The organism is Terrimonas sp. (assembly GCF_003075435.1).
In the GTDB taxonomy this organism is placed as follows: domain Bacteria; phylum Bacteroidota; class Bacteroidia; order Chitinophagales; family Chitinophagaceae; genus Agriterribacter.
This window is the reverse complement of record NZ_QCZJ01000011.1, coordinates 115,343-173,013: the sequence shown is the minus strand read 5'-3', so window position 1 is coordinate 173,013 and position 57,671 is coordinate 115,343. Positions and strand designations below refer to the sequence as shown.

50 protein-coding genes and 1 other RNA gene (2 of these 51 running past the window's edge) are annotated in these 57,671 nt (G+C 39.7%); 26 read left to right on the top strand and 25 right to left on the bottom strand.

The window, feature by feature from the left end:
* Positions 1 to 725, bottom strand: the 5' end (the start) of a protein-coding gene (locus DC498_RS13815) for a TonB-dependent receptor (RefSeq protein ID WP_116874746.1). Its footprint begins 1,684 nt before the window's first position; the window shows 725 of its 2,409 coding nt (coding positions 1-725); the start codon lies at positions 723 to 725; its stop codon lies beyond the left edge, outside the window.
* Positions 726 to 917: 192 nt separating this feature from the next.
* Here DC498_RS13815 and ffs point away from each other — a divergent pair.
* An RNA gene (ffs, locus tag DC498_RS13810) (signal recognition particle sRNA small type) lies at positions 918 to 1,017 on the top strand.
* 68 nt (positions 1,018 to 1,085) lie between these two features.
* A complete protein-coding gene (gene fsa, locus DC498_RS13805) occupies positions 1,086 to 1,742 on the top strand; it encodes a fructose-6-phosphate aldolase (RefSeq protein WP_116874745.1) in 657 nt (218 codons plus the stop codon).
* Positions 1,743 to 1,780: 38 nt separating this feature from the next.
* Here fsa and DC498_RS13800 read toward each other — a convergent pair whose 3' ends face one another.
* Positions 1,781 to 3,094, bottom strand: coding sequence for a ComEC/Rec2 family competence protein (locus tag DC498_RS13800; RefSeq protein WP_116874744.1), 1,314 nt, complete (start codon positions 3,092 to 3,094; stop codon positions 1,781 to 1,783).
* 319 nt (positions 3,095 to 3,413) lie between these two features.
* Between DC498_RS13800 and DC498_RS13795 the strand changes: the two genes are divergently transcribed.
* The 3 genes from DC498_RS13795 to DC498_RS13785 all read left to right on the top strand — a co-directional run bounded on the left by DC498_RS13795 (position 3,414) and on the right by DC498_RS13785 (position 7,563).
* Complete coding sequence (locus tag DC498_RS13795) at positions 3,414 to 5,924, top strand: TonB-dependent receptor (protein WP_116874743.1); 2,511 nt, start codon at positions 3,414 to 3,416, stop codon at positions 5,922 to 5,924.
* A 117-nt stretch (positions 5,925 to 6,041) separates the two neighbouring features.
* The gene (locus DC498_RS13790; protein ID WP_116874742.1) at positions 6,042 to 7,043 is read left to right on the top strand and encodes a PhoH family protein; all 1,002 of its coding nucleotides are present in this window, start codon (positions 6,042 to 6,044) and stop codon (positions 7,041 to 7,043) included.
* 106 nt (positions 7,044 to 7,149) lie between these two features.
* A complete protein-coding gene (locus DC498_RS13785; RefSeq protein WP_116874741.1) occupies positions 7,150 to 7,563 on the top strand; it encodes a DUF6157 family protein in 414 nt (137 codons plus the stop codon).
* 17 nt (positions 7,564 to 7,580) lie between these two features.
* Here DC498_RS13785 and DC498_RS13780 read toward each other — a convergent pair whose 3' ends face one another.
* Positions 7,581 to 8,933, bottom strand: coding sequence for an exonuclease domain-containing protein (locus DC498_RS13780; protein WP_240628016.1), 1,353 nt, complete (start codon positions 8,931 to 8,933; stop codon positions 7,581 to 7,583).
* A 512-nt stretch (positions 8,934 to 9,445) separates the two neighbouring features.
* Between DC498_RS13780 and DC498_RS13775 the strand changes: the two genes are divergently transcribed.
* A complete protein-coding gene (locus DC498_RS13775) occupies positions 9,446 to 12,121 on the top strand; it encodes a valine--tRNA ligase (protein WP_116874740.1) in 2,676 nt (891 codons plus the stop codon).
* 151 nt (positions 12,122 to 12,272) lie between these two features.
* Here the strand turns inward: DC498_RS13775 and DC498_RS13770 are convergent, their stop codons facing one another.
* From DC498_RS13770 to DC498_RS13755, 4 genes are all read right to left on the bottom strand, one after another.
* Positions 12,273 to 13,592: an ammonium transporter gene (locus tag DC498_RS13770; protein ID WP_116874739.1), complete on the bottom strand. Its 1,320-nt coding sequence runs from the start codon at positions 13,590 to 13,592 to the stop codon at positions 12,273 to 12,275.
* Between the two features lie 111 nt (positions 13,593 to 13,703).
* Positions 13,704 to 14,768 carry a porin gene (locus DC498_RS13765; RefSeq protein WP_116874738.1) on the bottom strand — a complete coding sequence of 355 codons (1,065 nt, stop codon included), beginning with the start codon at positions 14,766 to 14,768 and terminating at the stop codon, positions 13,704 to 13,706.
* Between the two features lie 121 nt (positions 14,769 to 14,889).
* Positions 14,890 to 16,275, bottom strand: coding sequence for an ammonium transporter (locus tag DC498_RS13760; RefSeq protein WP_116874737.1), 1,386 nt, complete (start codon positions 16,273 to 16,275; stop codon positions 14,890 to 14,892).
* A 385-nt stretch (positions 16,276 to 16,660) separates the two neighbouring features.
* Complete coding sequence (locus DC498_RS13755; protein WP_116874736.1) at positions 16,661 to 17,584, bottom strand: hypothetical protein; 924 nt, start codon at positions 17,582 to 17,584, stop codon at positions 16,661 to 16,663.
* 383 nt (positions 17,585 to 17,967) lie between these two features.
* Between DC498_RS13755 and DC498_RS13750 the strand changes: the two genes are divergently transcribed.
* The 13 genes from DC498_RS13750 to DC498_RS13690 all read left to right on the top strand — a co-directional run bounded on the left by DC498_RS13750 (position 17,968) and on the right by DC498_RS13690 (position 28,691).
* A complete protein-coding gene (locus tag DC498_RS13750; RefSeq protein ID WP_116874735.1) occupies positions 17,968 to 18,258 on the top strand; it encodes an isoamylase early set domain-containing protein in 291 nt (96 codons plus the stop codon).
* A gap of 237 nt (positions 18,259 to 18,495) precedes the next feature.
* The gene (locus tag DC498_RS13745) at positions 18,496 to 20,103 is read left to right on the top strand and encodes an OmpA family protein (protein ID WP_133176852.1); all 1,608 of its coding nucleotides are present in this window, start codon (positions 18,496 to 18,498) and stop codon (positions 20,101 to 20,103) included.
* Positions 20,104 to 20,274: 171 nt separating this feature from the next.
* Positions 20,275 to 20,679 (top strand): GxxExxY protein, encoded by a 405-nt coding sequence (locus tag DC498_RS13740; protein ID WP_116874733.1) that lies wholly within the window; start codon positions 20,275 to 20,277, stop codon positions 20,677 to 20,679.
* Between the two features lie 132 nt (positions 20,680 to 20,811).
* The gene (locus DC498_RS13735; protein ID WP_116874732.1) at positions 20,812 to 21,642 is read left to right on the top strand and encodes an ABC transporter ATP-binding protein; all 831 of its coding nucleotides are present in this window, start codon (positions 20,812 to 20,814) and stop codon (positions 21,640 to 21,642) included.
* Positions 21,643 to 21,655: 13 nt separating this feature from the next.
* Complete coding sequence (locus DC498_RS13730; protein ID WP_116874731.1) at positions 21,656 to 22,438, top strand: hypothetical protein; 783 nt, start codon at positions 21,656 to 21,658, stop codon at positions 22,436 to 22,438.
* A gap of 27 nt (positions 22,439 to 22,465) precedes the next feature.
* Entirely contained in the window at positions 22,466 to 22,837 is a 372-nt protein-coding gene (locus DC498_RS13725) for a GntR family transcriptional regulator (RefSeq protein ID WP_116874730.1), read from the top strand.
* A gap of 15 nt (positions 22,838 to 22,852) precedes the next feature.
* Positions 22,853 to 23,527, top strand: coding sequence for a GIN domain-containing protein (locus DC498_RS13720; protein ID WP_116874729.1), 675 nt, complete (start codon positions 22,853 to 22,855; stop codon positions 23,525 to 23,527).
* Positions 23,528 to 23,550: 23 nt separating this feature from the next.
* Entirely contained in the window at positions 23,551 to 23,751 is a 201-nt protein-coding gene (locus tag DC498_RS13715) for a hypothetical protein (RefSeq protein ID WP_116874728.1), read from the top strand.
* Positions 23,752 to 23,844: 93 nt separating this feature from the next.
* Positions 23,845 to 25,107 (top strand): replication-associated recombination protein A, encoded by a 1,263-nt coding sequence (locus DC498_RS13710; protein ID WP_116874727.1) that lies wholly within the window; start codon positions 23,845 to 23,847, stop codon positions 25,105 to 25,107.
* Between the two features lie 36 nt (positions 25,108 to 25,143).
* A complete protein-coding gene (locus DC498_RS13705) occupies positions 25,144 to 25,590 on the top strand; it encodes a GNAT family N-acetyltransferase (protein ID WP_116874726.1) in 447 nt (148 codons plus the stop codon).
* Between the two features lie 124 nt (positions 25,591 to 25,714).
* The gene (locus DC498_RS13700; protein ID WP_116874725.1) at positions 25,715 to 26,689 is read left to right on the top strand and encodes a hypothetical protein; all 975 of its coding nucleotides are present in this window, start codon (positions 25,715 to 25,717) and stop codon (positions 26,687 to 26,689) included.
* Positions 26,690 to 27,108: 419 nt separating this feature from the next.
* A complete protein-coding gene (locus tag DC498_RS13695) occupies positions 27,109 to 28,335 on the top strand; it encodes a trans-sulfuration enzyme family protein (protein ID WP_116874724.1) in 1,227 nt (408 codons plus the stop codon).
* Between the two features lie 11 nt (positions 28,336 to 28,346).
* The gene (locus DC498_RS13690) at positions 28,347 to 28,691 is read left to right on the top strand and encodes a DUF488 domain-containing protein (protein ID WP_116874723.1); all 345 of its coding nucleotides are present in this window, start codon (positions 28,347 to 28,349) and stop codon (positions 28,689 to 28,691) included.
* 492 nt (positions 28,692 to 29,183) lie between these two features.
* On the opposite strand, the gene DC498_RS13680 is transcribed toward DC498_RS13690, so the two are convergent.
* Positions 29,184 to 30,269: a metallophosphoesterase gene (locus tag DC498_RS13680; protein WP_240628015.1), complete on the bottom strand. Its 1,086-nt coding sequence runs from the start codon at positions 30,267 to 30,269 to the stop codon at positions 29,184 to 29,186.
* A gap of 211 nt (positions 30,270 to 30,480) precedes the next feature.
* Between DC498_RS13680 and DC498_RS13675 the strand changes: the two genes are divergently transcribed.
* A complete protein-coding gene (locus DC498_RS13675; protein WP_116874721.1) occupies positions 30,481 to 31,089 on the top strand; it encodes a hypothetical protein in 609 nt (202 codons plus the stop codon).
* A 24-nt stretch (positions 31,090 to 31,113) separates the two neighbouring features.
* Here DC498_RS13675 and DC498_RS13670 read toward each other — a convergent pair whose 3' ends face one another.
* From DC498_RS13670 to uvrA, 15 genes are all read right to left on the bottom strand, one after another.
* Entirely contained in the window at positions 31,114 to 32,451 is a 1,338-nt protein-coding gene (locus DC498_RS13670; RefSeq protein ID WP_116874765.1) for a di-heme oxidoreductase family protein, read from the bottom strand.
* 99 nt (positions 32,452 to 32,550) lie between these two features.
* Complete coding sequence (locus DC498_RS13665) at positions 32,551 to 33,627, bottom strand: imelysin family protein (RefSeq protein ID WP_116874720.1); 1,077 nt, start codon at positions 33,625 to 33,627, stop codon at positions 32,551 to 32,553.
* Between the two features lie 10 nt (positions 33,628 to 33,637).
* A complete protein-coding gene (locus tag DC498_RS13660; RefSeq protein WP_206197615.1) occupies positions 33,638 to 34,024 on the bottom strand; it encodes a ubiquinol-cytochrome c reductase iron-sulfur subunit in 387 nt (128 codons plus the stop codon).
* A 38-nt stretch (positions 34,025 to 34,062) separates the two neighbouring features.
* Positions 34,063 to 35,289, bottom strand: a complete 1,227-nt coding sequence (locus DC498_RS13655; protein WP_133176851.1) for a hypothetical protein — start codon at positions 35,287 to 35,289, stop codon at positions 34,063 to 34,065.
* Positions 35,290 to 35,484: 195 nt separating this feature from the next.
* Positions 35,485 to 36,285: a DUF1801 domain-containing protein gene (locus tag DC498_RS26565; protein WP_240628014.1), complete on the bottom strand. Its 801-nt coding sequence runs from the start codon at positions 36,283 to 36,285 to the stop codon at positions 35,485 to 35,487.
* Between the two features lie 75 nt (positions 36,286 to 36,360).
* The gene (locus DC498_RS13640; RefSeq protein ID WP_116874717.1) at positions 36,361 to 36,858 is read right to left on the bottom strand and encodes an SRPBCC family protein; all 498 of its coding nucleotides are present in this window, start codon (positions 36,856 to 36,858) and stop codon (positions 36,361 to 36,363) included.
* Positions 36,859 to 36,860: 2 nt separating this feature from the next.
* Positions 36,861 to 37,175, bottom strand: a complete 315-nt coding sequence (locus tag DC498_RS13635; protein WP_116874716.1) for an ArsR/SmtB family transcription factor — start codon at positions 37,173 to 37,175, stop codon at positions 36,861 to 36,863.
* A gap of 629 nt (positions 37,176 to 37,804) precedes the next feature.
* Entirely contained in the window at positions 37,805 to 38,644 is an 840-nt protein-coding gene (locus tag DC498_RS13625) for an endonuclease/exonuclease/phosphatase family protein (RefSeq protein ID WP_116874714.1), read from the bottom strand.
* Positions 38,645 to 38,833: 189 nt separating this feature from the next.
* A complete protein-coding gene (locus DC498_RS13620) occupies positions 38,834 to 40,606 on the bottom strand; it encodes a RagB/SusD family nutrient uptake outer membrane protein (protein ID WP_116874713.1) in 1,773 nt (590 codons plus the stop codon).
* Positions 40,607 to 40,624: 18 nt separating this feature from the next.
* Positions 40,625 to 44,164, bottom strand: coding sequence for a TonB-dependent receptor (locus DC498_RS13615; protein WP_206197614.1), 3,540 nt, complete (start codon positions 44,162 to 44,164; stop codon positions 40,625 to 40,627).
* Positions 44,165 to 44,406: 242 nt separating this feature from the next.
* Positions 44,407 to 45,450: a FecR family protein gene (locus DC498_RS13610; RefSeq protein WP_206197613.1), complete on the bottom strand. Its 1,044-nt coding sequence runs from the start codon at positions 45,448 to 45,450 to the stop codon at positions 44,407 to 44,409.
* A gap of 107 nt (positions 45,451 to 45,557) precedes the next feature.
* A complete protein-coding gene (locus DC498_RS13605) occupies positions 45,558 to 46,154 on the bottom strand; it encodes an RNA polymerase sigma factor (RefSeq protein WP_116874710.1) in 597 nt (198 codons plus the stop codon).
* 145 nt (positions 46,155 to 46,299) lie between these two features.
* Entirely contained in the window at positions 46,300 to 46,788 is a 489-nt protein-coding gene (locus tag DC498_RS13600) for a hypothetical protein (RefSeq protein WP_116874709.1), read from the bottom strand.
* A 429-nt stretch (positions 46,789 to 47,217) separates the two neighbouring features.
* A complete protein-coding gene (locus tag DC498_RS13590) occupies positions 47,218 to 47,739 on the bottom strand; it encodes a 5' nucleotidase, NT5C type (RefSeq protein WP_116874707.1) in 522 nt (173 codons plus the stop codon).
* A 145-nt stretch (positions 47,740 to 47,884) separates the two neighbouring features.
* The gene (gene uvrA, locus DC498_RS13585; RefSeq protein WP_116874706.1) at positions 47,885 to 50,770 is read right to left on the bottom strand and encodes an excinuclease ABC subunit UvrA; all 2,886 of its coding nucleotides are present in this window, start codon (positions 50,768 to 50,770) and stop codon (positions 47,885 to 47,887) included.
* Positions 50,771 to 50,803: 33 nt separating this feature from the next.
* Here uvrA and DC498_RS25995 point away from each other — a divergent pair, with 33 nt between their 5' ends.
* A complete protein-coding gene (locus DC498_RS25995; protein ID WP_133176850.1) occupies positions 50,804 to 50,992 on the top strand; it encodes a hypothetical protein in 189 nt (62 codons plus the stop codon).
* A 56-nt stretch (positions 50,993 to 51,048) separates the two neighbouring features.
* Here the strand turns inward: DC498_RS25995 and DC498_RS13580 are convergent, their stop codons facing one another.
* Entirely contained in the window at positions 51,049 to 51,708 is a 660-nt protein-coding gene (locus DC498_RS13580; protein ID WP_165813835.1) for a head GIN domain-containing protein, read from the bottom strand.
* Between the two features lie 319 nt (positions 51,709 to 52,027).
* On the opposite strand from DC498_RS13580, the gene DC498_RS13575 reads away from it, so the two are divergent.
* The 3 genes from DC498_RS13575 (at position 52,028) to DC498_RS13565 (ending at position 54,643) form a co-directional block, all read left to right on the top strand.
* Positions 52,028 to 53,404 carry a deoxyguanosinetriphosphate triphosphohydrolase gene (locus DC498_RS13575; protein ID WP_116874704.1) on the top strand — a complete coding sequence of 459 codons (1,377 nt, stop codon included), beginning with the start codon at positions 52,028 to 52,030 and terminating at the stop codon, positions 53,402 to 53,404.
* Between the two features lie 33 nt (positions 53,405 to 53,437).
* Positions 53,438 to 53,722 (top strand): ISAs1 family transposase, encoded by a 285-nt coding sequence (locus tag DC498_RS13570; RefSeq protein WP_116874703.1) that lies wholly within the window; start codon positions 53,438 to 53,440, stop codon positions 53,720 to 53,722.
* 381 nt (positions 53,723 to 54,103) lie between these two features.
* Entirely contained in the window at positions 54,104 to 54,643 is a 540-nt protein-coding gene (locus DC498_RS13565) for a YceI family protein (RefSeq protein ID WP_116874702.1), read from the top strand.
* A gap of 119 nt (positions 54,644 to 54,762) precedes the next feature.
* On the opposite strand, the gene DC498_RS13560 is transcribed toward DC498_RS13565, so the two are convergent.
* A complete protein-coding gene (locus DC498_RS13560) occupies positions 54,763 to 56,085 on the bottom strand; it encodes a (Fe-S)-binding protein (RefSeq protein ID WP_240628013.1) in 1,323 nt (440 codons plus the stop codon).
* A 90-nt stretch (positions 56,086 to 56,175) separates the two neighbouring features.
* Between DC498_RS13560 and DC498_RS13555 the strand changes: the two genes are divergently transcribed.
* Together DC498_RS13555 and DC498_RS13550 are read left to right on the top strand one after the other, a co-directional pair.
* Positions 56,176 to 56,673, top strand: a complete 498-nt coding sequence (locus DC498_RS13555) for a phosphoribosyltransferase family protein (protein WP_116874701.1) — start codon at positions 56,176 to 56,178, stop codon at positions 56,671 to 56,673.
* Positions 56,674 to 56,741: 68 nt separating this feature from the next.
* On the top strand, positions 56,742 to 57,671 hold the 5' portion of the coding sequence (locus DC498_RS13550) for a phospho-sugar mutase (RefSeq protein ID WP_116874762.1). 798 nt of this gene lie beyond the right edge of the window; the window shows 930 of its 1,728 coding nt (coding positions 1-930); it begins with the start codon at positions 56,742 to 56,744; the stop codon falls past the right edge of the window.

The following is a 57,671-nucleotide window of genomic DNA, read 5'->3' as shown; positions in this document are numbered from 1 at the left end:
AAATGGTCGTATGGTTTTTTAGTAACATTATTCACCAGCCCGCCATAGCTTATTACCGGTGATCCAAATAGTGTTCCTGAAGGGCCTTTTATCACTTCTATGCGCTCCAGGTTGGCAGGATCTAAATTACCGTTGGTCAATCCTGGCAAACCATTCAGCATGGTGAGCTGCGATTCAAACCCGCGTATAGAAAAATAAGAACCTCCATCGCCATCACGACCGGTAGATTCCCAAAGGCGAAAGATACCGGGAACATTTTTTAAAGCGTCATCATAGCTGGTGATGGCCTGCTGTTTCATGAGATCTGCCGATATAATATTATATACCTGCGGATTTTCAAGATTTTTGAGTGGCATTTTAGCAACATACTGACTGCTTGTTTTAATTCGGTTGGTAGATATGATCACTTCACGCAACTGGTTCTCAGTTTCCCTTAATTCAAAATCTACGGTCAGTGTTTGGCCCGTCAATAGCTTCACGGCTGTTTCTTTCGTTTCAAGCCCAATGTATGTTGTGGTTACAATATAATCTCCTGGTAATATATTCCTGATCTCGTAATAGCCATGCCTGTTTGCTATAGTTCCCTTATTGGTACCTTTTAAGGTTACAGAAACAGATTCGGCAGGTTTTCCGTCTGAGGTACGAATAATTCCTTTGATAATGCCATTTTGAGCAAATAAACCAATACTACAAAACAGAGATGCAACAAAAAACGTTAGTTTCATTTATAAGTAAATTTGGGCGCAAAAGTATTACGGCTGTACCGGTAACATTATCGAAACCGGAAATAAATTTGTCGAAAAAAGGAATTTTATTGAACAGGATTGAAAGCAGACAAGGCACTGACAGCTGATAGCTGACCGCTGTATAACAGCTTTTAAATTTTTCACTCAACCATATCTTTCCTATATTTGCGGCGGCAAGTCTTATACGACCAGCTCCTGCTGAACTCCCCCAGGACCGGAAGGTAGCAAGGGTAGGCGGTTGTAGCGGTGCGATGTAAGTAACTTGCCTTTTTTATTTTGTATATTCGTTGCCCGTTTAATTATAAAACTGTTAAAAAAGTCAACACAAACTATTAGGTTATGAAATTTTTTATTGATACAGCGAATCTTGCCCAGATTAAAGAAGCTAATGAATTAGGTATACTGGATGGTGTAACCACAAACCCGTCACTGATGGCAAAAGAAGGCATAAAAGGAGAAGAAGCCGTAAGAAACCACTATAAAACCATTTGCGAAATGGTAGATGGCGATATAAGCGCGGAAGTTATTTCCACTGATTTTAACGGGATAGTTGAAGAAGGAAAAATACTTGCTGCAATACATCCCAATATCGTTGTAAAAGTGCCTATGATAAAAGATGGTGTAAAAGCATTGAAATGGTTTACCGATAATGGTATAAAAACCAATTGTACACTTGTATTTTCTGCAGGGCAGGCTATTCTTGCCGCTAAAGCCGGCGCAACATATGTATCACCATTTGTAGGCAGGATTGACGATGGTAACTGGGATGGTATGGAACTCATTGGCCAGATAGCACAGATTTATTCTTTACAGGGTTTTAAAACACAGATACTTGCTGCTTCTATCCGCAGTTCGTTGCATATAGTAAGAGCCGCTGAATTAGGCGCTGATGTTTGTACCTGTCCGCTTGAGCCTATTCTTGGTTTATTAAAGCATCCGCTTACAGATATAGGACTGGCTAAATTCCTTGAAGATGCTAAAAAAATGAAGCAATAAAATATAAAACCGGATTTACTCCGGTTTTTTTATGCTCATTATTTTTTTATTTTGGATATATACGGGCCGAATACAGCTTTTACAGGCATATCCGGCGTACTGTCATCCAAAATAATTACATAATATTCCTTACCGCCGGGCATCACTCTTACCACAATATGCCCCTGTAAACTTTTGTAAGAACGATCAATAAGTGAACCTATCACATACCTGTTTGCATCAAGCATGTTTGTGGTAAAGATATCCCTGGGCTCTTTGTACAGGTAAGGAGTGGTCAGCCTGCGCAACACTTCCTCTCCCGGGTGATCTGAAGACCAGGACTGTTGTATCCATACCCTGGGCTTGAATGTTTTTACCTGGAACTCATTTACAGCATCCCTGTTGCCATGATGGTCGAGCGTGGCCACATCCACCTCTCCTATCACTTTAGCCACAGGAGTTTCAATATCTTTCCATGCCGCATCTCCATAAGAAACAATACCACCACAATCTCCTCCGCTATAATAGGTAAATGATCCGTAGTGTATTACAAACACCAGGCTCAACCCGTTTTCACTTGGCCATGTAGCCCGGTTAGCGGTATCAGCAGGTGGAAAAAATTCAGTCGCGGCAGAATCTTTTCCGTTCCATATCAATCCATTTGCTTTAATATTCTGAACATAAAATTCCGGGTATTTTACCGGTGCGTGTTTCATTGAAACCTGTGTACGGCTACCGGCTTTTAATCTTCCGATCTTCATCCCACGCTGTTGCCGTGCCTCTGTAAAAGCAAAATAATTTTGCATGGTCTTAGCAAAATTTATTTCACCGCTGTTCTTATCTGCCTGCAATCCCTTCATATCAAAAGGATAATTATAATCAGGATAGCCCCTGTCCAGCAGGTATTGAATAGGAATAAGCTCTCCTACACCTGTTATTCCTGTAAGGCTATATTTACCGGTAACAGATAATTTTGCACCGGGGTACCAACTTCCGAAATGATCATCATGAAAATGTGATATAGCAGCATAATCAATGGTTGTTTTCTCTTTTAAAGGAGCCACTTTCTGTATATAATATGCTACCCATTCATAAGGCCGCCTGCTGTAATCTGGGCGCATACGGGCGTTTCTTGGTGTAAAAGCCCTTTCATCCGTAGGATTCATTTCACCTGCATCGAAAAGCATTGTTGTGCCATCAGGAAAAATATAAAAAGCAGCATCGCCCCAACCGGTATTAATGTGATGCAGGTCAAGCATTCCTTCTTTCCACGATGGTAAAGGCTGCCCGGGAACCGCAACCTGTGCATTTAAATAGCCACATGAAAATACCAATAACAATCCCGCATATAATTTCAGGAAGATGAACTGCATAAAGAAGTATTAAGTATATCTAAAATACAACATTCGTATATTCCTGGTATTATATTTCAATAAAGGGTATGTATCTCAAATTAACAAAGCTGCGTTGCAGTAATATACAGGGGATATCCTCAGCGGCTTTTAACTCGGATTCTCCTGCAATTAAACAAGGTTATTAACTACAAAATGCACAAAGCGTTTACACAAAGAAACGGTTCGGCCAAACAAACACTTAGTGGTGTTTGTAATATACTTTGAGACCGTTTCGGTTAAATGATAAAGTGGTATGTATAATTGTGTAATATTGCCTGCATAAAGCCGTTATTTGCTGATGCATTTTGCCAGAATAATTTTACTATGCTGCTGTGTACTGGCATTTTCTCATGTGCTGGCACAAAAAAAAACATGCACCATTTATGGTAAGGTTGTAGATGATAATGAGCGCCCGTTAAGTAAAGTATCTGTAACCATCCTCGGCAGGCAAACCGGCATTGCCAGTTCAGATTCTGGAATATTTACCATACAGGTGCCTGCAGGAAAAGCCATAGCATTGGTCTTTTCATCTTCTGGTTTTTATACGGTCCAAAGAAATTTTTACCTGAATGCCGGCGAAGAAGAAAAAATCATTATCCGGTTAAGCAGGAGCGCCAAACAACTGCAGGAAGTAGTAATAAAAGACAACCGGGAAAGAAAAGAAGCAGGGCTGGTAAGAATCAACCCGAAATATGCGCTCACTGCCCCTTCTGCTACAGGCGGAGTTGAAAGCCTGATTAAAATATTAGTAGGCAGTAATAACGAGCTTTCTTCTCAATACAATGTAAGGGGTGGTAATTATGATGAAAACCTGATTTATATCAATGACTTTGAAATTTTCAGGCCATACCTGGTAAGAAGCGGGCAGCAGGAAGGATTGAGTTTTATTAATCCTGAGCTAACAGGTGGTATAAATTTCTATAATGGCGGATTCCAGTCGAGGTATGGAGATAAAATGAGCAGTGTTTTGGATATTCAGTACAGGAAACCAAAATCATTTGGGGGCTCCGCGTATATAAGCTTGCTTGAACAGGGTTTTCATACAGAAGGCATTTCTAAGAAAGAAAAGTTCACCTATCTTATAGGCGTGCGCAACCGCTCAAACAGGAACCTGCTCAGCTCCCAGGAAACAAAGGGGAACTATGTTCCCTCCTCATCGGATATACAGGCATTGCTTACATATAAACTGAATGAGGCATGGCAGTTTGAAATGCTGGGAAATTTTTCTCAAACAAAATTCACATTGATACCGGAAGAAGCAAAACTTACGTCATCCGTACTGTCTCCTTTGTTCAGTGCAAATCTTGGGTTAGACATCTATTTCCAGGGCAAAGAAAAAGACAGGTATACCACATCAATGATCGGCTTTGCGGCAACACAACAACTCAGCAAAAAAATAAAACTAAAATGGCTTGCCAGCAGGATTGAAAACAATGAACAGGAGCTGTATGATATCTGGGGGGCTTACCTGTTTGGCGAAAGAAGCTTTGATAAAAGCAGTGCAGACTTCGGTTCAATTACCAATCCACTGGGTGCAGGCGTTTTTATGAATCATGCCCGCAATAAACTCAACATAGCAAACTGGAATATATCTCACAAAGGCACATGGGATAATGGCAGGCATTATGTACAGTGGGGGTTAAGCGCTGAAAAGACTTTGATCAATGATCACCTTAGTGAATGGGAAGCGCAGGACTCTGCCGGATATAATCTCCCCTACCCTCCCGGCGATCAATTACGGTTAAGCAAAGTAATCCTGTCTTCCGCCAATCTTGATATTAATAAACTATCAGGTTATGTGCAGGATAATATCGCATTCGGTAATAAGCAGAACTTTACCCTTCAGGGTGGTGTAAGATTTAATTACAATTCATTGAATAAGGAATTGCTTGTTTCGCCACGTTTACAGGCATCATGGTTGCCGGATGCAAAAAAAGACTGGGCTTTCAAATTAGCTGTTGGCGCATATCATCAACCACCATTTTACAGGGAATTAAGAAGCTATAACGGCAAAGTAAATACAAATGTAAAAGCGCAAAAAAGCTGGCAGGCTGTAATTGGCGCAGACTATAATTTTAAAGCATGGAACCGCCCCTCACGATTTACCATAGAAACCTACTACAAGCATATGTGGGATGTTGATCCATATGACATAGATAATGTTCGCATACGCTATCTTGGCAACAATAACGCCAAAGCCTATGCAACAGGGTTAGAGCTTCGCCTCTTCAGCGAACTGGTAAAAGACGCGGAAAGCTGGGTTAGTATTGGTTTAATGAAAACAATGGAGAAGATTGATGACTTTTATTATTACAGGTACAAAAATGCAGATGGAGAATTTATTAATTCCGAATCAACAAACCAGGTTGTAACAGATAGCGTTCGCTTTGATAAAGGATGGGTGCGCAGACCCACCGACAGGCTGCTCACTTTTGGTATGTTTTTCCAGGACTATTTAAGTACCAACGAAAATTTTAAAGTACACCTGAATATGATTTATGGAACAAATATGCCGTACAATATTCCTGGCAGTGTACGCTACAGAAATGCGCTGGTAATAGATCCGTATATACGGGTAGATATTGGATTCAGCGCCTTATTGCTTGATGGTGATAAAAGCACAAGAAGAAGTCATAATCCCTTCAGAAAATTCGACAATATTTGGGCAAGCCTTGAAATATTTAATCTATTAGACAGGGCAAATACTATTTCGTATATGTTCATTAAAGATTTTTCAAATACAGTGTATACTATTCCCAATCGCTTAACACCGCGGTTACTCAACCTGAAAATATTAGCAAGATTTTAAATCATTTCCACATCTGTTAATAAGTAATTATTGGTTATTTCAAATGCTATTCATTAAATTTGGTCAGATGGATGTGTTAGTCTGTACAATTATTTGAAAACCTAAAATCAAAACTCATTGACAGAAACAATTATTAACCTGGAGACCGTTAATCCTATAGAATTTTTTGGCGTGAATAACGGTAAGTTAGATATTCTTAAAAAGAAATTTCCTCTCTTAAAAATTTTAAGTCGTGGCACCCAGATAAAGCTGAGTGGCGCCCCCGACCAGATTGGTCAGGCTAAAGAAAAAATAGAATTGCTTATACAGTACCTGGAAAGAAACGGAAATGTAAGTGAAAACTATTTTGAGCAGATACTGGGCGGAGATGACGCTGAAACTGTTGACAACTTCGTGGAACGAAATCCTAATGATGTATTGGTATTCGGCCCCAACGGCAAAAGCGTGAGGGCAAGAACTGCCAATCAAAAAAGAATGGTTACTGCCGCGGATAAGAATGATATCGTGTTTGCCATAGGACCCGCTGGTACAGGTAAAACCTATACTGCTGTGGCACTGGCTGTCCGCGCATTAAAAAACAAATCTGTAAAAAAGATCATTCTTACCCGCCCTGCTGTTGAAGCAGGCGAAAGCCTTGGATTTTTGCCTGGCGATCTTAAGGAAAAAATTGATCCCTACCTGCGCCCATTGTATGACGCGCTGGATGATATGATACCCGCCGATAAGCTGGGATATTATATGAGCACCCGTGTTATTGAAATTGCACCGCTTGCATATATGCGCGGGCGTACACTGGATAATGCTTTCATTATTCTTGATGAAGCGCAGAATGCTACCGATCTACAGATAAAGATGTTCTTAACGCGTATCGGCGCCAATGCAAAAGCAATCATAACCGGCGATCTTACACAGGTTGATTTACCCAAGCATCAAAAAAGCGGTTTGGAAAAAGCAACCCGCATATTAAGGAATATTGACGGCATTACGCATATTGAGCTCGATGAAGATGATGTGGTACGTCACAGGCTGGTAAAAGCGATCATTAAGGCCTACGACAAGGATTTTGAACGACAGCAGGAGTATTTCAATAATCAAAATCAAAGACCACAAGGCTCTTAACAGCAATCTTAATAAACCGTACAGGCACGTATACCTTATCTTAAAAAAGATCTTGTATATACGTGCCTGTTATTTTGGGCTGGTGCTTTAATAAAATACTGCAGCAATGAAAACGCACACTACCAATTATATCAACACTTTTATTTTAACAGCGGACGATTGCCCCTCTCCATTTGGTGAAATACCTCCCGTAAAAAAAGACAAAAGGACTGTGGCAAATATGCAGTTTGATATCCTGAGCAAAAATCCCTACAGGTATACTTCAGATGAAATTTTATTCCAGGTATTTGCAGATAGAAATGAATTAACTAAAGGTGAATTGAAGGAAAGCAGGGAAAAATTTTTCTCCAAAGGTCAACCCTGCTTCCGCGCTTCACCTCTCACAAAAAGATATGGCTGGGGTGTACATAGCAATGAGCATGGCAAAATAGCCATCTATGGTTGTGAAACTGCTGAATACAAAAAGTTTGCAAAAGACAAAAATCTTACCATTGTTAATGCAATGAAATCTGCAAGGTGAATAGCATGATCAGTTAATTACTGTATGCCGAAACTAATCCGCTTTTCAGGATAGGCTTCTGCGTACCTGTAAATCATATCACGGATAAAATCGTTATCAATATACGGCGTTAGGATTTTTTTTATAGTACTGAGTTTTTTTACTTTCATTTCTTTGGATATATACCCCATACCATAAAACCTGCCTCTTTCTATCAGCAGGCAGCTATACTGATCTGGTTCTATACCATCTCCGATCACAGCAAAAGTTGGTAATTCATCGTGCAACGTTTGCAAAGCAACTTCAACACGCTTGTTATAAATTTCCGGTTCATCATCAACATCCTGCGTTTCGTCCATTTCTTTTGTTTTATCAAGAAAGCAAAGCCTGGGCGAGAGCTGATGACGCTCTACCATATTCCATAACAGGCGATAGCCTTCCCACATTAATCCGAAAGTATAAACAGGTCTTAAATGTTTACGCTTTCTTTCAATAGCAAGTCTTGCATATCCTTTCTGGTCCTCAAAAACATACAATCCGTATTGAAAATCAATTTGCTTTCTGCTGGTATTATATATGGGCCAGAGTTTTTTAATTTCTGTTTCTTCAAGCACTGCTGCCATCAGTTCGGTTCCGCAAAGCTGGTAGCTGATGTGATGAACATTTCTTATGAACTCCTGTTTTTGCCTGCCTGTGCCGTTATGTGTAAAGTGACTGCTCACCCTGTTTTTTAAACTCTTTGCTTTCCCAACATAAATCACCTTACCTTTTTTATCTCTGAAATAATACACACCAGGCTTACGGGGTAATTGCTCAATTTGTTCTTTGGGGAGATATAATGGCAGATACTGTTCTTTGGAAGACTTTTTCAGAAACTGGTATATATAGCTCTGGCGGTCGTTCTTCAATAAGCGCTCAAATAAGAAAACCGTCGCCATTGCATCGCCCGCAGCCCTGTGCCTGTTAGTAATAGGTATTTCAAGTGAGCGACAAATATTGCCAAGACTGTAAGATGGCAATCCTGTAAAGATTTTCCTGGTGAGCCTTACAGTACATAGCTTTTTTATATTGAGGTGATACCCGCAGGATTGTAATGCGCTATTCAAAAAAGAAAAATCAAAATTAACATTGTGCGCTACAAATACCTTATCATTTAAAAGCTCAAAAACCTGTGGCGCTATTGCTTCAAATACCGGCGCATCGGCCACCATTTCGTTGGTAATGCCCGTCATCGACTGAATAAAAAGCGGAATAGGTTGCCGGGGATTAACAAGCGTTTCAAAGCTGTCTATCACTTTTTCTCCATCATGCACATATACCGCCACTTCAGTTATGCTGCCTGCCGAAGCGTAGCCGCCCGTGGTTTCAATATCTACTATAGCGTAAATCACCCCGATATTTATATTATCTAAAGATAAAATCCTTTGCGCACAATCAAAAAAATCAAATATAAAATTCTGATTATCAATTATAAACGAAGAAAATACCCATTTTTATAACAATATTGGTCATATAGCACAATAAACAGGTACAAATTTGCAGGAAAATAGTTAGCTTTGAACTATACTTAGATTTATAGCTGACGATTGTGTATCTTCCGAATGGATTTCCTCAACCGAAAAGTTTAAATCATTTTATAAAACCATCCTTTGAAAGCTTTGTAGTAATCCGGTCCTGATTTTTAACTTTAAAAATCAAGCGTATGAAGCTTTTTACATCATTACATGTAGGTGAGAGTGCAAAAATCGCTACAATAGTTATTCTCGCTTATACGGCGATTGTTGTTATCACTTACCTCTCCTGGTAAAAAATTATTTATTATTTGGACGGAGACACTTTTTCGCTACATGCGGGAAAGTGTTTTTTTGTTTTATACGTACTTTTGCTGCCCGAATAAATATTTATGGAGTTAAGCAAAAATTATATTCCCGCATCTGCAGAAGATAAATGGAACCAACGCTGGAAAGAAAAGCAATATTTTAAAAGCACACCGGATGAGAGAAAACCTTTTACCGTTGTAATACCACCGCCAAACGTAACCGGGGTATTGCATATGGGGCATACACTTAATGAAACCGTGCAGGATATACTGGTGCGCAGAGCCCGCATGAGCGGGTACAATGCCTGCTGGGTGCCCGGCAGCGATCATGCTTCCATTGCTACAGAGGCAAAAGTAGTAGGCATGCTTAAGGAAAAGGGGGTTGATAAAAACACCCTGACAAGAGAAGCCTTTTTAAAATACGCTTTTGAGTGGAAAGAAAAATATGGCGGCATTATCTATCACCAAATAGAGAAGTTAGGTTGCAGTGTTGACTGGAGCAGGGTTACCTTTACGATGGACCCCGATTACTATAAGGCGGTAATGAAAGTGTTTGTGGATTTGTATGATAAAGGATTGATTTACCGTGGTGCAAGAATGATCAACTGGGACCCATCCGCAAAAACAGCTTTGAGTGATGAGGAAGTTGAGTATAGGGATATACAGGGAAAATTATATCATATAAGATATGAGCTTAAGGATGCCCGGGGCAATGCCATCAGCAATCCTCAAACCGGTGAAAAAGGAATTGTAATAGCAACACAACGCCCGGAAACCATTATGGGCGATACGGCTATCTGCGTTAACCCGGATGATGAGCGCTATGCACACCTGAAAAATGCTTTTGCTTATGTGCCTTTAATAAATCGTAAAATACCCATCATCTTTGATGCATATGTTGACCCGGCATTTGGAACAGGTGCATTGAAAGTTACCCCGGCGCACGACATCAACGACTATAATCTTGGCTTAAAACACAACCTCGAAGTAGTTGACACGCTTAATGAAGATGGAACACTTAGTGAAGCGGCACAGATATATATTGGCGAAGACAGGTTTACCGCAAGAAAAAAGATCATTACAGAACTTACAGAAAAAGGAGCTATTGTAAAAGAAGAAGAGTATACTACAAGACTCGGCTACAGCCAGCGTACAGGCGTTGTGGTAGAGCCCCGCATTTCAACGCAATGGTTCCTTAAAATGAAGGAGCTGGCTGCGCCTGCGTTAAAAGCTGTGGTAGAAGGCGATATTAAAATACATCCCGGAGATAAATTTTTGGCTACTTACAAATACTGGCTGGAAAATGTGAAAGACTGGTGTATCAGCCGCCAGCTTTGGTGGGGGCAGCAGATACCGGCATGGTATGATGATAAGGGAAATATAATTGTTGCGGAGAATAAAGATGCTGCATTTGAAAAATGGCAATCTTTACAGGGAACAACCACTGGCAATATTGATGAACTGAAACAGGATGAAGATGTGCTGGATACCTGGTTCTCTTCGTGGTTATGGCCAATGGAAGTATTTAAAGGCATATCCAACCCCGGAAATAAGGATATCAATTATTACTATCCAACGTCAGTATTGGTAACTGGTCAGGATATTATTTTCTTCTGGGTGGCGCGTATGGTAATGGCCGGCATGGAATACAATAAAGAAAAACCTCCGGCTGAAGCTATACCATTTAAAGATGTGTACTTCACCGGAATGGTGAGAGATAAGCTGGGCAGGAAGATGAGCAAAAGCCTGGGTAACTCTCCCGACCTCTTACAGCTTATTGAAGCATATGGCGCTGATGCGGTTCGCTTTGGTATAATGATATCTTCACCTGCAGGCAATGATCTGTTGTTTGACACGGCTTCGCTCGAACAGGGAAAATTCTTCAACAATAAATTATGGAATGCGCTGAAGCTCGTAAAATCATTACAGCAGCGCATAGCCGATACCAAATCAGAAGAAGACAGCTTTGCAGTTGAATGGTTTGAAAGCCGCTTAAACGAAGCAAAAACCATTGTTGAGAAACTGATCAGTGAATTCAGACTGAGTGAGGCGCTAAAAACGATCTATTCTCTTATCTGGGATGATTTCTGTAGCTGGTATCTTGAGTGGATCAAGCCTGAGCAGGATCAGCCGCTGGCGCAATCTGTTTACAACAAAACAGTTGAATTCTTTACAGAACTGTTGCAGTTGCTTCATCCGTTTATGCCTTTTATTACCGAAGAGTTGTATCATTTGCTTGATGAAGAAAGAACTGATGATATATGTGTTAAGCAATATACTGCAGCGGGAGAAATCAACCCATCTTATATAGCTGAAGGCGAACTGTTAAAACAAACCATTACTGCTTTGCGTGATGCTAAAGTAAAAAACCAGCTTAAACCGCGTGATGAGATACGCGTATACATACAAACCAATATTCCGGAAACATACCAGCGCATTATACCAATATTAAGCAGGCAGGTAAAAGCTTCTGCAGTACATGTTACCAACGAAGCCATACAGGATTGTATAAACATCGTGGTAGGAAAAGACAGGTTCTATGTTCAGTCTGACATTGTTGTTGACAGCAGTGCCCAGAAAGAACAATTGCAGAAAGATCTTGAATATCAAAAAGGATTTTTGAATTCGGTAGAAAAGAAATTAAGCAATGAACGTTTTGTGCAAAACGCAAAACCTGAAGTGGTTGAAATGGAAAGGAAGAAGAAAGCTGATGCCGAAGCGAAAATTAAAGCGATTGAAGAGAGCTTGATGCATTTATGAGAGGAGGTATAAGATGGAAGGTGTAGGGCCTTATACCCTACACCTTACGCCTTATGCCCCCTTAAAACGAAAGCCCTCCATAGAAATGGAAGGCTTTAACGATTGCTTGCCCTATGAAAATCTTAATACAATATTTTTACGGGCTGTATAATTATAATTTCTCGTCGTGTTGCGTTATATCCAAGCCAATTTCTTCTTCTGCGGCAGTCACTCTTATAGGATGGATAATATCTGTGATCTTGAACACCACAAAACCCATCACAAAAGAAAATACTACTACAATAATGCAGCCTAATACCTGGTGCATAAAAAATTCGGTACCACCATAAAACAATCCGTCAGTACCACCAGGATTAATGGCTTTGCTTGAAAATATACCTGTGCATATCATGCCAACTATACCGCCAACACCGTGGCAGGGAAATACATCCAGTGTATCATCAATGGTAGTCTTGCCTTTCCAGTAAATGGTAAGATTAGAAATAATTGCAGCTATAAAGCCTATAAAGCAGCTCTGTGGCAAGCCAACAAAACCGGCAGCCGGCGTAATTGCTACGAGGCCAACCACAGCTCCGATACAAAAGCCAAGTGCAGATGGCTTTCTGCCACGCATAGCATCAAAAAATATCCACGACAATCCTGCTGCTGCGGAAGCAGTATTGGTATTGGCAAACGCATCAACCGCAAGGCTGTTTGCACCAAGTGCAGAGCCGGCATTAAAACCAAACCAACCAAACCACAGTAAACCTGTTCCTAATAAAACATAAGGTATTCTTGCAGGTTTTACATGTTCTTTATTAATGTGTGCCTGTCTTCTTTTTAAAACAATAGCGCCGGCTAATGCCGCACAGCCGGCAGAAATATGCACTACAGTGCCACCTGCAAAATCAAGCACACCCATTTTAAATAATAAGCCATCAGGGTGCCATGTCCAGTGCGCAATAGGAGCATAAATTAAAAGACTGAACAGTATCATAAACAACACATATGAAGTGAACTTGATACGCTCAGCGGTTGCGCCCACTACCAACGCAGGGGTAATGATCGCAAACTTCATTTGGAATAATGCAAAAAGCAAAATAGGAATTGTTGGTGCAAGACTCCACGGCGCATGCCCGTTTAATCCTTTCATAAAAAGGAATTCTGAAGGGTTGCCGACAAAACCTCCGATAGAAGTACCGAAAGCGAGACCAAAGCCTACCACCAGCCATAATATACTGATAAGGCCTGTGGCAATAAAACTTTGCATCATGGTAGCAATCACATTTTTTTTGCCAACCATTCCACCATAGAAGAATGCAAGACCGGGAGTCATTAATAATACGAGGGCAGCTGATATAGTTACCCATGAAATATCAGCGAAGTTGTACACTTCTGAGCCATCAAAGTCTGCAACCAGGGGAACAAAAATTCCGATCACAGAAAATAAAGCGAGTAAAAGAAAGGGGGCAGTACTGCTGAACTTATTCATACATATTTTTTTAGGGGGTTACTTTTTTATTCCTCCTCAGTGTTCATTTGTTTTCATGCAGCATTTCTTATTTTCAGGGGATCAGGGTTGAAATGATAAGTACTAACTGATTTAGAAATATACAATAGCTGCTAATAGAAATGTTCCTGTACTTTTTGAACCAGCGCCGTCATTTTTTGTAAACACCGGATCTTTTGCACTGTCCAGCCTGAATTCAGGAATAATAAGAATGTTTTCATGAGGTTTAATATTTAATGACAAAGTAGTCTGAAAAACACTTGTATTGACTACATCCGTTACCATCTTTTTATCATCAAAATATTCCCCCCTGAGCGTAAGCCCGAATTTATCAGTAGGATCAACGTTAACATATAATGCCGACCCCCACCATGAAGCAGCATCGCCGCCATCGGGTTTGTATGATTTAACTGTTCCGTCGTAACCAAGACTGAATTTATCGGATATTTTACCTGTCATGGTTAATGCAACCTGGTTACCGGTTCCATTATCAAGATCTTTTCCGCCTACATAGTTCAGAAAAGCGCTGAACTTATCGAACGTTGCGCTGAACTGGGCAAGAAAATTCTTTTTGGCAAAACTGGCAGACAAATAATCATTTGGATTTGCAACACCAACCATTAAACCAAAATTGTCTCCCAAACCGAAATCAGCTTTTATACCAGTATGAGAAAAAGGTCCGAAAGAGAACATATAGCTCATACTATAATTCCTGTTTAACTGGGGATCTAATACCTCATAACCAACATGAGTACCCCATTTGCCCATAGTGAATTTTATTTTGTCGGTAGGAGAATAGCTTACATAAGCCTGCTTGATAGCCTGTAGTATTCCATCATCTTCAGCGTAAGAAAATTCCCTTGCCCTGCTGCCAAAGCCAAGATCAACAGTTGCAGCAATTTTACCGTAAGTATAATCTGCTTTAATGGAAGCCATTCCTAATTCAAAAGAGTTTTGTGAATTGGTGAAGCTGGTATAATTATTAATAGCTTCATGATCTTTTGCATTAGCGAAATTGTACCTGTAATACGCATCAACAAAACCAGAGAATTTTAATTCTCCTTTTGCCGGCTCTGTTGCCGCTGCAGCAGGATCCTGGGAAAACGCATTGGAAAAGGATGCCACGAGAATGGCCAGTGTCAGAAATTTTCTTAACATTGCAGTTGATTTTAAGTGTTATGAAAGGGTATTGTTTTAAAACCTGGTCAGAGGTTTACTTTAAAACAATACCTTTTCGTTTTATAAAGCCTGGTTTAATTTAATTGTGAGTGCTTCTCCATTATTCAGTAACCTGTTCTTCGCGCATTACGCCATTACTATGTACCAGTAAGGTTCCCTGCATATACTTTTCATTATGCTGGGTTGCATCAAGACCAAGTTCCTCCTCTTCAGCGCTGACACGCAAAGGCAATATGAAATTGATAAACTTGAATATCACAAAAGACACGGCGAAACTGTATACCACAGAAATGAGCATTGCTTTTAATTGTGTAAAGAAGAAAGCCGAATTGCCATAAAACCATCCGTCGTTGCCACCGGCATTTACAGCTTTTGTTGCAAAAACACCTGTGAGCAGCATGCCTACCATACCGCCAAGCCCGTGGCAGGGGAATACATCAAGTGTATCATCCAAAGTAGATTTTTGTTTGTAATACACAGCTATGTTAGAAATGATTGCGGCAATAACTCCTATAAAAATACTTTGTGGAATAGCTACAAAACCAGCAGCAGGTGTAATGGCAACCAGGCCAACTACAGCGCCTATGCAAAAACCAACTACAGATGGCTTTTTGCCACGCAATACATCAAAAAACATCCAGCCTAACCCTGCAGCGGCAGCAGCAGTATTGGTAGTTGCAAAAGCAGAAACAGCTAAAGCGTTTGCTCCAAGCGCAGAACCTGCATTAAAACCAAACCAGCCAAACCACAGTAAGCCTGTACCAATCAGTACATACGGGATATTAGCCGGTGGAATTTCTTTGTGCTCGATATGCGCTTTCCTGCGTTTTAAAACCAATGCTCCTGCAAGTGCGGCACAACCAGCAGAAATATGTACAACAGTACCACCGGCAAAGTCGAGCGCCCCCATCTTATATAAGAATCCGTCAGGGTGCCAGCTCCAGTGTGCTAAAGGCGCATAAACGAGCAGGCTGAATAATGCAATAAAAAGGATGTATGAAGTAAAACGGATCCTTTCTGCAACAGCGCCAACCACAAGCCCGGGAGTAATTATTGCGAACATGAGCTGGAATACAGAAAATAATGTTTTAGGGATTGTTGGCGCCCCACCCCAGGGTTCTCCTGAGTTTACATCTTTAAAAAAGAGGTGAGTTGAGGGATTACCGATAAAACCACCGACATCTTCTCCAAAACAAAGGCTATAACCTACAAATATCCAAAGCACGCTGACTACCCCCGCGGCTACAACACTTTTCATCATTGTGGATATTACATTTTTACGATGTACCATACCACCATAAAAAAATGCAAGTCCCGGCGTCATTAAAAATACAAGGGCGGCTGCCACAATAACCCAGGCAATATCCGCGGTACTGTATCTGGAAGTGTCTTCAAAATCGGTTGCAGGTTTAATAAAAATAGCAGCAAGGGCTATTGCTGCTAAAATGAGAAAGGGTGCAATCTGCTTCAAAGTACGTTTAGCCATGTGAGTGATTTTAAATTAAATAAAATTGCTATTAGTAATTATTAAACAAATATATGTGATTATTTAATTAATTTAACAAAATTAAATCACATATTATTAACTTTAATTTAATTACAAAGTGAATTTTATAAATTTTATCTCAAATAAAACATGTTTCCTTAAAAAAAATACAAATTCATTTGTTTAAATTATAATCAATCAACAGGCTATTTTATGGAAAAGTATCAAAAAATAATACATACATATTTTAATAATATATTTATTTTATATTATTATTTATAATACTATTAATTAATTAATTTATTTTTATTTAATCCTGGTTTGAAACAAAAAGAGGCTGTCGCACGACAGCCTCTTTTTGTGAAAATTATTTTACTAAATATAGTTAATAGGGTAAAATAAAGCTTAAGCTATTGCCATTAGGCCCTGTATACACCACTTTATAAAAGAAATTATCAGGGCAGGTAACCGGGTTTCCTGAAGCATCTAACCCAAAGGTAACGATAGCAGATATGCCTGCAACATCATGCTTAACTGTGCCTGAAGTTAAACGGAATTCGCAATCCTGGCGCACCACTAACGGGGCGATGGTGGAAGTAGTAAAAGCCACGCCATAGCGGTTGGTGCCCCATTCCGCAATATTTTCAACGTTACCTTCTGTGTGATTACCTGAAACAGAAAGTACAATACCATTATCATAAGTAAAATCGCGCTGCTTTGCCACCTTCCAGGTACACTGGGCGCCATTATCAAAAGTAATTGACAAGCCATCGCTTGCAATGGTATGAATAATATGTTGCTGAGCTGAAAGCTTGACCAAAAGACCGCCGCTTACATTGGTATAAGTTTGCACACCATTAATGGTGATACTTTTCTGATCCCATAAGCGGGTTATTTTTAAATTGTTGTACGTAACAATAACTGCAGCACCGGCATTTTTCCATTGTGTACCTTTAGGAACAGAAACAGTTACAGAACCGGATCTTGACCTGCCGCCGTCACAATTAAAACCCGTATAGGTTATAGTTGCAATTTGCGGATCTGATTCGAGATTCCAGGTGATATAGCCACCACAAACACGAATAGTATCAAGTTCCATTTCTCTTAAACTGAAAGCAGCCATTGCCTCAAGCGCAGCACTTGCATCATCTGTTGCGGCATCTACTTCAGCGGAAAATACTGATTGATCATCGGAATGTGTTGAAATTTCTGTATTACCAGATTCAGCTGTTTTTTCTTTTTTACAGGAAATAATACCTGCAAACAGAAAAAGGGCTAATGAAAAAATTACAAGATTTTTTTGCTTCATAAAAAAAGTATGGATTAAGAATGATTTTGGGCATAGACCGGGCAAATTCAAACTGGTTTAAACCGGTTCAGAAATTTTGATTCCGGGTACTATCACCCTAATTTTCAGTAAAAACAAAACGTAGTAAAATAATTTTTATTTCGATAATGCTCATCCTTACAAATACATTAAATATAAAATAAATGTATATTAATTTAGGAAATTGAGGTATAGGATCATAAAAGCCGAAGCATTGCCCTTGTGGTAAAACCTGGGGATAAGAAATGCAGGCCAGGCCTGGGTTACTTTTAACGCTTAACAGTATTATTTAATAACTTTGCCTGCCCGGATTGCTTTGCTGTATTCATTTGTATTTTTAAACCAACCTCTAAAAGTTAGAAAAAATGGTACAGAAAACGTATTTCAAGACAAAGGATTATTGTAAAGTAAAATTCGCTTTCAAGCCTGAAAATGCTGAAACAGTTGAAATTCTTGGCTTAAACAGCGATTGGGAAAAATCGATAGTGATGAGCAGGAAAAAAGATGGCAGTTTTAGTGTTGATGTAACGCTTCCAAAAGATAGCAAGCACGAATTCAGGTATTTAGTTGATGAAAAAGTATGGCTTAACGAGCCTGAAGCTGATGGCGAAACTCCTAACCAGTATGGTAGCACAAACAGCTATATTACTTTATAATCTATAATATTTAAACAGGGAGCCTTTGCTCCCTGTTTCATTTTTCCCCTATAAAGAACAGGTATATAAACATTCCTGTTCCCGCATACAGTCTATTATCTCCCCTTATTTTATTATCCGGGTAATTTTACTCAACGCATTTATCATAAGCTAAAAACGCCGGTTACCATTATCAGAAAAAGCTGGCCGGCAATGTATCGTACGGGTATTTTGCGTTATATGTAAAATACCAATTCTGTGAAAAATTTACTATCGGCGCTTGTAGGAACCTTTTGCTTTATAAAGGGCATGGCGCAACCTTTGGCAGACACATCAGGAGGTTTAGTGGCACAAAAAGATAATATCATTACTTCTTCCACGGTCATCAAGATCGAAAACATGGGAACAAAGATCAATTCCAATCTTGCGGAATTGCGTCCAACCGTTTCTGCAGATGGGAACCTGTTGTTTTTTATCTGCGAAAATCACCCGGGCAATACAAAATACAGGTCTGTTCCTAATTCACAGGATATATGGTATGCAGTAAGGGATACCATGGGCAACTGGAGCGAAGCTATACATATGGATTACCCGTTTAACACCACACACTATAATGCTGTTTACTGGATATCGCCCGACAAAAACAGGATTTTGATAAGAGGCGCTTTTAATGAAGGCGCTTTTATCAGTAAAGGCGTAAGCATGAGCTATATTGATGAAGACGGAAACTGGACACCGCCCAACGCCCTGTTCATAAAGAATTATGAGAAATACGACCGGGGCCGGCAATCCGGTGCATCAATGGCGCAGGATGGCAAAACCTTATTGCTGTATATGACGCCGGAAAAGGCAAGCTCATATAATGATATCTATGTTTGCTTCCTGGAGCCTAACGGCAGTTGGACAGAACCGAAAAGCCTTGGAAAAAAAATAAACCTGCCGGATACGGATGAGATGACACCCTATCTCGCAGCCGATGGTGTTACACTGTACTTCAGCAGCGACAGGCCCGGTGGTTTAGGTGATAATGATATATGGATGACTAAACGCCTGGATAAAACATGGCAAAAATGGAGCGACCCTGTTAACCTGGGAAGCCCTGTAAACACTCCTGACTGGGACGCCTTTTTTACATTGGATGCCGGCGGTGAGTACGCTTATCTTACCACCAACCTTGACACTTATGGAGAGAGCGATATTGTAAGGGTAAAACTGATGGAGAAAGAAAAACCAGACCCTGTGGTTTTGGTTAGTGGTAATGTATATAACGCCAAAACAAAACAACCGCTTAGCGCTTCTTTAATTTATGAAACCTTACCTGATGGCGCAGCAGCAGGCAATGGTTTATCAAGCCCGATGGACGGATCATTCCAGATAGTGTTGCCTTACGATAAAAACTATCTCATAAGAGCAACAGCGGATAAATTTTTTGCCCAGTCTGAAAACCTTAACCTGGATTCACTTATTAAAGAAGGATATAAAGAAATTCATAAAGACCTTTACCTGGTGCCTATTGAGATTGGGCAGGTGGTAAGACTGAACAATGTATTCTTTGATTTTGACAAATGGGATTTACGACCTGAATCATTTATTGAATTAGACAGGGTTGTCGCATTGCTTAAGGAAAACCCGTCTATAGAAATTGAAATGAGTGCACACACCGACAGTAAAGGCTCTGATGATTACAATTTCAGGCTGAGTGACAACAGGGCTAAATCTGTGAGAGATTATATTATATCAAAGGGCATCACTGAAAGCCGCATTATCTCCAAAGGATATGGTGAAACCAAACCTGTGGCTACCAACGAAACCGATGATGGAAGACAGCTAAACCGAAGGGTTGAATTTACCATTCTCAAAAATTAATCATCTCTCTTTAGTGATATTAACCGGAAGCTTTGCAAAGGCAGGCTTTCGGTTTTGTATTTAAACATTAAGAAGTTAAGTTAAGAGATTCAACTTGATTTTCTTAATGCTTTAATGGTTTATTTTCTATTTTACAGATTCTTCTAATTGTTAACTATAAAAACACCAATTATGACAAAGAAACAAGTTACGGACTTATCTTACAGAATTACCGGATGCGCCATTAAAGTACACAGGGCATTAGGTCCAGGGCTACTGGAAAGTGTGTATTTAAAATGCTTAGAATTTGAATTGCGAAAAAATGGTTTTTCGGTTGAAAAGCAAATTGCTGTAACAATTGTTTATGATGAAATTATTTTAGATTCAGAATTAAGGCTGGACCTTTTAGTAGATGATTGTGTTGTAGTAGAATTAAAGGCACTAGAAAATACACTTCCTGTACATGAAGCACAGATCCCCACCTATATGAAGCTGCTCCAAAAGCCACAGGAATTATTAATAAATTTTTTCACCGATAATATAACCAAATCACTAAAACCATTTGTCAATGAATATTTCAAAACATTACCGGGTTAATAAACAATAACCAAACGATATCATCGGGCAAATCACAAATACATCAATTAAACCTTTAAAATAATTTGGAAACATCTAAATCAGTATTATATTTGCAGTGTACTAATACAATAGTACACTAAATCACTAAATATGATTTCGATAAAAAATCTCCATTTTTCGTATAAGCGAAAGAAAATATTTAACGGTTTAAACCTCGATTTGCAGGCTGGTTATATATATGGACTGCTTGGTAAAAATGGTACCGGTAAATCCACTTTGCTCCGGAATATATCCGGTCACCTTTTTCCTGATTCCGGCAGCATTACCGTTTCCGGCGAAACACCCCAAAAAAGAGAGCCTTCTTTTTTACAGGAGGTATTCATCGTAGCAGAAGAGTTTTTTCTTCCCAATATTACACCTGCACAGTTGGTAAAATACAACGCGGTATTTTATCCCAAATTCAATCATGAGCAATTCAGCCGTTACATGAATGAATTTGAAATTCCTGTTGATAACACTATACAACACATGAGCTACGGGCAAAAAAAGAAAGTGCTTATCAGCTTCGGGCTTGCCTGCAATACTTCCCTCCTGCTGATGGATGAGCCCACCAATGGTTTAGACATTATGAGCAAAAGCCAGTTCCGTAAAGTAATAGCAGGTGCGCTTGATGAAAAAAAATGCATTATCATCAGCACACACCAGGTAAAGGATCTTGAAAACCTGATAGACAGGATCACAATTATAGATGAAGGCAAAATTTTGTTTGACCAGACTATTGAGCAGATAACCCAAAAGCTGCAATTCAAAATATCATTCGACAAAGAAGAAATACAACAGGCTTTATACAATGAAGATTCATTAAAAGGTAATGCTATCATCTCTAAGAATGTAAACGGAGAAGATACAAGGCTTGATCTTGAAATGTTATACAAGGCTATTATAACCGACAGGACTAAAATTCAATCTGCTTTTAATTAATCAAGATATTATCATGCAAAACTCATTCAGCTTTTCACGACTTTGGCTGCTTATAAAAAAACAATGGTTTGATAATGCCAAGCTGTACACGCTGTCATTACTGGCTATGGCGGGATTATTAACCATCATTCTCACGTTCTGGGCATCTGTTAATGGCAGCGGGCGTTTTGATGAAGAAGATACCTACGGAATATTTATTACCTTATTCTTCGCGTCAGGGCTCATTTTTGCAAGCATTACGTTCAGCGCCTTAAGCGATAAGGCAAAAGGCATATACTGGTTAAGCATACCTGCAACGCCATTGGAAAAACTGCTATGCGGTTTCTTCTATTCTTTTATTGTATTCACCGCAGTGTATGTTGCCATTTTCTTTATTATTCAAAAAATAATTTTCTTTTTTATACTACTCGACCCAGGCAATGCAGTAAGATATGTTTCAACAAAAAATTTAAAAGAAGCAATACCAATAATATTATACTTCTTTATCGCATTGCAGGCACTTTTTATGCTGGGCTCTGTATACTTTGAGAGATTTGCATTTATAAAAACGCTGCTCGCCATTTTTACCATCGGGCTCATCTTTGTATTCTTTGCACAATTTCTGTCCAACACCGTTTTTCCTGCTCACATGGGCGTTAATGATTTCTCTTCATTTAAAGTATATGATGGAAATGAAGCAAAAGTATACAAGCTCCCTTCATGGATCAGGCAGGTAGCAGTACCTGCAATGAAATATATCTGGTGCCCCGTATTATTAACGGCTGCTTATTTCAGGATAAAAGAGAAAGAAATTTAAATCATCACTGATTCAAAATTTGTAAACATGCAATTTAAAGACAGTCAATCCATATATCTCCAGATCGCGGATCACATCTGCGAGAAGATACTGCTGAAAGAGTGGAAGCCAGAAGAAAGGATTTCATCCGTAAGAGAGCTGGCGGTGCAACTGGAGGTAAATCCCAATACCGTTATGCGCACATACGATTTTTTACAGCAGCAGGAAATCATATATAATCAAAGAGGTATCGGATATTTTGTTGCAGCAGATGCCTTTAAAAAAGCGCTTAGCTACCGCAAAGAAGATTTTCTTCAAAAAGATTTACCGGGAGTATTCAGAAATCTCTATTTATTGGGAATGAATACTGATGAATTAAAACCCCGTTTCGAAAAATTTGTACAGCAAAACTTTTCATAGTTAACATTTATTACAATGAAAACAAGTAACAAAATATTACTAGCATTATTTATACTCCCCTTTGTTTTAGCTACGCTTGTGGGTTTTACTTTTTATTCAGTGCAAAACAGTGGAAAATTTATTACCGAGGAACAATACAATAAAGAATCAAAGCTCACGAATATAGTGCCAGCCTTTACAGGCATTGATCTTCTAGGATATAAAGGCAATCATGTCACCATCAGCAAGTCAGACAGTTTTGCAGTGGTTACTGATGAGTGGAATAAAGGAAAAATTTCCTATGAAGTGAAAGATAATATACTCATACTAACATCTGCTTCAAAAGATGAATATATACCTGTAACTATTTTTTGTCCTTCAGTGTCATCAATTACAACTGATTCTGCCGGCGTTAATATTGGGGATGTTTTAAGAAACGCTACCATCAATGCGAAAGCAGAATCAGACATAACGCTTAACAGTAACGCAGACAGCCTGGCATTGAATATTGAAAGAAACGGAAACGTTAATCTCGGCGCAAATACCATCCGGGAGCTTCAGGTTAATCTTTCCAACGGCGCTCAGCTCGATGCAAGCGAAGCTATTGTTATGAGCTTTAGCAATGTTGCTCTTGCAGACAGTGCGACTGTAAAATTTGGTGGCAAAACGATGAAAGCATTTCTACAACAGGAATCTAAACCACAACAATAATCCCTCGTTATAAAACATTTATCATGAAAAAGAGAAAATCATCCATTCTTTTACTGACTGTAATAATACTATTAATTATTGCGCTGCACAATAAACTGCATTCAGGGGGGCAACCTTATGATGTTGAAGAAAACACGACAGATATACAAACAAAACATGATATTGACTATGAACAACATATTTTTCCTGCTGCTATCTATCGCCTGGTAGAAATTGCTTTATAAATCATAAAGTTTTGTTAGTGCCAGTGATTCCGAAAAAGTGAAATCCTTACACTTTCTTCTCCCCAATTCAACTTTCGCTTACTTTTGCCATTTATGGCAGCTCCTTTAGCGGAAAGATTGAGACCCACTTCTTTAGATGAACTTACCGGGCAACAGCATTTAACCGGCAAAGGGAGCGTGCTGCGCAAGGCAATTGAGCAAGGCAGGATTCCTTCCATGATTTTGTGGGGACCTCCGGGCGTTGGCAAAACAACCATTGCCAATATCATAGCGCATACATTGCATGTACCCTTTTATACATTAAGTGCCATCAGTGCAGGCGTAAAAGAAGTTAGAGAGGTTATTGAAAAAGCCAAACTACAGCCGGAAAGCATTTTATTTATTGATGAAATTCACCGTTTCAATAAGGGGCAACAGGATGCGTTGCTCGGTGCTGTTGAAAAAGGCACGATTACACTTATCGGTGCTACTACCGAAAATCCATCTTTTGAAGTTAATGCAGCATTATTAAGCCGGTGCCTGGTATATGTATTGAAGCCTTTGGGTGAACATGACATGAATGCACTGCTTCAACACGCTATAGCAGCAGATGTAGAGCTTGGCAAAAGGAACATTACACTAAAAGAAACAGCTGCTTTAATTAATATTTCCGGGGGAGATGCCAGGAAATTACTGAACCTGCTTGAAATTGTTGTGGAAGCTTTACCGGCAGATAAGGAAATTATTATTACAGATAATATGGTGATGGACATTGCTCAAAAAAGAATTGCGTTATATGATAAAAGCGGCGAGCAGCATTATGATATTATTTCTGCGTTCATAAAATCTATACGCGGCAGTGATCCTAACGGTGCAGTATACTGGCTGGCAAGAATGATAGAAGGTGGTGAAGATGTAAAGTTCATTGCACGCCGCCTTGTTATACTTGCAAGTGAAGATATTGGTAACGCTAATGCAAACGCGCTGTTATTGGCAAACGCTACTTTTGAAGCAGTAAATAAAATCGGTTATCCTGAAGCAAGAATTATTTTAGCGCAGTGTACCACCTATCTTGCGTCATCGCCCAAAAGCAATGCCTCGTATATGGCGATTGGCAATGCGCTTAGCGCTGTAAAGGAATATGGCGATCTGCCTGTACCGCTTCATTTAAGAAACGCACCAACCCGTTTAATGAAAAATCTTGATTACGGAAAAGACTACCAGTACTCACACGACTACGAGCATAATTTTTCGGTACAGGAATATCTTCCGGAAAAATTACAGGGAACAGCTTTTTATGAGCCGGGTAAAAATGCCAGGGAGGAGGAACTGAGGAAATGGCTCAAACTATTGTGGAAAGAAAAATATGGATATTAATAAGCACTCCTGCATTTATCTTATATTAATTGTATTATGGAATTGCGCTGGACATTAAAAAAATTTGAAGAGCTTACAAATATTGAGGAATATAAAATATTACAATTACGGTCTGCAGTATTTGTAGTAGAACAGAATTGTGCATTCCAGGACATAGACGACAATGACCAGGCATCATGGCATTTGTGTGCATGGCACAATGATGAATTAGTCGCTTACACAAGATTACTGTCGCCGGGAACATCCTATACTGAAGCGTCTGTTGGCCGCGTGGTAAGTTCCAAAATTGTGCGGGGAAAAAGCATAGGCAGAGAACTGATGCAACGCTCCATAGACGCCATACATATATTATTTGGTACATCAGCCATTAAAATAGGAGCCCAGCTTTATCTCAAAAAATTTTACGAAAGCTTTGGCTTTAAACAGGTTAGTGATGTTTACCTTGAAGATAACATTGAACATATTAAAATGCTGCACTCATAATTATCATATATCAACAGGCATACGGTTACCATAGGTCAATAGCTTGTAAAAAAATAATATTCAGTATTATCCTCCGTTAATTAGTCAGTCCAAATTCTTTTTGAAAGCTTTAAAATCCGCTCTCATGACAAAACGTATACCTATTATTTTACGTGCCTGTGCAATTACAGCAATCACACTATTCTCGGCTAAATCATACAGTCAGTATACTTTTTTCGGCAAGCCTGTATATGAAATAGGTATAAATCTTGGTCCGTCCAATCTGCTGGGAGACCTTGGTGGTAACAGAGGCGTAGGAACAACCTTCATCAAAGACAACAATATCCAGATGACGACTTTAATGAAGGGCGCTTTCCTTACTGTTCGCCCCAGTGAATTTATAGGCTTTTCGCTTTCTGCAAGTTTTACAACACTTGAAGGTGCGGATAGTATAATTGCTGATAAAGGTGGTGCAGAACTGGCAAGAAAAAACAGGAACCTTTCTGTAAGAATACCCTTGCAGGAACTTACTTTAACTACAGAAATTTATCCTACCGTATTATTGGAACAGGATGAGAAAGACCTGTATCACAAATTCCGTCCTTATGGTATTATTGGTATAGGTGTGTTTCATTTTAATCCGCAGGGAGAATATATAAATCAGAATGGTGTTAAATCTATGGTAGATCTTAAGCCTTTACGTACAGAAGGCCAGGGAATGCCGGGATATCCCGACAGGAAAGAATATGCTCTTACACAAATAAATATTCCTTACGGTGTTGGTATCAGATATTATTTTTCAGATAATATAAGCGTAGCTTTTGAAGCAGTAAACAGAAAAACGTTTACAGACTATCTTGATGATGTGTCTACTACCTTTGTTGCAGACAGTGATTTTGATGCATATTTTGGCGCAGGTTCAGCTACCGCGCAAATGGCAAAACAAATGGCTAACAAAGCACAGTTGGTTAGCCCCGGAACAAGAATTTCAGGTTACAATGCAGGAAACAAAAGGGGTACTACAGGCAGAAAAGATGCTTATTATTCTTTCGGACTTAAATTCAGCTTTCGCTTAGGCTCTGGTAATAACGGTACTATTGCCTGTCCTGTAAGGTTCTAATATTTAATCCAAAATCACACACATATGAAAACCTTTCAAAAAAGCCTTTCAACACGCATCGTCTCAATAAGAGTGTTTGTAATTGCTACTTTAATTATCTATACACTTATTGCTAACATGTAGTATAATAACAAAAATCTTTAAATCAGTGTCAAAATTTTGACACTGATTTTTTATTGTATATAACAACGCTACTTTGGGTATAATAAGAATGTTAGTTCAAAACCTGACTATCTAAAATGCTTCATGTTTAAAATAAAAAACATTAAGAAGAAGCACAAGCCGGAAAACCACTGATATATTTATTTTCGATTCACCTCTCTTGGATATTTTTCCAGAGGCAAATATGCTCCTCATTACTTTTAAGGATCGATCAACAGCAATTAACTAACTTGCATAATAGTTAAATGAACTGCCCAATGAATTTAGATTTTAGTCCCGAAGGTTTTGGAAGTCATGCCATACATTCAACTTCGATTGCCAATGGAGAAAATGCCCATCTTTTTCCTATTGTTGCATCATCCACTTTTGTTTTTGACAGTGCAGAACAAGGAATGCGCAGGTTTTCCGGCGAAGAAAAGGGGTTTATATACTCACGCTTCGGCAACCCCACTACAGCAGCAGCAGCAGGTGTTATTGCCGGACTGGAAACATTTAATATAAAAGATAAAGAAGGTAAACAGTTACAGGCAGGTGCCCTGCTTCATGCAAGCGGACAATCAGCTATGGCAACTATGCTGCTCAGTAATTTATCAGCAGGCGATGGTATTCTTTCTCATTATTCTCTGTATGGGGGAACACATGAATTTATTTACGGTTTCCTGGCAAAATTGGGGATATCTTCTGTTATTGAAGACTTCTCTGACCTGAACAAAGTTGAAGATATACTTAAAAAGCATGCACATATAAAACTTATTCATGTTGAAACGCCTGCTAATCCAACCATGAATTGTGTTGACCTTGCCGGCATTTGTACGCTTGCAAAAAGGTATAATGCAAAAGTTACAGTAGACAACACTTTCGCAACGCCCTATTTACAGCAACCTTTCAAATTTGGGGTTGATTTCATTTTTCATTCTACTACCAAATTCCTGAATGGTCACGGCACTTCAATAGGTGGTGTGTTGGTAGGTAAAGATGCTGAGTTCATGAAAAAGAAAGGCTATGAAACCTATAAGCTTTTAGGTGGATGTGCAAGCCCTTTTGATGCTTATTTACTAATGCAGGGTGTAAGAACGCTTGAGGTTAGAATGAAACAGCATTGTGAGAACGCTATGCAGGTTGCCAACTTCTTATCAGGCCATCCGGCCATAGAAAAAGTAAATTACAACGGATTGAGCAGCCATCCCGATCATGCACTTTCGTCAAAACAAATGCGCCACGCCGGTGCAGTAATGAGTTTTGAATTAAAACAAGGATTAGAAGGTGGCAAACAGTTCATCAATAACCTCAAAATGTGCACAAAGGCCGTATCACTGGGAACAGTTGATACATTAATATCTCACCCTGCATCAATGTCTCATTCAGGCATGCTGCGGGAAGATAGGATAAAATCAGGCGTTACCGATGGACTGATAAGGATGAGTGTCGGGCTTGAAAATATTAATGACCTGCTCAATGACATTGACCAGGCTTTAAAGAAATAGTTAGAACTACTATGATAAAAATCAAACGCGTATATGAGCCTGCTGATAAGCATGACGGCTACCGTGTGCTGGTAGACAGGTTATGGCCCAGGGGAATAAAAAAAGAAGATGCGCATATAGATCTCTGGTTAAAAGAAATAGCGCCCTCAACAGCATTAAGAAAATGGTTTAATCATGAAGCTGAGAAATGGGATACTTTCAGAAAAAAATACTACGGAGAACTGAAAGGGCAACCGGCCTTAAAGGAAATGAAGCAGGTGCTGAAAGAGCATACTACCGTAACATTGCTTTACGGTGCAAAAAATGAAAATTACAACCAGGCAATTGTGCTTGCGGAGTACTTAAGAGGGAAATAGCAGAGATTATGTTTTTTTATAGGATAGCACACGGAATATACAGATGATACTGATAAACACGGGTACATTCCGCGAATAACCGCCATATCCGTTTTATCCGTATTCCATTCTGTGTATTGGGCATGCGCGAAGTTATTTTTAAATAACCCCTGTTATATTTCCTGCCACGAATTTCGGTGTCTGCCCGGCGGAAATGGGTTTGTTACACAAAGAGCCACGAAGGGTACACAAAGTTACACAGAGTGTTTTATTATTCTTTGTGGCTCTTTGTGTACCCTTCGTGTACCTCTGTGAAATAACCAGTGAATATTGCAACCGGTAAGCCGGGAACTTATAAGCTGCAACCAGCATCCTGCCGCGTAGCGGCTACCTGTTTGCAGAAAAAATACAGAAGTTTTATTTGTCCGCCGCGGCGGACTACCCTTGCATAACAACAAAAATAGTCCTCCTAAATGATATAGCTTTTAATGATGCTGTTTTTACAGCAAGTTTCTAATCAATACTAAACTCAAACTGATCATACGTTTCTGTTCTCCAGGCGAACTGCTGTGTTGTTGGTGATATGGCAAAAAATGGAGAAAAGGTTTTTACCTTAACGGTTTTTCCATCCGGCAAAAACTCCAGTATACGCAACCAGCCATCTCCTCCATTGCCATACCAGCCGCCACCCATAGCCTGCGCATTAAACACCATCTGGCTTACTTTTTTACCTACTGCGTTTTTATCCTGCCTGAAGCCAACATGTTCCCTCGCATTATCCGGCGCGCCTATATGACCTGAAAATACCAGTTGTATATTGGCTGAAGGCTGAACTAATTTGCGCCATATTGCAGCGCCATAATTGCCTTCGGCAATTTTATAATTCTCTTTCTCTATCTGTTCATTTTTTGCATTGAGATAAGAATGTGTAAGTACTATCGCTGTATGGTTTTTATATTTCTCCTGCGCAACCGTACTTTTTGCCCATGCAAGAATCGTATCTCTTGGTGCAAATTCCAGTGTAAGCAATAAAAATTTTCTTCCCTGCGGCGAGGTAAATTCATATGCCGCGTTTTCCAATGAGGGGATGTTATTACCATTCAAAGCAACTTCCCGAACCCCTTTTTGGGTAAGAAAGTTTTTATCAACCGGGAAATATTTGCTGTAATTGGAATTACGGGTGCTGATATTGGTGTAGCCATAGTCATGATTACCGGCGGCAAGCATATAGGGCACTTTCCCATCAAGACGGCTGAATGCCTGTGATACTGACTCCCATTGCGATTTACTCGGCTGATTCGCTGCTGTACCATCTGGATTGATCATTTCATTTTGTTCAACCAGGTCACCGGTACACATTACCAGTTTTATATTTAGCTTATCTATGTTTTCACTTACCCAGGCGGTCATCAGTTCAAATAATGGCTGATTACGGGCAAACTTCTGGTAGGTTTGCGGATCCGGTAGCATAATCATTGACCAGGAGTTGGGATCAGATAATGCCGGAGCTTCATACTTGTTTTGCTGAGCAGTTAATGTAGAAAAAAGAGAAAAAAATAACACACAAAGCAATAGTTTTTTAGACAGGGAAAAATTCATATAAAAATGGCTTAGCTGAAAAATAATATATACGCTATTAAAAAAAACAAAAGATAAGAAAATATTTATAACATAAATTAAAGTTTACAAATACCCAAAAACAAAAGCAGTATCTGCTAATTATTCTTAAACTTACCCAGGTACATATGGCAGCAATATACCCAGCCTGAATAACGTTTCTTAGAAATCCAACAGAAATTAATTCAGTTTTATGAAACACATTTTTACCCTGTTGCTCATTCTGGCGGCACATCATTACGGTTTTGCAGAAAAATACTATAAAGCAAAAATCACCTTTCTGGATGGGACAAGTATAGATGGGCTTGCAGAATTACCTGGTAACCCCTCCCCTACGCCTATATCCTTTAAACCATCTGATGGTTCAAAAAAACAATCCATTAAATGTGATAACATAAAAAACATCACATATTACTTTAGCAACAACAAAACCTTTGAATACGACAGGATGAATGTATATTTTTTTGAAAGCGACAAGAAGCCTACTAAAATATGGCTTGAAGTATTGCAAAGAGGACCGGTTACATTATACACATTCTCCAAACTTTACCCTGGAGGAGTATTTGGAGCGCGTGACAGCTATGAACAACTCTGGCTTTGCTACAGGGCAGGTGAAGACGTTGCCACAAGAATCTCTAGTTCATATATAAAAAATAAGAGAGGCTATTTTTTTCAAAAAATTTCCCAATATTTTCGGGATGATATGGAATTGGTAAAAAAAACAGAGAACGAACAGTATAAATGGAATGATATGGAAAAAATAGTAAAGGAATACAACGAAAAGATAAAGGATGATAAATAAATGGGATAGAATCTTTTTATTAATTTACAATGACTCGAGAAATTTTATCAATGCCGCTCTTTCTGCGGCGCTCATTGCTTTTACTTTATCTCTTGCATTAAGCGCTTCCCCTCCATGCCACATAACAGCTTCCATTAAACTGCGGGCACGCCCGTCATGCAAAAAATTATTATGTCCGTTTACCCTTTGGGTAAGCCCTATTCCCCATAAAGGGGCTGTTCTCCATTCTCTCCCGTTTGCCAGGAAATCAGGGCGGTTATCGGCAAGGCTATCACCCATATCATGCAACAATAAATCTGTATAGGGATGGATCAACTGGTTACTTACCGCGGGAAAAGCTACATTAACGGCAGTGCGCATATCAGGCACATGGCATTTTACGCAACCGGCTTGTGTAAACAACTGTTTGCCTTGCTGCACGGTAGCATCATCAAGATTTCTTCTGCCAGGCACTGCAAGTGTTCTCACATAAAATTCCACACTGTATAAAAGGCTGTCAGAAATTTCAGGATCATCCTGAAGGTTATCTGTTTGTGATTGCCCTGTACTGCTTTCTTTGGGAAAAATTTTATTTGTTATACCAATATCCTGGTTATATGCTGCCGCCACCTGCTGCAGAAGATTCGGCTGGTTTGCTTTCCAGCCAAATCGTCCGGGGGAAACGGTTTCATTTACAAAGTTCCATACATAATTTGCCCTGCCGCTAATGCCGTCGCCATCTGCATCATTTTCATCTACTCTTGCAAGAATATCCGCATCACTTACACTCTCCAGCAAGCCAAGCCCGAATACAGGCGCGGCAACACGTGGAGAAAGCATTACATCCGGAGGCAAAGCAGTATAGGTATTAGCAATCGTGTATGTTGGAAAACGCAATTTGTATGTCTCTCCATCATCAAAGTAAAAGCTCTTGTCATCATAAGTGATCAATACATCAGCTTCTTTTTTTACACCTATATTTGCCTTGTTTTGTAACTGATCACCAAAGCCGGGAACAGGATTAGGCTCTCCATGCACTCCTTCACCGGCAACACTTATCCGGAATAGCATCAGCACCGAAGTTTCCCCTGCACCAGGTACTTTACCTCTGCCATCACCTATATGGCAGGAAGCGCAGCCAACATTATTAAAAATAGGACCAAGCCCTGGATTAATGGGTGCAGGAGCTGATACAAATGTTGAGCTGAATTGAACATCCCCTATTTCATGCACCCGTTCAAGCGTTTCGGACAAACCTGTTGGAAAGGCATGTCCGAACGCTTTACTGCTCTGGTCAAATACGGTTTGTGAACCGCCTGTCCGCCATTCATCATCCGGGTTATTATATGCTTTATCAAACTTATTGCATGCAAAGAGTATCATACTAACAATGATTGTTAATATGAACAACACTTTATATGGTCCAGGGATATTCATTAAGGAAAAAGAAAATTGTTGTCAGCAAATGATCAGACTGCCAGGCTATTGGCCATACTGCTGAACAAATGGTTTCAGATTATCTGCAAGCGTTTCAGCTAATTCATTTATTTTATCCATTGCCGTTTGCACCTGCGTTTGCTGTGTAAGTATTGCTTCGCCAAAAGGAACTGTTATAGCCTGTAATGCAGCTACTGCTGTTCCGTGTTTTGTTTTTATATCGTTATCCAATGAAAGGTTATATGTACGCACCAGGTCTTCAATCCCCTTACCATCTTCGGTAAATTTACCCTGGTAAATATCCATAATACCTTTAATGTTGTTGGTAAAATCAGTGATGGAGTTTTGAGCAAAGGGGCTTTCTTCCAATTGAGGGTCCTGGGCTTCAAACGGATCTTTCATTTTACCATTAGCAACCTCATCACATATTCCTCCCATCGCATCAACGATAGTTTCAAATGCAACACGTTTGGTAGGATAGTCAGCATTACCACTGTTGCCTGCTGTTGCCAAGGTATTGGCATATCCACCAGCCCAGCTATCCTTTACTTCAGTAGTTAATTTTTTTAGATTTTGAGCTAATCCAACAAGATATTCTTTTTCTCTTGCGGTAAATGCCGATGCTGTTTTATCTCCGTCTTTACCCCAAAGTAAATATTCAATCGGGTGGAAACCTTTCAACGCGTCATGTTCTTCATCAAGTCCGTCAATATATGCTTCATCCAAAACATCTGAGCTTGCCAAAACTGTATTCAGGTCATTGAAGTCTACCGGCCATGTATCAATTCTCGGATCAATTTTATCTACATCCACAGGCCCAAATAACCAGGCTTCAGAACGCTCCCATGTTTCACGTATGCTTCTCCACAAGGTGCGGCAGTTATCCAGGTTTGCGTCGGTAGTGGTGATAGTTAAAGTATTAACAGCAGCAAGCAATTGATCTGCTTTTGATGACAGATCCTGGTAGCTGGCCAAACATACTTTGTTGGCAGCGTCCTGCAATATTTCCGTTTTTAACGCTGTAGTGTCTGTCGTCCCATTGTCATCATCTTTTTTACATGATGACATTATAACGCCTGCAGATGCAAGCAATACCAGTACCACATTGGTTGTTTTTTTCATGATGTGTTTTTTATGTTAAACTAATAATGAGGTTATTTTCAATAACAGATGTCTCAAATTTTTTAAGTGGTTTCAATGCAGGCTCTTTAAGCACATTTCCATCAAAATCAAATACGCTGCCATGCGCTGTGCAAACAATTTTTTTATCTGTAGCGCTAAGTCCTACTCCTTCGTGTGTACACTGCAGGTATAAAGCATTGTAATGATCGTTCTTCTTTACCAGTAAAATATCGTTCTCCATATCTTTTGAACGCACTACCATTATATTCTTATCCGCAGGAAATTCATTCAGCGGCACTATTATTTTTTTATCGCTAACCTGTGTTTTATACATGTGCATACTGCTGCCGCAGCCTTCCAGCAAAAAGCCTGCACCTATTATCGCAGCGCAATGCACGCACCCTTTTTTTATGAAACTTCTTCTTGTAGGCATCATTAAAAATTATAGGCAACACCAAGATTCAGGAACCCATTATGCGTATAATACGGTATAACCTGCGGAAATGGTGTGATGATCAAAGCCGGATTAGGTTCGCCTGTTATGCGGTATACATAATCAGCTTTAATAGCGACGCCGCGTATAGGCTTGTATGTTAGCCCGCCAATTATATATTGCTGTGTGTTGGCATCATTCTTTATACCGTTACCAGGCAATGTTGCACCAAGATCCATATACTCATATCTGCCAAATACAATAAGCTTTTTTTCATCTTTATGTTTTGAATACAAAAGGTCATAGCCTGCTTCTGCATATCCTCCATACATACTCTTTGGTGTATTATTTGCATAAGCCTGGTTAATATTTGAAGCATTTGGAATTTGAATACAGCTGATGATAGCTCTTATATTCCACCCACTATTGCCGTATTGTACGTTAAAATCGCCAAGCATAACGGGGTTGCCGAAAGCGCCGCTGTTAAGATGAAGACTATCAGCTATTCTTTTTTCAACGGCAGTAGAACCGCCGATATACCCTGAAAGCTGAAAACGAAAATCATTAATATAGTACAGCAATGCACCGGAGGCGCCCAGCCCTAAACCGGTTGCCGCTGAGCCTAACTGCCTGCCATCACGTATGCCGCTGCCATTACTGAAGCCGGCAGAATTCAAGCCATTTGTAAGTCCGAAACTATAATTCAATCCCGCTACATTTTTTACTCCACCGTAAATGCCCACGCCTACTTCCCGCCAGGTAGAAGGAATAATCAACTCTTCAAGAAACGGCCGATCAACGCCATTAAAGGTAGTAGGTAAATGATTTTCGTTTATAAACCCAATACGCGGAATAAATAAACCAGCTACAATATATGTGGTTGGGTTAAGATTAAATTTAAGAAAAGCCTGCTCCATGCTGATGCCCCCTTTGCCAATACCGGCTTCATCACCCGACTGCCCTACAACGAGCGCATCTTCCAGCTCAAGCTCTGTGAAGAGTGAAATTTTTTTATTGAATTTATGTCCTACAAACAAAACAACCCTGCTTAATGACGCTTCCGCATTTTTTCTTTTTGTGTCTAAGGAATATTTTGCTTCGCCATAGCCGGAAAGGATGGTAGCCTGCTCCCTGGAAACAAGCCCGGCATACAAACTGTCTTCTCCTGTTAGTATTTGCGCATAGGAAGGGGAAACATAAAGCAACGCTATGCTGATCGTGATCAACATGCAACATTTTGGATAAAACCTCATATCTGTAACCAAATTGGTTACAAAGGTCATCGTAAACTAATGGTATTGGTTTACGAAATGCGGAAAAGATAATGCTTCAGCACATGAAATGTAGATCTGCAGAACTATTTTGTAATTCATTTGTTAATGGCAAAAAAGTAAGCGAATTAATTGTTATAACGCCATGCATTATTATTTTAGCCGCACTAAAACACCTTTTCGTTTCACTATGTTTTTATAATCCCACTGTATTGATTTTGATTTTTTGAGCCAGCGGCTTAAATCCTTTGTATTGATCTCCTTAACCGAGTTGTAGAATATAGAAGCGTCTTTAAACTTTTTTCCTTTTATGCTTAATCGTTCTTCATCAAAATCCGCACCACTCCAAAACATCAGTCTTATGCCTGCTTTTTGTTTGCTGTAACCTGTAACAGGGTTTCCATCCAGGAACCAAACCGGATGACTATGCCAGATTTTGTTTTCGGCTTCCGGCAGGTTTTTACATATTTCTCCAGAAAGCAAATTGCAGATTGCTTTATCTTCTGCAGTTTGCGCATTATTGTATTCCAGGATATCTTTTGAGGTTGTGCCCACATTTTTACTTTTCAATCTATTGTTAATAGTTTTTTGGTTTGATGTAAACTCAACTCCATAACGTATTGCATCGTCAAGTATACCTATGTTTATATCTTTCAGCGTTTTGAACCTGATACAATACCCACTCACACTTGCCTTTCCTATTATTGTTCCATAGGTTTGGACTAAGTATGTTTTGTCTTTAATGCCCATGATGTAAACAGATATGCCGGTTGTGTTGGCGCTCAGACCAATCTGGTAAAATGTCCGGGTTGTTCCATCAGCATATTGTATGCTATACAATCCATAGCCGATATTAGGGTTAGAAACGATTTTACCGCTATCGTCTTTCCCGTTTAAGAACCATAATTTACTTTTAGGTAATAGCTGCAGCATGTGCTGGTGCAATACCTGCATATCAGTGCGTTTTGGCTGAGGCTGACTTTTAATGTAATTTTTGATTTGCTCCTGTATGCTCATACAAAATACTTATTATTGCCGCGATAAATTCGCCAAAAGATTTTCCAGATTTTCTAATGATGCGGTAAATCCCAGCTTAAAGCCTTCAAGCAATCTTTCCATACGATCGAAAGATTCATTATAAACCGTGATGCTTACCTTTGTTATACCGTTTTGTTCGCTAAAACTGTAATCCCATTCAGAGCCTGTCGATTCAGGGTTTTCATCTTTGTCTGCAAAAGTATTATATAGTTTGAAGTTTGTTTTTGGGCTGATGGAAGTATATTTCTGAAGAGCCCATCCCTCTTTTCCATCGGGTCCTACCATGGCATAAAACCTTTTACCACCTACCTCAAAGTTCATATACTTTGTTTTTGATGTATATGGAGCTGGTGCAACCCATTGGTCGAGTAATTCCGGTTTGGTAAAGGCATCCCATACCAAATCAAGCGGTGCATCAAATTCACGTATTATGTAAATGGTTTTGTTTTCTTTATCTGCGATAAAGTCAAATAGTAGATTGCTGTTCATTGTTATTGTTTTTTCATTTTTGCCAATAATTTGTCGAGTTTATTAAAACGCTCCTCCCATATTTTTCGGAATTGCTCCAGCCACATATCTATTTCTTTCATTTTATCAACTTCAAGCTGGTAATAAATCTCCCTGCCTTTGTTTTGTTGCTTTATCAATTCACACTCTGTTAAAATACGCAGGTGCTTGGATACCGCCTGCCGTGTAGTATCGAAATGCGCTGCAATAGCATTAGGTGTCATTGCCTGTAATGCAATTAAAGTGATAATTGCCCGTCTTGTAGGATCAGCTATTGCCTGGAAAATATCCCTTCTCATTATTTCCTTATTTTAAAACATGAAACCAATCAGTTGCAAATATACATGCAACTTTTCGGTTGCGCAAATTTATGTTGACATTTTTTTTAGTTGTATTAAATGAGTGCACCCGGGCTGAGGGCAGCGTCATAATGCAGGAACAACACGGGAACTTTACTATCATCGTTTTGGCGCGAGTGAGATACCAGCCTGGGGCAGGCAGGTCTGCCCGGGGGTGCCCGTCCTTTCGACCGAGCCAACACTGGCATTATGCTTTAATCACTTTACACGGGGGAGTAACCTGCCGGGTATTTGTACCACTGCTTAACTTTTGCACTACTGTCCAACGGATTGCTTCACCCACCGCAACGTACTTTTAATCAAATCTTCATGCCGGCGGGTTCGCAATACGGCGAAGGGGTTTTGATCTTGCGGTCAGTACTAAGGCTAAGGTTGTAATTGACAACCTCTCTGCCATTGCGCGCCGCGTGATCAAACTTGCAACCTTAAAATCTTGCGCGGCAAAGTAATCTCCATTCAGCATTTGGAATGCACCCTGAAATGAGTGCAAAAAAAATCCCGGCACAGTGCCGGGACTTTATCCTTATAAAAATATACTGCAATTTAAATCAGCGAAACGATTCTCATTGCTATGGTAAAACCGCCTTTATTACTACGGGCTGGTGATCGCTTGGATAGCGCTGATCTTTAGCATCAGTAAGCACACCATATTTCAATACCTTAATGGAAGGACTTACAAAAATATAGTCAATTCTGTGTTTCATAGGCGCATCAAATTTAAACGCGTTAAAAGTGCCAACAGGGCCATAGGGCGGAGCTTCTGTTATTGCGTAAGAATCTTTCAGCAATGTTTGCATCTCTTTTATCTGCTCTGTTTCAGGAGTAGAATTAAAATCACCTACACAAATCACAGGAGCATTCCCTGCTATTTCTTTAATTTTTTTTACCATCAGTTTACCAGACTCCTGGCGGGCAACAACGCCCTGGTGATCAAAATGCACACAGAAAAAGTAAAATTCCTTTTTTGTTTGAAGGTCTTTAAACTTACCCCATGAGCAAATACGGTTGCAGCATTTTGCGTCCCATCCTTTGCCTGGTTTATCAGGTGTTTCACTCAGCCAAAAATCGCCAGACTGTAATAACTGAAACCTGCTTTTTTTATAGAATATGGCAGAATGTTCTCCGGCTTCCTTCCCATCATCTCTTCCCTTGCCTGTGTAAGCATATTCATCCAATTCGGCAATACCTTTTATCTGGTCTATCAGGCCTTCTTCTGTGCCGAATATATCAAACTCATGAAAGCGTATAAGAGCTTTTACATTTTCCTTCCTGTTGGGCCACGCATTCAAACTATCACCGGGATTATTATAACGGATATTATAAGAGGCAATAATAACCGGGTTGTTTTTTTGAGCAATAGCAGATTGAAGGAACATGCAAACGAGAAGTGAAAATATAATTCTTTTCATGTATTTGTTTTTATTGGTTTTAAAGATAGAAAATAAACCATTAAGAAGTTAAGTGTAGTTAAGCTGCATGCCTTAATTGTCTTAACTTCTTAATGGTTAAAAAAGTATACACATTATTCTCCTGCAGCTACTACATAAAGCCAGCCGCTACTCCTATTTGCAATTGTGTATTATTCTTCTCCATTCTCCCTACCATCCGGGGTTCTGGCCCAATGCGGGATTCATAGTACGATCTGCTTCTGGAATAGGATATAAATATTTTTTATCTAACCATTCTCTTGCTCCGGGATTCCATTGTACTTCTCCCGATGTACCATTTGAAAGTTGAATACGCCCAACTGCCGATGAAGTACTCACATCAACAAAAGCAATGGTTGAATTTGACGCAGAAGGTTTGGTACCCTGGTAAAATACCACATCATTTTTACCATCTCCGTTCAGGTCATATTCACCCAATGCAGGCACATACATGCCGTTCATAGGCGCAACCTGGAATAATTCACCAATATGCCATCTTCTTAAATCATCAGGACGAAGTCCTTCAAAAACCAGCTCAACAGCGCGTTCCCTCATTACTTCCAGCAAAACTGGGTCGGTAAATTTATTTTGATAATAGCTAACCAAGTATGGATCTGCTGCTGTTGGCTTAGTGGTTAAGGTAGCGCCGGTAATGCCGGCCCTCGCACGCAATGCGCCAATGGTGACCTCCCAATCCGCATCAGTCATGGTGCCTAATTCTGCCATTGCTTCTGCTTTATTCAGCAACACTTCCGCCCAGCGCATAATGATATGCGCGTTATCATTTACACTTTCATCATCATAAGGAAAGCGCTCATCATAACACCATTTTATGGGCTGATAGCCGGTAAATGTCTGATTAAAATTCGGTGGCGCTGCAACCGGTACAGCATTTTCCGTACGTTTATAATCTCCTAAACGGATGGTTTGCTTTAACCTCAGATCCCTGTTCTGAACTTCTGTTACAAAAGGAATGGTTTTATAATTTGGATCATCTGTAAAAGAAGTACCATCCAGTTTTAGGTAGGTATTTACAAAATTCCTGGTAAGGCTTGGACGGTTACCGTAAGTAGGGCTTATAAAACGGCGATTGGCAGAACTGAATACCTGCAAGCTTGAGCTTAATGCTACTGCAAGGATCGTTTCATCTGTATAAGGTGCTTTCGTAATAAATATTTCCCTGTAAGAACGATCGCTGATCGCCCCTTTATGCAAAAAGAATCCGGTAATATCATTAGCTGTGCTCACTACTTCCTGGTACCATGTATTGGCAGTTCCCTGCATATTATAATCTGTATGGTATTTTCGCAGCGATGCCTCGAACAAACATATACGTGTTTTATACGCTCTTGCAACATTTTTGGTAATACGCGTACAGGATGGATCAGAAGTGAGTGTGATGTTCTCAATAGCATAATTCAAATCTGCCAGCACTTTATCCATTACTTCAAACCGGCTGGTACGTGAAGCTTTAAGCATAACGCTATCGTTTACTTCTATTGTTTTATCAATCCAGGGCACATCGCCAAAGCGTCTCACCTTGCCAAAATAAAACAATGCCCTGAAAAAACGGGCAAGTCCTATATAATGTTCTTTACCCGACACTGGGCTGTTTCCGGCATTTTCAATAAAGTAATTGATATTGCGAAGTGGCTTCCAGTCCCATTCAGAACGAGGACTTGTAATAGGACTTAGCGCTCCTACTGCGAGATAATCATCAACCCCGTTACGGGCAATAATATCAGAATTATCATCTCCTTGAAATACGCCTACATCAGTATTAGGTAATAAATCATAAAAAGAAGTAGTATATAACTCCATACCACCCGTAGATCCGAAAATCGCCTGGTTAGAAGCTGTTGCAACAGGAAGCTCCTGTAAATCGCAAGCTGCAAATGATACGACTGTAAATGCAACTAAAATATAATTGAATATTTTTTTCATGATTATTAAACTATAAGATTAGAAATTAATGGACAATCCCAATGACATTGCTTTAAGCATGGGATAGTTATAACCGTCTCCACTGGTACCTCCGCTCAAATCACGGTCTGAACCATAAATATTGGTTACATCAGTATCTTTTGTCCATTTATACATGGGTGACCAGGTCCACAAATTTTCCGCGGAAAAATATATCCTTGCGTCCGTAGCATGTATTTTAGCGACCAGGATTTTAGGTAACCCATAACCAACCTGGAGGTTACGTAAACGTATATAAGAAGCATTTTGCAGGTAACGGTCGTTTGGTATATTCAATGCACGCCCGGTACCCTGTGCAATATAACCCACCAGTCGTGGCAGGTAAGCATCAAAGTTCTGCAGATCTTCCCTGAACATATTGTTCTCCTGCCAGCGCGGGTATGGATTATAAGGACGGTTATACTGCCCCCAGAAACGGGATTCGGGTGACGGATACCAATCCTGTTTCATTACTCCCTGGAAGAAAAAGGACACAAAAAACCCATTCCAGTCTGCATTGAAATTAAATCCGTATGTATAACGTGGCTGGCTATTGCCTATAAGCGTTTTATCACCGGAGTTGCCTACACGGTTCAGCCCCTGGTAAATCTGGTCATCATAGTCTAAGTTTTTAAATTTGATATCACCCACATAATTTTTACGCGTATTGGTATTGGGCACATTTACCTGTGAAGGAGATTTGTCAATTTCTTCCTGAGAGCGGAATAATCCTTCAACCTGGTAACCCCAAATTTCACCTAAATGTTGCCCCACATAATAATCACTAAGGTTTTTATCGGGGTTATTGTACTTTGTAATAATCGCAGTATAGTCAGACAATATAAACCTGGCATCATAATTAAATGGCTTACTTGCCACTACAAAATCATCAGACCATTTGATAGATATTTCCCACCCTGTGGTTTTCAGATCTGCATAATTGCCTTTAGGGACATCGGTTCCATATACAGCAGGCACTGTAGGCCCAACTGTAAACATATCCTTAGTCCATCGTCTGTAGATATCTCCTGTAAACTGCAAACGGTTATCAAGGCTGGAAAGATCCAGCCCTATATTACCTGTTGTAGAAGTCTCCCATGTAAGACCGGCTGGAATGACATTCGGCTGGCCGGTTTTCTGCGGACGAATACCATTAATAATGCGACCGGATTGTTCTATCTTAAAGTTCTCCGTAAATGAATAAGGATCTATATTTCCATTACCTAATGATCCGTACGAAGCGCGGATCTTTACATTAGAAAAGACTTTAGGATCAAGTTTCCAGAAAGCCTCTTCAGATAAACGCCAACCTACTGAAGCGGATGGAAAGAATGCCCACTGCTGATTGGTCGGGAATTTAGAAGACCCGTCATAACGTCCATTCACTTCTAACAGGTAACGTTTTTTAAAATCATAGTTCACACGAAAGAAACCGCCTGCGATTGCCCATTTCCGGTAATCACCCGGTGTTTGAATACTTTGTCCTAATGCCAGGTTAATATTGTCTGCATCAGCATATACAAGGCCATTACGGGCCGCCGAGAACCCTTTATATAAGGACTGTTCATAGTTATATCCTATCAAAAGATGAAAATCATGAACATCATTAAAAGTTTTTACATAGTCAGCATATACATTGGTAGCAACATACTCCGTGGTTGCAGCGTTAGCCCGTATATCATTGGTATTGGTTCCTGTATATCCAATAACATCTTTATAACGGCTGTAAGGCACCTGCACACGTCTTTGCTGTACTGCTAAATCTGTGCTTTGAAAAGTAAAATCACTGCGCAGTGTTAAGCTTCTTTCAAAAAATTCTGCTTTAGCTGAAATCTTATTTTTTAAAAACCGCTGCGCGTTATCTACACCGTTTCTGCCGATATAATAATCACCCACGGTATATGCCGCAGGAAACGATAATGTACCATCAGGATTTAATAAAGGAGCAAGTGGGTGGCCTTCATCAGCCATGTTTCTCCATATGCCGCTTCCTTCACCTACATTTAAAGGCTGGTGATAATTCATGCGGGAATACTCTGTATTATTTTCAACCTGAAGCCAGTCGGTAATGCGCACGCTTCCTTTTGCACGCAGATTATACATACTGTACTTATCTGAATTGTACCGGAAAAGTCCATCCTGCCCATTATAGCGACCGCTTAAATAAAACGCTGTTCTGTCATTACCGCCGGATAGGGTTAGGTTATGATCCTGCGCAGTAAACTGCTTTTTATATAATTCTTTATACCAGTCTGTACTGTAATAATATTGATACTCACCGGTTGATGGATTTACTTCAATTCTTGGTAAAGAAGGATCTTCCCATCTCCTTTTGATTTCTGCGAGATAGGCCTGCGAAAATGGTAAAGTTTTATTGATGGCAGTAGGATTATTACCATTATCATTCCACCTTGACCATGCATCATTAAAGCCTTGTGCCCACGGATATGAGTCAGTAATATTATCAGGCACATCTGTTGGAGACTTAACTGAAACATTGGTTAAATAACTGATGGATGTTTTACCGCGTGCTGCAGATTTTGTAGTAATGAGCACTACACCAAAAGCAGCACGCGCTCCGTATATAGAGGCCGATGCAGCATCTTTTAAAACAGATATGCTTTCTATATCGTTTGGATTTAACATTTTGGGGTCGCCTTCCACCCCGTCAATTAAAACCAGCGCATCTCCCTTTTGTCCAATTGAAGTAGTTCCTCTTACATTAAATGAAGGGGACTGGGTTGGCTTTCCATCGAGCATATTAATATTAAGGTTAGGAGAAGCACCAACCAGCGCCTGCGAAAGATTAGAGACCGGGCGATTTTTGAGTGTTTCCTGCGTAATCTGGTCTACCGCACCCGTTAAATTTACTTTTTTCTGTGTTCCATATCCTACCACTACCACTTCTTCCATTTTGGAATCAGTAGGTTTTAAAACAATATCATAGTTGGTACGCCCTGAAATCGGCATTTCTTCTTTTATATATCCAACGTATGTAAAAACCAATATACTGTTTTCGGGTACTGATAACCGAAAGAAACCATTAACATCGGTTTTGGTAGCCGCACCACCACCCTTAACCTGTACTGTAACGCCGGCAAGGTATTCGCCGGTGCTGCTCATAACACGGCCGCTTATATCAATATTCCGTGCTTCTTCCGGTGATGGTAACATTGCATTATCATCCGTGCTTCCCGGAACCTTTATTGCAACATTTGAGGGATTTTTCCGTATTACTATTTTATTGTTTGAAACAATATAGTTCAGCATATACGGTGCAAGCAACTCATTTAATACTTCCCTGAGAGAAGTTTTATTGGCGGAAATATTCACCTTATCAGATGGATCAATAATGTTTGTAGCGTAGAAAAGTTGAATATCTGCCTGTTTTCTTATTTTCTCCAGGGCTTCAAACAGTGTTTCATTTTTGAGAGAGATAGATATTTTTTTATCAAGCAGTTCCTGTCCTTTTACATTTTTTGCCGACAGGGACATAACAGAGGAACAAATAACAATTATTGACAGCAGGGATAATCGCATAAATTTCTGTATTATAGGTACAATCCTGCCTATACAATTTTTTTGCATATTTTTGAAAAGTTATATGTTATAAATGCGTAGTGTCCGTCTGCCTTCCACAACTTTCGGATAACTACAATTTTTTACAACGCGTATAATGTACCCCGGGCATTTATGATGTCCGGGTTTTATATATACTTAAGTTGGATGATGATAGAGCTGATTCATAAGCATGTATTGGTTTACTTTTAATAAAAAAATAATCAGTTGGTTTTAATGCAGGGCTTTCCATCTATAAAAAAAATATCCCCTTTTTTCTGAACACTGCCGTTTATCATCAGCGAGATTGGCTCCAGCACTTCCTCAATTTTTTCTGACAGATAAAAATTAAGGTTAACCGGGCAGGCTTTTACCGCCTCCGCAACCTGGATATTTATGCCGAAATATTCATGCAGATCGTCTATCACTTTCTGCAATCTTTCATTCTTATATACAAATTCCCCATCTTTCCGTTTCAGCATTATCGGCGCCGAAGCAGTATTGGCTTCTTCTTTTACCAGTTCCGTTGTTGTTCGATGAAAAACGGCACGCTGATTGGCAACAAGCTCCACATGCTCCACTTTGCTTTTATTACTAACATTTACTTTACCGGTTACCACCGTAACATTTATTTCTTCCTGGTTATCATAAGCCTGGATATTAAAAGAAGTACCTAAAACCCTGGTTTCAATATTGCCGCTGTGAATGATGAAGGGATGTTGCCTGTCATGCGCAACCTCAAAAAAAGCTTCGCCCGAGAGTTTGATCTCTCTTAGCGCGCCGGTAAATACCGGAGGATATTCCAGGACACTGGAAGGGCTTAACCAAACTTCAGTACTATCAGGTAATCGTATATTTTTTCCTTCCCTTGTAGTTGTAGTAATCTGTATAAACGAAGGCCCGGCATTTTTTACAGCAATAGCTGCTTCAGTTAACGCTCCTGTTTTATTTGTTCTGAAAATAAAATACGAACACAATACTGCCAGCACTACGGAAGCAGCAGCAATGCCCACCCACCTGGGAATAGACCGTCTACTCTCTACAGGAACATTAACCGGAAGTGCGGGCATTTCACCTACTATAGCCTGAAAAATTTTATCGCTTGTATTTTCAGGTAAATGCATCTCTGTTTCTGTGCCCTCTACCATATTACCAAGCAATGCTTTCAATTCTTCATCAGCTTCTTCCGTTTGTATCAGCCTGAATAATTCCGCTTTCTCCTCGGGAGTATACGCTTTGGTTATATACCTGTTAAATAAATATGTCAAACGCGATTGCGACATATGATAATCTTCAGTTATTGGCGAAGCATTTATTAAGGTACTTCTGTATAACAAGACTCACTCAACAAAAAAAAGGGTTAGTTGCCTTGCATTTATTCCAGGAAAAAAAAGACAAGGATCAGTATGGCAGGGTGATCCATATGTGCTAGGTAATATGCACGAATACTTTTCATAGCTTTTGAGAGATGTGCTTTTACGGTTTCGGTGGAGAGGTTAAGTTGTGAAGCCACCTCTTCTTTTTTCATACCTCTTTCTTTAATGAGCCTGTATACTTTGTTTTGTTGCGGGGGAAGCGTGTACAAAGCCTTTTCCAAAAGCTCCCCGGCATCTTTCAGCAAAATGTTTTCATCAGCATTATTGTAAAAAGCAGGGATTTTATTGGCAAAAACAATTTCCCTCTGCTCTCTGGCAGCCTTACGTTTGATAAGCGAAAAAAGATGATTCCGGGTGATTGTATTGAACCATGCCGTAAAACATTCCAGTTCCGGCAGCGTTTTCCGGTTTGTCCATAGTTTCATAAATATTTCCTGCACTACTTCTTCTGCAAGAAAAGAGGAACCGGTTATTTTGAAGCCGATTGTGTAAATCTTATCCTTGTATTGATTAAACAGGAGAGCAAACGCCGGGGCATCACCGGCGGATATGCGCAGCAATAATTCTTTCTCATTATATGTGCAAGCAGTCAGCAATTGTTTACTCCTTTACAATTTAGTGAAAAAAAGAGTGTAATAATCGCACACAATATTAAGAAACAAAATAGTTGCACAGCAATTTTTTTTATTGTGTGCAAATCTATTTGCGCATTGTTACTATAATATTAAGGAAAGAAAAAATTTATACAAACAACCCCCATTCATCTTCATATTCATCCTTTACAAAGGTATTAACCCAGGCTTTAAAAAGCGCTCTGAAAATATCCATTTCATGCTCAATGGCTTCAGCATATTTTTCCTCGCCCGCGCCCACCATAGCGGTAAATTTAATTTGTTCCATCATCTCGCGGCAGTTATTGCGAACAATAGAAGCGTTTTCCATTTTTAAGGTATAGAGATCAACGCCAGCCGCCCCAATAATTTTTGGCGCTATAATAAAAAGATTTTGCCAGATGAGTTCCTTATTCTTTTCCGCGTGGTCATAATCTTTTGAATCCTGTAATGTTTCGCAATAGGATTCTACCAGCATAAAAATTTCCCGCCACTTATTGTATAATTTCTCAGCGGCATCAAGTTGAGGTTTAACTTTCCACTCTTCTCCTTCGTATCGCTTTTTAAGCATTTTGTGGTCGCCCCATTCGGGCAGACTATGCATATCACTAAAATCCATAAGCGCTGTTTGTGGTTTCAAATACAAAGATAGCTCGAAGATAAGATACAAAAGGTCAGGATAAATATAATATACGAAACGAAAGCAAACAAAAAACTGTCACTATAGCCACATATCCATATACAGATATCTGCCACAAAAGCGGAGCAATGGTATTAATTTTTATTCAAAGTATTTATTATTCCGTAATAAAACCGTTGCAGCAGTCGTATGTCAGCCAGCAGGATTATTCAAAATGGGAAAATAAGGAGATTGTAACGGCGGATTTCTTAAACCGCTTTTTAATAGCTATGCAATGCAGCATAGAAGAGTTACGGCAAATACAAAAATTACATTATCAACAATAACAGGAGCCTGCAATTAAAAATTTCGAGTTTATGGTTTGCCTGCACGTTGACAACTACAAACGATAAACCCCAAACTAAATAATCATAACAGTTTCTCCGCCACCTCCTGCCAGTTACTCACTCTTTCATACCCTGTTTCATCTTTGTTCATTATAGTGCTATAAAGGTATGGCTTCCCTTTAAAATGCACCAGGTTACGCACGTGGTCGTCAATCATATAGTCGCCTGCAATCATCCGTTTGTCGCCGCACAGCACCAACTGCCGCCAGGAAAGAAACGGGAAATGTTCATTCAGCCATTCCAGCTTATCTCTTAACGAATTGGGAAATTCCGTTGCCGCAGACACAATGAACACTTCATATTTCTTATTCAGCTCATCCACCACATCAATACAATTTTCCATCACCGGCAGGTTACGAAAAAATCCTTCGCTATATAAATGCTGTCTTACCGCATCCTTATGTTCCTCCGGTATGCCCAGCATCCACGAGCCTTTCATTTTTGAATAGTCGAGCGGAAGGCTGTAGTTGTTTTTATACCATTCAAACATACCGCCCATAGTATCCGCCATTACTTCGTCCATGTCGATGATTATTCTTTGCATATTTTTTTAGCTGTCAGCTATCAGCTACAAGCTGATAACGGATCGCTCACAAACCTTACTTTTAAAAGAGTGATTAATACTTTTAATATTCAGTATTGAAAGCTAATGTCCCAAAGCTGAAGGCTGATAGCTGATAGCTGAAACCTTACTTCAACTCCTCCTTTAAGTAAAAACCTGTATAACTTTCCTTACATTTTACCAACCCCTCGGGTGTGCCTTCAAATAAAATTGAACCTCCTCCTGTTCCGCCTTCAGGGCCAACATCAATTACATGATCGGCCACTTTTATTACATCAAGGTTATGCTCAATTACCAAAACCGTATTGCCCCTGTCGGTGAGCTTATTCAATACATCCAGCAAATGCTGTATATCTTCAAAATGCAAACCGGTTGTTGGTTCATCAAGAATATAAAATGTTTTACCAGTATCTTTTTTTGCAAGCTCGGTAGAGAGCTTTACGCGCTGTGCTTCGCCGCCACTTAATGTTACCGCGTTCTGCCCAAGTGTAATATAGCCCAGACCTACTTCCTGCAGCACTTTTATCTTTCGGTAAAGGTAAGGTACTGCCTGAAAAAATTCCACCGCTTCATCAACCGTCATATCCAAAACATCACTGATGGATTTGCCTTTGTAACGTATTTCCAGTGTTTCGCGGTTATATCTTTTTCCCTGGCATTTTTCGCAGGGCACATATACATCAGGCAAGAAATTCATTTCAATCACACGCATACCGCCGCCCTCACAAACATCGCAGCGACCTGTTTTAACGTTAAAAGAAAATCTGCCCGCATTATATCCCCTGATCTTTGCTTCGGGCACAGCCGCAAATAACTGCCTTATCTCTGTAAAAAATCCGCAATACGTAGCAGGATTACTTCTCGGCGTTCTGCCTATGGGCGACTGGTCTATCTCTATAACCTTATCAATATTTTCCAACCCCTTTACACTGCTGTAAGGCAATGGCTGCATTCTTGAACCATAGGCGTGTTTGCTGAGTATAGGATATAAGGTTTCATTGATCAGCGTTGACTTTCCGCTGCCGCTCACACCTGTTACCACAATAAATTTTCCCAGGGGAAATTTTACATTCACCTTTTGGAGATTATTACCAGAAGCGCCTTTTATCTCAATGAATTTTCCATTTCCCTTTCTACGCTCTTCAGGTATTTTAATTTTTCGGTGCCCATTAAGATAAGAAGAAGTAAGTGTATCCAGTTTCAGCAGATCTGCAGGTTTGCCCTGCGCAACAATTTTGCCGCCGTGAAATCCGGCTTTCGGCCCAATATCAATCAAATGATCCGCTGCAAGCATAATATCTTTATCATGCTCTACTACCAATACACTATTACCAATATCACGTAAATGTTGAAGCGCCGTTATCAGCCGCTGGTTATCTCTCTGGTGCAAACCAATAGAAGGTTCATCCAGTATATAGGTAATGCCCTGCAACTGGGAGCCGATCTGTGTTGCCAGCCGAATGCGCTGCGATTCACCGCCACTCAATGTTCTTGATGCGCGGTTAAGCGTAAGGTAAGTTAACCCAACATCCAGCAAAAACCCCAGTCTTTCCCGTATTTCTTTTAATACATCTTTAGCAATGGCATTCTGTTTATCTGATAATCTTTTTTCTATACCGCCAAACCAGCGCATCAATTCATCAAGGTTCAACTCGCTAAGTTCTGATATATTCTTTCCATCCACCTTAAACCAAAGGCTTTCCTTTTTCAATCTCGCACCGTTACATGCTTCACAGGTTTTCAATTCCATAAATTGCTCCACCCACTGCTGTATACCCTCGCTTGTGCCGCCGGCAAACCAGCGCTTCAACTGGTTTACTATACCTTCAAATTCCGTAAGGTATATATTGCCATTAGTTGGTGTGTCATCAAAATTTACATCCATGTTCTCAACGCCTGCCTCATCACCATACAACAATAAGTTCATTGATTTTTCCGGCAGGTCCTTTACAGGCTTATCAAGACTTATTTTATTTTTTTTAGCAAACTGCTGTACCTGCTTAAATATATACGCGTCTCTTTCTTCGCCCAGCGGGGCAATGCCACCTTCATTTATGCTTAACTCGCGGTTAGGTATAACCGCTTCCATACTTACCTGGTACACCGACCCCAATCCTTTACAAACCGGGCAGGCGCCATACGGTGAGTTGAATGAAAAACTATTGGGCGAAGGCTCTTCATAAGAAATGCCGGTATCTTCACACATCAGCATTTTACTATAAGAAGCATCTGTTGGATTTTTTCCTTCAGCAGGACTGATAAATAACAGGTCCTTACCCATCTTTAATGCCTGCTGCACACTCTGGCTGATCCGGACTTTAAATTCACCATCCACTTTCAGGCGGTCAATCACCACTTCTATATCATGAATTTTATAACGGTCAACCTGCATTTTAGCAGTAATATCTTTTATCTCACCATCAATCCTCACTTTTAAAAATCCTTTCTTGCGTATCTCTTCAAACAGCTCTCGGTAATGCCCTTTACGGCCACGCACCAGCGGCGCCAGTATCGAAATTTTTTGCCCTTTAAATTTTTTGAAAATATTTTCTACAATTTCTTCTTCACTCCATTTCACCATTCGTTTGCCTGTATTGTAAGAGTATGCTTCTCCCACTCTTGCAAATAACAGCCGCAAAAAATCATAAACTTCGGTTACGGTTCCTACGGTTGAGCGTGGATTTTTGTTGGTAGTTTTCTGTTCAATGGAAATCACCGGCGAAAGTCCTGTGATCTTATCTACATCCGGGCGCTCCATATCGCCGATAAACTGGCGGGCATAAGCGCCAAAGGTTTCCATATACCTGCGCTGCCCTTCCGCGTAAATGGTATCAAATGCCAGCGAAGATTTACCACTGCCGCTGATACCTGTTACCACCACCAGCTTATTCTTAGGAATGCTGATGTCAATATTTTTAAGATTATGAACCCTTGCGCCAAATACGTCTATATGTTCATGGCCGGCAGTGATCAACTGATCATCCTGCACGCCCTTATCTTTAGTTTTTGCCATAAAAAGTTAGCGAAGATACTAAAAATATTAGGATTGGATCATTATGTTGCGGGCTGTATTGCTACTATCAGCGCCTGTTGTGTCACACTTCATCGTCCGGCAATGCTATTCAGCATAGCGCAGGCAAGCCACATGAACGGTAGCATCATTTACAGAGACAGCGTCTCTGAAGAACATAATCTGTGCGAAGTCTGGACTTCGCACAGCGGGCAAAAGGCATAAAAAATGCGAAGCCCTCAGGCTTCGCACATAACCAAAACTCCATCCCGAACCGTATCTTATTTTTGTACCAGTTTGCCACTGCCACTTATATTATCATCTATTACAGCCGGATCACCTTTATAATAAATATTCCCGCTGCCACTTATTTTTGCTTTCAATTTTTCATTTACTGTTATTTCAACATCCCCGCTGCCGGATATTTTAACATCAGCCTCTTTAATAGAAAACCCGAAGCTATTAAAGTCGCCACTACCCGAAATTGAAAGCTGCAATTTTTCAGCAACGGCATTTTCAATACTTATATCAGCAGATCCGCTAATGCTTGCATCAAAAAATGGTGTATGCTCAAATGCTCCTTTAACATCAATATCGCCACTACCTTTAGTACTTAGCCCTTCCAGGACAGGCATTGTAATAAATACTTCTGAATTATCATTTCTTACGTTTGCAGTATGCTCATATTTAACTACCAATGCTCCGTTCTCAACGTATGTTACCAAATAGGGCAACAAATTATCATACGCCTTAACAGACACTTTAAAACTATTACCCTGCGTAATATGTATATCAGTTGAGCCTTCTACAGATACTTTGGTAAACGCACCTACTTCCCTGGCTTCTGTTTGTACTGTGCCCCGTCCTGTAATATTATCCTTTTCGCACGATGTAAATATTACTGCCACTACCATGGTTAAAACCATACTTTCTAGTTTCATTTTCATTCTTTTTATTACAAAATTTATTATGCACACAAATTGACATATCCTTTTCTTATACCGCTGCACTTATAAAAGGGTTTTGAGGCGCTATTGTATGAATGGCAATTATTACTTACAAAATGTATTTATGATGTTTCTCCGGTTTGATGGAATAATTAATCTTGATTTTTTAAAGACTATACAAGACTGTTCCGCTCACTGCAATATGCTTTTAGCTCTAAATCTCATGTGGGCGGGCTTACGGTGAGTTATTACTAATCAGCCAGTGGAATTTGTACAGCAGTGATTAGAAGAATGATCTATATCTTGCACCTCTATGAAATGGCAGCAGCTCTATAGTTCCCAACGCAGCGGAAGTGAATTTAAAGAAAAAACCTCGCCACAAAATATAAGAACATCTTTTGTGCGTGATTATGACCGCATTATTTTTTCTTCTGCATTCAGGAGATTACAAAATAAAACACAGGTATTTCCTTTGCCCGGTGCTGTATTTGTGCATAACCGTTTAACGCATAGTCTTGAAGTATCGAGCGTGGGCAGGAGCCTGGGCAAGGCCGCCGGAGACCTTATAGCTGACAAATACTTAAACGAACCGGAACAATTCAAAGAGTTTTACCGCTATGAATTGCCTTCTGTAATTGCTGCCGGTTGCCTGGCACATGATATTGGCAACCCTCCCTTTGGGCACAGCGGCGAAGATGCTATCCGTATATTTTTTAACGAACTGGAAGGCGATGCTAAAAAGAGATTCGACAATGAACTAAGCAAAGCTCAGCAAAAAGACCTGCTGTATTTTGAAGGCAATGCCAATGCCTTCCGTACGCTTACCCATAATTTTAATGAAGACAAACAGGGCGGTTTTCAGTTAACATACGCTACGCTGGCAAGTATTGTAAAATACCCCTGCGATTCATTAAGCGGTTTTACAAAACCAGACCTGGTCACCAAAAAATCCGGGTTCTTTTCTACAGAACTGCATACTTATAAGCATCTTGCCAATATACTTGGCATTCCAGAACTGCGTGAAAATGAAAATGTATATGCAAGGCATCCCTTTGTTTTTCTGGTAGAAGCGGCTGATGATATCTGTTACCGTATTATTGATTTTGAAGACGCATTCAAGCTCGGCATTATCTCCATTGAACAGATAGCTGCTTTCTTTCTCGCATTTTTCGATAAGGAAGAAGGTTATGACGCCAGGGAAAAAATTGAAAAAACGTTTACAGAAATTAAAGACGATAATAAAAAGATCCAGTTCCTTCGCGCAAGGATCATTAACCTGCTGGTGCATAAACTCTCAGATATATTTATGGAACAGGAGGCAAATTTGCTTTCAGGCACATTACACCAATCACTGATTGACCTGCTTCCGCCCGAACAATTATATATCATTAAACAGATTGATGATTATTCCATAACAAATATTTACAATCATCGCTCAGTAGTGGAAATTGAATTGGCAGGTTATAATATTATCGGCTACCTGCTAAAAGAATTTGTATATGCGGTTATGCACCCATATACCGCCAAAGCTAAAAAACTGAAAAATCTTATTCCGCCGCAATTTGTAATAAGCAATGAGCCATCAGCATTATTTACCAACCTGCAATCTGTAACAGATTTTATAGCGGGCATGACGGACCTGTATGCCGTAGATTTATACAGGAAGATGACAGGAATAAGTATTGTGTAAATCGACTACTTAAATTCTACCTAACCTCAGGCATTGCATGATAAAATATTTACTACTATTAACTCCGCTGACAATTGGTTGTTTTGGAGAACAGGCAACAGACTATTCCAATCCCTTACTGATGAGAAAGGCAATAAGATCACTCCTATTCCTGCATTGCTGGATTTATTAGCACTGGAAGGGGCTATTATTAACATAGATGCAATGGATTGCCGGCAACAAATTGCTGAAAAGATAATTCATCATAAAGCAGATTATGTACTTGCAGTAAAGGAGAACAAGCCCCGTTTACCTGATGATAATAAAAGAAGCCTTTGAACAAACAACTGATGCCCAATGCCACACATCACCCGCAACATTGGAGTATTGAGAATAAACTTCATTGGAGCCTTAATGTTACTTTCAAAGAAGACTTAAGCTCTAAAAGGCAGGTAATGCTGTATAAAATTTTAGCACAATTGCTAAAGAGGCTCTTAATCTGGTAAAAAAATAATAAATCAAAAAAATGAGTGTAAAGAGAAAGCGATTACTATGTTCATAGAACAATGATTTTCTTGCACATACTGTTTTTAGGTAAATTTAGATGCATTTGCACCGCTAAAGTTTCAGTAACCAATAAAATGTTACCTTAAAATTATTTCCTTTAGTTTAAAGAATACATTAACAAATAGAAAAATATCTTTGTTTAAATCGATAATTATGAAAATATTTTTTACAAGCATTCTTCTCCTGTTTGTAAATCTGCTCACTGCCCAGCAATATAAACCTGTTGATGAAGGTTCAGCAATAAAATTTAAGATCAGAAATTTTGGGGTAAATGTAAATGGAACATTTTCCGGGCTCAAAGGGAAAATAGTATTTCGTCCTGACAATTTAAACAGCTCTGAATTTGATGTAACCATTGATACAAAAACCATCAACACCGGGATAGATCAACGTGACAATCATTTACAGAAAGACGAATATTTTGATGCCGAAAAATATCCACAGATACATTTCATTTCTACAAAAATCACTACCAGCACCGATAAAGACTACTTATTTGTATTCGGAAAACTCACCATTAAGGGCGTAACCAAAGAGATCTCTTTTCCTTTTAAAGCAACCGTCAAAGCCGATGATTACTTATTTGAAGGAGAATTTAAAATCAACCGCAGGGATTATACTGTTGGTGGCGGAAGTATTACCATGGCCGATGAACTAACCGTGAATCTGAGCGTGATGGGAAAGAAGGAGTAGTATTGGAAGTTTGTGGTTTGTAGTTTATTGTTTGAGGTCAGGCTTTAATTTTAAGCTGTTTCAAATATAAAATTACAGATTCGGGCAAGCACTACAAACCATAAACCACAAACCATAAACTATACCCCCACCCACCCATCCCTGTCATCCGGGCTGAACTTCCAGGGTGCAAAATTATTTTCAATATTAGAGAACATCACATTCCATTCCTGGGGCGCATTGCTTTCTTCCATTATCAGCGAACGGCGCAGTTCCAGTATAATTTCCAGCGGACTGATACTAACTGGACATTCTTCCACACAGGCATTGCAGGTAGTGCAGGCACGCAGTTCTTCTACAGAAATATAATGGTGCAATAAAGTTTTGCCATCATCTTTGAAACTGCCGTTTGCGGCAATATTTTTCCCAACCTCTTCTACACGGTCTCGTGTATCCATCATGATCTTTCTTGGCGACAATGCCTTACCTGTAATATTAGCAGGACATGCCGCTGAGCATCTTCCACATTCAGTGCAGGAGTATGCATCGAGCAAATTTTTCCAGCTTAAGTCAAATACATCTTTAGCACCGAATTTAGGCGGTGGTGCGCTGGGTTCAGCGGGTGGCGCCTGGTCGGGTTGCATGGCGTACAGTACTTCATTTTGTATTGCCGGCATATTTATCATTTCTCCCTTGGGCAATAACCTTGCATAATAAGCATTGGGAAAAGCCAGCGCTATATGCAAATGCTTTGAATAAGGAAGATAATTCATAAAAGCAAAAATACCGAGTATATGCAACCACCAGCAGGTACGCTCAATTGCTACAAGTGCTCCATCGCTAAAACCGGAAAATATTGGGGTGAGCAAACCCGATATAACAAATTGACCGGTACTGTGCGCTGCATAATGGCCATAACCCCGTGATTGCAAAACAAGGTCTGATGTATTCATGGTAAGAAACAAACACATCAAAACAATTTCAGTTATCAAAATATAATTAGCGTCACTCCTGGGCCAACCATCAAGGTCATGGCTGATAAAACGCCTTAGCTTTAAAATATTTCTGCGTATTAAAAAAACAGCACAGGCAAATATTACCAGCACCGCCAGTATTTCAAATGCATCAATCAGTGCCGTATAAATATTGCCCAAAACCGGTGCAAACAAACGATGAGTACCCAATACGCCATCGAGTATTATTTCCAGCACTTCTATATTGATGATAATAAACCCGGCATATACAAAAAAGTGCAGAACAGCTACCAACGGATTACGGAACATTTTCTTTTGCCCGAATGCAAGTAACAACAAATTTTTCCAGCGCTCCGGAGAACGATCCGAGTAATCAGCATCTTTGCCTAACAATATATTCTTACGTATCTCAAGTAACCGTTTGGCAAACAAACCAATACCAGCCACAGCGGATATAATAAACAGTATTTGCGGAATAAACTGCATCATTTCAGTGGATGTAACGCTAAGATAAGATGTTTAGTACGAATTGTTTTATTCAGCAATACCACTTAGTTTTGGCAAGATTAATAACGGAGGATGAAAAACTATATTTTAACAGAGGCGCAGGTGGCAAAAAAGCTGCAGCGCATGGCTTACGAAATAGCGGAACGTAATGTTGGTGAAGAAAAATTATTGTTTGCGGGTATAAAAGATAATGGTGTGGTAATTGCAAAGCGGCTAAAAACTTTACTTTCAACTATATTCAAAGGAGAAATTGATATTATAGAAATGGAAATTGATGATAAAAGGTTTCCACGCAAAATTACCCTGAGCAAAACTCCAAACTTTGATAACGCGGTCGTAATTGTAATTGATGATGTTGCCAATAGTGGCAAAACCATGCTGTATGCTTTACAGCCCTTCTCAAAAGATCAACCAAAAAAAATTCAGACACTTGCCCTTGTTGACAGAACGCATAAAACTTTCCCGGTACATACAGACTATATTGGCTTTGCTGTGGCAACAACATTGCAGGAACATATTTTTGTAGAAGTTGATAATAATGAAAAAATAACCGGCGCCTGGCTGGAATAGTTTGCTTTTTTACTTATTTAACCGATATTCGGATAACAAACATGATTGCAAATAATAATACCCATAATATGGATGCTAAAATAAAAGAAAGAATAGACACCTGGTTAACCGGCAGTTTTGACGATGCTACCAAAGCAGCACTAAAAAAAATACAGGCAGAAAATCCTGATGAACTCACAGATGCTTTTTACCGCAACCTTGAATTTGGTACCGGCGGATTAAGAGGTATTATGGGCGTAGGTACCAATCGTGTTAATAAATATACCATTGGCATGGCTACGCAGGGCTTTGCCAATTATCTCAACAAAACATATCCAGGTGGTGAAATTCGTGTGGCTATTGCACATGACAGTCGTAATAACAGCCGCCAGTTTGCAGAAATAACTGCCAACGTAATGGCTGCAAACGGCATTAAAGTTTTTTTATTTGAAGCATTGCGTCCCACACCTGAACTGTCTTTTGCTATCCGCCACCTGGGTTGCCAGGGCGGTGTAGTGTGCACTGCATCACACAACCCTAAAGAATACAATGGCTATAAAGCATACTGGAATGATGGCGGGCAATTGGTGCCGCCGCATGATAAAAATGTAATTGCCGAAGTAGATAAGATCGCTTCTATTGACGATGTGAAATGGAACGGTGGCGAAAGCAGGATCACGTTAATTGGCAAAGATCTTGACGAAGCATACTGGCAAATGGCTAAGGGATTAAGCGTGTATCCGGATGTAATTGCCAAACAGCACGATCTGAAAATTGTATATACGCCTATTCACGGAACAGGTATAAAACTTGTGCCCGAATTATTAAAGAGATATGGATTTACCAATGTAACAATTGTAGAAGAGCAGGCAGAACCTGATGGTAATTTCCCAACCGTGGTATATCCCAATCCGGAAGAAAGTGAAGCCATGAGCATCGGCTTAAAAAAAGCGAAAGCTATTGATGCAGATATTCTGTTGGGTACAGACCCTGATGCTGACAGGGTGGGTATTGCTATT

Bases quoted from the DNA above. Each gene is read 5' to 3' on its own strand.
- fsa (WP_116874745.1), top strand. From the start codon at position 1,086: ATGAAATTTTTTATTGATACAGCGAATCTTGCCCAGATTAAAGAAGCT.
- DC498_RS13800 (WP_116874744.1), bottom strand. From the start codon at position 3,094: ATGCAGTTCATCTTCCTGAAATTATATGCGGGATTGTTATTGGTATTT.
- DC498_RS13795 (WP_116874743.1), top strand. From the start codon at position 3,414: ATGCATTTTGCCAGAATAATTTTACTATGCTGCTGTGTACTGGCATTT.
- DC498_RS13785 (WP_116874741.1), top strand. From the start codon at position 7,150: ATGAAAACGCACACTACCAATTATATCAACACTTTTATTTTAACAGCG.
- DC498_RS13775 (WP_116874740.1), top strand. From the start codon at position 9,446: ATGGAGTTAAGCAAAAATTATATTCCCGCATCTGCAGAAGATAAATGG.
- DC498_RS13770 (WP_116874739.1), bottom strand. From the start codon at position 13,592: ATGAATAAGTTCAGCAGTACTGCCCCCTTTCTTTTACTCGCTTTATTT.
- DC498_RS13765 (WP_116874738.1), bottom strand. From the start codon at position 14,768: ATGTTAAGAAAATTTCTGACACTGGCCATTCTCGTGGCATCCTTTTCC.
- DC498_RS13760 (WP_116874737.1), bottom strand. From the start codon at position 16,275: ATGGCTAAACGTACTTTGAAGCAGATTGCACCCTTTCTCATTTTAGCA.
- DC498_RS13755 (WP_116874736.1), bottom strand. From the start codon at position 17,584: ATGAAGCAAAAAAATCTTGTAATTTTTTCATTAGCCCTTTTTCTGTTT.
- DC498_RS13750 (WP_116874735.1), top strand. From the start codon at position 17,968: ATGGTACAGAAAACGTATTTCAAGACAAAGGATTATTGTAAAGTAAAA.
- DC498_RS13740 (WP_116874733.1), top strand. From the start codon at position 20,275: ATGACAAAGAAACAAGTTACGGACTTATCTTACAGAATTACCGGATGC.
- DC498_RS13735 (WP_116874732.1), top strand. From the start codon at position 20,812: ATGATTTCGATAAAAAATCTCCATTTTTCGTATAAGCGAAAGAAAATA.
- DC498_RS13730 (WP_116874731.1), top strand. From the start codon at position 21,656: ATGCAAAACTCATTCAGCTTTTCACGACTTTGGCTGCTTATAAAAAAA.
- DC498_RS13725 (WP_116874730.1), top strand. From the start codon at position 22,466: ATGCAATTTAAAGACAGTCAATCCATATATCTCCAGATCGCGGATCAC.
- DC498_RS13720 (WP_116874729.1), top strand. From the start codon at position 22,853: ATGAAAACAAGTAACAAAATATTACTAGCATTATTTATACTCCCCTTT.
- DC498_RS13715 (WP_116874728.1), top strand. From the start codon at position 23,551: ATGAAAAAGAGAAAATCATCCATTCTTTTACTGACTGTAATAATACTA.
- DC498_RS13710 (WP_116874727.1), top strand. From the start codon at position 23,845: ATGGCAGCTCCTTTAGCGGAAAGATTGAGACCCACTTCTTTAGATGAA.
- DC498_RS13705 (WP_116874726.1), top strand. From the start codon at position 25,144: ATGGAATTGCGCTGGACATTAAAAAAATTTGAAGAGCTTACAAATATT.
- DC498_RS13700 (WP_116874725.1), top strand. From the start codon at position 25,715: ATGACAAAACGTATACCTATTATTTTACGTGCCTGTGCAATTACAGCA.
- DC498_RS13695 (WP_116874724.1), top strand. From the start codon at position 27,109: ATGAATTTAGATTTTAGTCCCGAAGGTTTTGGAAGTCATGCCATACAT.
- DC498_RS13690 (WP_116874723.1), top strand. From the start codon at position 28,347: ATGATAAAAATCAAACGCGTATATGAGCCTGCTGATAAGCATGACGGC.
- DC498_RS13680 (WP_240628015.1), bottom strand. From the start codon at position 30,269: ATGAATTTTTCCCTGTCTAAAAAACTATTGCTTTGTGTGTTATTTTTT.
- DC498_RS13675 (WP_116874721.1), top strand. From the start codon at position 30,481: ATGAAACACATTTTTACCCTGTTGCTCATTCTGGCGGCACATCATTAC.
- DC498_RS13670 (WP_116874765.1), bottom strand. From the start codon at position 32,451: ATGATACTCTTTGCATGCAATAAGTTTGATAAAGCATATAATAACCCG.
- DC498_RS13665 (WP_116874720.1), bottom strand. From the start codon at position 33,627: ATGAAAAAAACAACCAATGTGGTACTGGTATTGCTTGCATCTGCAGGC.
- DC498_RS13655 (WP_133176851.1), bottom strand. From the start codon at position 35,289: ATGTTGATCACGATCAGCATAGCGTTGCTTTATGTTTCCCCTTCCTAT.
- DC498_RS26565 (WP_240628014.1), bottom strand. From the start codon at position 36,285: ATGCAGGTATTGCACCAGCACATGCTGCAGCTATTACCTAAAAGTAAA.
- DC498_RS13640 (WP_116874717.1), bottom strand. From the start codon at position 36,858: ATGAACAGCAATCTACTATTTGACTTTATCGCAGATAAAGAAAACAAA.
- DC498_RS13635 (WP_116874716.1), bottom strand. From the start codon at position 37,175: ATGAGAAGGGATATTTTCCAGGCAATAGCTGATCCTACAAGACGGGCA.
- DC498_RS13625 (WP_116874714.1), bottom strand. From the start codon at position 38,644: ATGAAAAGAATTATATTTTCACTTCTCGTTTGCATGTTCCTTCAATCT.
- DC498_RS13620 (WP_116874713.1), bottom strand. From the start codon at position 40,606: ATGAAAAAAATATTCAATTATATTTTAGTTGCATTTACAGTCGTATCA.
- DC498_RS13615 (WP_206197614.1), bottom strand. From the start codon at position 44,164: ATGCGATTATCCCTGCTGTCAATAATTGTTATTTGTTCCTCTGTTATG.
- DC498_RS13600 (WP_116874709.1), bottom strand. From the start codon at position 46,788: ATGGATTTTAGTGATATGCATAGTCTGCCCGAATGGGGCGACCACAAA.
- DC498_RS13590 (WP_116874707.1), bottom strand. From the start codon at position 47,739: ATGCAAAGAATAATCATCGACATGGACGAAGTAATGGCGGATACTATG.
- uvrA (WP_116874706.1), bottom strand. From the start codon at position 50,770: ATGGCAAAAACTAAAGATAAGGGCGTGCAGGATGATCAGTTGATCACT.
- DC498_RS13580 (WP_165813835.1), bottom strand. From the start codon at position 51,708: ATGAAACTAGAAAGTATGGTTTTAACCATGGTAGTGGCAGTAATATTT.
- DC498_RS13575 (WP_116874704.1), top strand. From the start codon at position 52,028: ATGAAATGGCAGCAGCTCTATAGTTCCCAACGCAGCGGAAGTGAATTT.
- DC498_RS13565 (WP_116874702.1), top strand. From the start codon at position 54,104: ATGAAAATATTTTTTACAAGCATTCTTCTCCTGTTTGTAAATCTGCTC.
- DC498_RS13560 (WP_240628013.1), bottom strand. From the start codon at position 56,085: ATGATGCAGTTTATTCCGCAAATACTGTTTATTATATCCGCTGTGGCT.
- DC498_RS13555 (WP_116874701.1), top strand. From the start codon at position 56,176: ATGAAAAACTATATTTTAACAGAGGCGCAGGTGGCAAAAAAGCTGCAG.